Annotated in this window: 49 protein-coding genes (1 of these 49 running past the window's edge); 12 read left to right on the forward strand and 37 right to left on the reverse strand. The window is 64.1% G+C overall.

Annotated elements, in window-relative coordinates; genetic code table 11:
• Window positions 1-163: 163 nt before the first annotated feature.
• From acnA to Q0K62_RS02555, 12 genes are all read right to left on the reverse strand, one after another.
• Window positions 164-2,878: an aconitate hydratase AcnA gene (gene acnA / locus Q0K62_RS02500; RefSeq protein WP_297316403.1), complete on the reverse strand. Its 2,715-nt coding sequence runs from the start codon at window positions 2,876-2,878 to the stop codon at window positions 164-166.
• 120 nt (window positions 2,879-2,998) lie between these two features.
• Entirely contained in the window at window positions 2,999-5,488 is a 2,490-nt protein-coding gene (locus Q0K62_RS02505) for an HAD-IC family P-type ATPase (RefSeq protein ID WP_297316404.1), read from the reverse strand.
• Window positions 5,481-6,149, reverse strand: coding sequence for a hypothetical protein (locus tag Q0K62_RS02510; RefSeq protein ID WP_297316405.1), 669 nt, complete (start codon window positions 6,147-6,149; stop codon window positions 5,481-5,483). The genes Q0K62_RS02505 and Q0K62_RS02510 overlap by 8 nt, the downstream gene beginning before the upstream one ends.
• A 95-nt stretch (window positions 6,150-6,244) precedes the next feature.
• Window positions 6,245-7,519, reverse strand: a complete 1,275-nt coding sequence (locus Q0K62_RS02515) for a TRAM domain-containing protein (RefSeq protein WP_297316406.1) — start codon at window positions 7,517-7,519, stop codon at window positions 6,245-6,247.
• Between the two features lie 42 nt (window positions 7,520-7,561).
• Complete coding sequence (locus Q0K62_RS02520; protein WP_297316407.1) at window positions 7,562-8,311, reverse strand: DUF3159 domain-containing protein; 750 nt, start codon at window positions 8,309-8,311, stop codon at window positions 7,562-7,564.
• A 4-nt stretch (window positions 8,312-8,315) separates the two neighbouring features.
• Complete coding sequence (locus Q0K62_RS02525) at window positions 8,316-9,203, reverse strand: DUF3710 domain-containing protein (protein WP_297316408.1); 888 nt, start codon at window positions 9,201-9,203, stop codon at window positions 8,316-8,318.
• A gap of 81 nt (window positions 9,204-9,284) precedes the next feature.
• Window positions 9,285-11,282 carry an ABC transporter ATP-binding protein gene (locus Q0K62_RS02530; protein WP_297316447.1) on the reverse strand — a complete coding sequence of 666 codons (1,998 nt, stop codon included), beginning with the start codon at window positions 11,280-11,282 and terminating at the stop codon, window positions 9,285-9,287.
• 29 nt (window positions 11,283-11,311) lie between these two features.
• On the reverse strand, window positions 11,312-12,301 hold the full coding sequence (locus Q0K62_RS02535) for an ABC transporter permease (protein WP_297316448.1): 990 nt from the start codon (window positions 12,299-12,301) through the stop codon (window positions 11,312-11,314).
• 28 nt (window positions 12,302-12,329) lie between these two features.
• Window positions 12,330-13,256 carry an ABC transporter permease gene (locus Q0K62_RS02540; RefSeq protein WP_297316409.1) on the reverse strand — a complete coding sequence of 309 codons (927 nt, stop codon included), beginning with the start codon at window positions 13,254-13,256 and terminating at the stop codon, window positions 12,330-12,332.
• Window positions 13,257-13,503: 247 nt separating this feature from the next.
• Window positions 13,504-15,159 (reverse strand): ABC transporter substrate-binding protein, encoded by a 1,656-nt coding sequence (locus Q0K62_RS02545; RefSeq protein ID WP_297316410.1) that lies wholly within the window; start codon window positions 15,157-15,159, stop codon window positions 13,504-13,506.
• A 152-nt stretch (window positions 15,160-15,311) separates the two neighbouring features.
• The gene (locus Q0K62_RS02550) at window positions 15,312-16,973 is read right to left on the reverse strand and encodes an ABC transporter substrate-binding protein (protein ID WP_297316411.1); all 1,662 of its coding nucleotides are present in this window, start codon (window positions 16,971-16,973) and stop codon (window positions 15,312-15,314) included.
• 218 nt (window positions 16,974-17,191) lie between these two features.
• Entirely contained in the window at window positions 17,192-18,250 is a 1,059-nt protein-coding gene (locus Q0K62_RS02555) for a tyrosine recombinase XerC (RefSeq protein ID WP_297316412.1), read from the reverse strand.
• A gap of 71 nt (window positions 18,251-18,321) precedes the next feature.
• Between Q0K62_RS02555 and Q0K62_RS02560 the strand changes: the two genes are divergently transcribed.
• Window positions 18,322-18,627: a DUF6725 family protein gene (locus Q0K62_RS02560; RefSeq protein WP_297316413.1), complete on the forward strand. Its 306-nt coding sequence runs from the start codon at window positions 18,322-18,324 to the stop codon at window positions 18,625-18,627.
• A 20-nt stretch (window positions 18,628-18,647) separates the two neighbouring features.
• Here the strand turns inward: Q0K62_RS02560 and Q0K62_RS02565 are convergent, their stop codons facing one another.
• From Q0K62_RS02565 to msrA, 19 genes are all read right to left on the reverse strand, one after another.
• Window positions 18,648-19,712, reverse strand: coding sequence for a prephenate dehydrogenase/arogenate dehydrogenase family protein (locus Q0K62_RS02565; RefSeq protein WP_297316449.1), 1,065 nt, complete (start codon window positions 19,710-19,712; stop codon window positions 18,648-18,650).
• A 98-nt stretch (window positions 19,713-19,810) separates the two neighbouring features.
• Window positions 19,811-20,830: a prephenate dehydratase domain-containing protein gene (locus Q0K62_RS02570; protein ID WP_297316414.1), complete on the reverse strand. Its 1,020-nt coding sequence runs from the start codon at window positions 20,828-20,830 to the stop codon at window positions 19,811-19,813.
• Entirely contained in the window at window positions 20,827-21,378 is a 552-nt protein-coding gene (locus tag Q0K62_RS02575) for an alcohol dehydrogenase (protein ID WP_297316415.1), read from the reverse strand. The genes Q0K62_RS02570 and Q0K62_RS02575 overlap by 4 nt, the downstream gene beginning before the upstream one ends.
• A 54-nt stretch (window positions 21,379-21,432) precedes the next feature.
• Window positions 21,433-23,352 (reverse strand): translational GTPase TypA, encoded by a 1,920-nt coding sequence (typA, locus tag Q0K62_RS02580; RefSeq protein WP_297316416.1) that lies wholly within the window; start codon window positions 23,350-23,352, stop codon window positions 21,433-21,435.
• 117 nt (window positions 23,353-23,469) lie between these two features.
• On the reverse strand, window positions 23,470-24,177 hold the full coding sequence (gene scpB / locus Q0K62_RS02585) for an SMC-Scp complex subunit ScpB (protein ID WP_297316450.1): 708 nt from the start codon (window positions 24,175-24,177) through the stop codon (window positions 23,470-23,472).
• 17 nt (window positions 24,178-24,194) lie between these two features.
• Complete coding sequence (locus Q0K62_RS02590; protein WP_297316417.1) at window positions 24,195-25,022, reverse strand: segregation/condensation protein A; 828 nt, start codon at window positions 25,020-25,022, stop codon at window positions 24,195-24,197.
• An 8-nt stretch (window positions 25,023-25,030) separates the two neighbouring features.
• Window positions 25,031-25,870, reverse strand: a complete 840-nt coding sequence (locus Q0K62_RS02595; protein ID WP_297316418.1) for an AAA family ATPase — start codon at window positions 25,868-25,870, stop codon at window positions 25,031-25,033.
• Between the two features lie 339 nt (window positions 25,871-26,209).
• Entirely contained in the window at window positions 26,210-27,115 is a 906-nt protein-coding gene (xerD, locus tag Q0K62_RS02600; RefSeq protein WP_297316451.1) for a site-specific tyrosine recombinase XerD, read from the reverse strand.
• A 70-nt stretch (window positions 27,116-27,185) separates the two neighbouring features.
• A complete protein-coding gene (locus tag Q0K62_RS02605) occupies window positions 27,186-28,532 on the reverse strand; it encodes a HAMP domain-containing sensor histidine kinase (protein ID WP_297316419.1) in 1,347 nt (448 codons plus the stop codon).
• Between the two features lie 38 nt (window positions 28,533-28,570).
• Window positions 28,571-29,230, reverse strand: a complete 660-nt coding sequence (locus tag Q0K62_RS02610) for a response regulator transcription factor (RefSeq protein WP_297316420.1) — start codon at window positions 29,228-29,230, stop codon at window positions 28,571-28,573.
• An 86-nt stretch (window positions 29,231-29,316) separates the two neighbouring features.
• Window positions 29,317-30,081, reverse strand: a complete 765-nt coding sequence (locus Q0K62_RS02615; protein WP_297316421.1) for an ABC transporter permease — start codon at window positions 30,079-30,081, stop codon at window positions 29,317-29,319.
• A 134-nt stretch (window positions 30,082-30,215) separates the two neighbouring features.
• On the reverse strand, window positions 30,216-30,986 hold the full coding sequence (locus tag Q0K62_RS02620; protein ID WP_297316422.1) for an ABC transporter permease: 771 nt from the start codon (window positions 30,984-30,986) through the stop codon (window positions 30,216-30,218).
• Window positions 30,983-31,705, reverse strand: a complete 723-nt coding sequence (locus Q0K62_RS02625; protein WP_297316423.1) for a lantibiotic protection ABC transporter ATP-binding protein — start codon at window positions 31,703-31,705, stop codon at window positions 30,983-30,985. The genes Q0K62_RS02620 and Q0K62_RS02625 overlap by 4 nt, the downstream gene beginning before the upstream one ends.
• A gap of 89 nt (window positions 31,706-31,794) precedes the next feature.
• Entirely contained in the window at window positions 31,795-33,570 is a 1,776-nt protein-coding gene (locus Q0K62_RS02630) for a fused MFS/spermidine synthase (protein ID WP_297316424.1), read from the reverse strand.
• Between the two features lie 114 nt (window positions 33,571-33,684).
• Window positions 33,685-34,068, reverse strand: a complete 384-nt coding sequence (gene rplT / locus Q0K62_RS02635; protein WP_297316425.1) for a 50S ribosomal protein L20 — start codon at window positions 34,066-34,068, stop codon at window positions 33,685-33,687.
• A gap of 49 nt (window positions 34,069-34,117) precedes the next feature.
• On the reverse strand, window positions 34,118-34,312 hold the full coding sequence (gene rpmI / locus Q0K62_RS02640; protein ID WP_297316426.1) for a 50S ribosomal protein L35: 195 nt from the start codon (window positions 34,310-34,312) through the stop codon (window positions 34,118-34,120).
• Entirely contained in the window at window positions 34,293-35,054 is a 762-nt protein-coding gene (gene infC / locus Q0K62_RS02645) for a translation initiation factor IF-3 (RefSeq protein WP_297316452.1), read from the reverse strand. Before infC ends, rpmI begins: the two co-directional genes overlap by 20 nt.
• A 351-nt stretch (window positions 35,055-35,405) precedes the next feature.
• Window positions 35,406-37,295 (reverse strand): asparagine synthase (glutamine-hydrolyzing), encoded by a 1,890-nt coding sequence (asnB, locus tag Q0K62_RS02650; RefSeq protein ID WP_297316427.1) that lies wholly within the window; start codon window positions 37,293-37,295, stop codon window positions 35,406-35,408.
• Window positions 37,296-37,392: 97 nt separating this feature from the next.
• Window positions 37,393-38,406 (reverse strand): peptide-methionine (S)-S-oxide reductase MsrA, encoded by a 1,014-nt coding sequence (gene msrA, locus Q0K62_RS02655; RefSeq protein ID WP_297316453.1) that lies wholly within the window; start codon window positions 38,404-38,406, stop codon window positions 37,393-37,395.
• A 278-nt stretch (window positions 38,407-38,684) separates the two neighbouring features.
• Here msrA and Q0K62_RS02660 point away from each other — a divergent pair, with 278 nt between their 5' ends.
• The 5 genes from Q0K62_RS02660 to gap all read left to right on the forward strand — a co-directional run bounded on the left by Q0K62_RS02660 (window position 38,685) and on the right by gap (window position 42,383).
• Complete coding sequence (locus tag Q0K62_RS02660; RefSeq protein WP_297316428.1) at window positions 38,685-39,434, forward strand: AzlC family ABC transporter permease; 750 nt, start codon at window positions 38,685-38,687, stop codon at window positions 39,432-39,434.
• Window positions 39,431-39,790: an AzlD domain-containing protein gene (locus tag Q0K62_RS02665; protein WP_297316429.1), complete on the forward strand. Its 360-nt coding sequence runs from the start codon at window positions 39,431-39,433 to the stop codon at window positions 39,788-39,790. Before Q0K62_RS02660 ends, Q0K62_RS02665 begins: the two co-directional genes overlap by 4 nt.
• A 41-nt stretch (window positions 39,791-39,831) precedes the next feature.
• Complete coding sequence (locus Q0K62_RS02670; RefSeq protein WP_297316430.1) at window positions 39,832-40,656, forward strand: thiamine pyrophosphokinase; 825 nt, start codon at window positions 39,832-39,834, stop codon at window positions 40,654-40,656.
• A 68-nt stretch (window positions 40,657-40,724) separates the two neighbouring features.
• Complete coding sequence (locus Q0K62_RS02675; RefSeq protein WP_297316431.1) at window positions 40,725-41,138, forward strand: arsenate reductase family protein; 414 nt, start codon at window positions 40,725-40,727, stop codon at window positions 41,136-41,138.
• A 189-nt stretch (window positions 41,139-41,327) separates the two neighbouring features.
• Entirely contained in the window at window positions 41,328-42,383 is a 1,056-nt protein-coding gene (gap, locus tag Q0K62_RS02680) for a type I glyceraldehyde-3-phosphate dehydrogenase (RefSeq protein ID WP_297316432.1), read from the forward strand.
• A 116-nt stretch (window positions 42,384-42,499) separates the two neighbouring features.
• Here gap and Q0K62_RS02685 read toward each other — a convergent pair whose 3' ends face one another.
• Entirely contained in the window at window positions 42,500-43,099 is a 600-nt protein-coding gene (locus Q0K62_RS02685) for a VTT domain-containing protein (RefSeq protein WP_297316433.1), read from the reverse strand.
• Window positions 43,100-43,174: 75 nt separating this feature from the next.
• Window positions 43,175-44,353: a 4-hydroxy-3-methylbut-2-enyl diphosphate reductase gene (locus tag Q0K62_RS02690; protein ID WP_297316434.1), complete on the reverse strand. Its 1,179-nt coding sequence runs from the start codon at window positions 44,351-44,353 to the stop codon at window positions 43,175-43,177.
• A gap of 206 nt (window positions 44,354-44,559) precedes the next feature.
• On the opposite strand from Q0K62_RS02690, the gene Q0K62_RS02695 reads away from it, so the two are divergent.
• Window positions 44,560-45,525, forward strand: a complete 966-nt coding sequence (locus Q0K62_RS02695) for an aldose 1-epimerase family protein (protein ID WP_297316435.1) — start codon at window positions 44,560-44,562, stop codon at window positions 45,523-45,525.
• A 294-nt stretch (window positions 45,526-45,819) separates the two neighbouring features.
• Here Q0K62_RS02695 and Q0K62_RS02700 read toward each other — a convergent pair whose 3' ends face one another.
• Both Q0K62_RS02700 and Q0K62_RS02705 read right to left on the reverse strand, forming a co-directional pair.
• Entirely contained in the window at window positions 45,820-46,110 is a 291-nt protein-coding gene (locus tag Q0K62_RS02700) for a hypothetical protein (protein WP_297316436.1), read from the reverse strand.
• Window positions 46,111-46,159: 49 nt separating this feature from the next.
• Window positions 46,160-46,795, reverse strand: a complete 636-nt coding sequence (locus Q0K62_RS02705; protein WP_297316454.1) for a sigma-70 family RNA polymerase sigma factor — start codon at window positions 46,793-46,795, stop codon at window positions 46,160-46,162.
• A gap of 170 nt (window positions 46,796-46,965) precedes the next feature.
• Here Q0K62_RS02705 and Q0K62_RS02710 point away from each other — a divergent pair, with 170 nt between their 5' ends.
• The 4 genes from Q0K62_RS02710 to Q0K62_RS02725 all read left to right on the forward strand — a co-directional run bounded on the left by Q0K62_RS02710 (window position 46,966) and on the right by Q0K62_RS02725 (window position 51,559).
• The gene (locus Q0K62_RS02710; RefSeq protein WP_297316437.1) at window positions 46,966-47,724 is read left to right on the forward strand and encodes an exonuclease domain-containing protein; all 759 of its coding nucleotides are present in this window, start codon (window positions 46,966-46,968) and stop codon (window positions 47,722-47,724) included.
• Window positions 47,725-47,896: 172 nt separating this feature from the next.
• On the forward strand, window positions 47,897-49,513 hold the full coding sequence (locus Q0K62_RS02715; RefSeq protein ID WP_297316438.1) for a UDP-N-acetylmuramoyl-L-alanyl-D-glutamate--2,6-diaminopimelate ligase: 1,617 nt from the start codon (window positions 47,897-47,899) through the stop codon (window positions 49,511-49,513).
• Window positions 49,514-49,589: 76 nt separating this feature from the next.
• Complete coding sequence (locus tag Q0K62_RS02720; RefSeq protein WP_297316439.1) at window positions 49,590-50,834, forward strand: carboxylate--amine ligase; 1,245 nt, start codon at window positions 49,590-49,592, stop codon at window positions 50,832-50,834.
• Window positions 50,831-51,559, forward strand: a complete 729-nt coding sequence (locus tag Q0K62_RS02725) for an amino acid racemase (RefSeq protein ID WP_297316440.1) — start codon at window positions 50,831-50,833, stop codon at window positions 51,557-51,559. The genes Q0K62_RS02720 and Q0K62_RS02725 overlap by 4 nt, the downstream gene beginning before the upstream one ends.
• Before the next feature lie 37 nt (window positions 51,560-51,596).
• On the opposite strand, the gene smc is transcribed toward Q0K62_RS02725, so the two are convergent.
• Both smc and Q0K62_RS02735 read right to left on the reverse strand, forming a co-directional pair.
• Window positions 51,597-55,322, reverse strand: a complete 3,726-nt coding sequence (gene smc / locus Q0K62_RS02730; RefSeq protein WP_297316441.1) for a chromosome segregation protein SMC — start codon at window positions 55,320-55,322, stop codon at window positions 51,597-51,599.
• Complete coding sequence (locus Q0K62_RS02735; RefSeq protein ID WP_297316442.1) at window positions 55,322-56,743, reverse strand: folylpolyglutamate synthase/dihydrofolate synthase family protein; 1,422 nt, start codon at window positions 56,741-56,743, stop codon at window positions 55,322-55,324. The genes smc and Q0K62_RS02735 overlap by 1 nt, the downstream gene beginning before the upstream one ends.
• A 298-nt stretch (window positions 56,744-57,041) precedes the next feature.
• On the opposite strand from Q0K62_RS02735, the gene Q0K62_RS02740 reads away from it, so the two are divergent.
• Window positions 57,042-57,671, forward strand: the 5' portion of a protein-coding gene (locus Q0K62_RS02740; RefSeq protein WP_297316443.1) for an aminopeptidase P family protein. Its footprint extends 966 nt past the window's final position; only the first 630 of its 1,596 coding nucleotides appear in the window; the start codon lies at window positions 57,042-57,044; its stop codon lies beyond the right edge, outside the window.

A 57,671-nucleotide genomic window follows, 5' to 3' on the forward strand; every position in this document is an offset into this window, starting at 1 on the left:
CCGGCTGTTTTGATGCGCGAATTCAGGCACCCGTCACAATCCGGCCACGGATCAGCCCACCCGACCCGGACCTGGATAAAGGGCCGGCCATGATAGCCGTCGTCCATTGCGACCAGGCCATCTCCACCAGTCCTCGCTGTAATCGCGCCCGACCGAGAGAGACCTACCGCTCCCCCATCAGGTTGCGCAACACGTACTGGAGGATGCCCCCGTTGCGGTAGTACTCGGCCTCACCGGGGGTGTCAATGCGAACCTTGGCCCGGAAACCGACGGATTGACCGTCCCGGCGGAGGGCCGTGACCCTGACCTGATCGGGTATCTCCCGGTTGATGTCTTCAACCCCCTCGAAGCTGTATGTCTCCGTCCCGTCCAAACCAAGGCTCTCGGCCGACTGGTTTTGGGGGAATTGGAGGGGCAGGACACCCATGCCGATCAGATTGCTGCGGTGAATGCGCTCGAAGGACCGGGCAAGGACCACCTTGACCCCCAGCATCAGGGTCCCCTTGGCGGCCCAGTCGCGCGAAGAACCCGTCCCATACTCCTTCCCGGCCAGGATGACCAGGGGAACACCCTGACCGGCATAATCCCGGGAGGCCTCGAAGATGGTGGTCGGCCGCTTTGCCAGGAAGTCATAGGTGAACCCGCCGGGCCTGACCTCCAGCCCCACCGAGGCCAGGAGCTGGTTGCGCAGCCGGATGTTCCCGAAGGTGCCACGGACCATGACCTCATGGTTGCCACGCCGCGACCCATAGGAATTGAAGTCCTTGGGGACGATGCCATGCTCCTCCAGGTATCGACCGGCAGGGCTCTCGACCTTGATGGCACCCGCCGGGGAGATGTGGTCCGTGGTGACCGAGTCGCCCAGGAGGGCCAGGACCCTGGCCCCCTCGATGTCCCGGAGGGGGTCGGGGGCGGCGGCCATCCCGTCGAAGAAGGTCTGCCTGCGCACGTAGGTGGAGTCAGGGTCCCAGGTGAAGAGCCGGCCGGAGGGGACATCCAGCCCCAACCAGCGCTGGTCCCCCCTGAAGACCTGGGCATAGTCCTTCGAATACATGTCACGGTCCAGGGTCCGGTCGATGACCTCCTGGACCTCCCTGTTGGAGGGCCAGATGTCTCGCAGGTAGACCGGGTGCTGGTCAGGGGACTCTCCCAGAGGTTCCCTGACCAGGTCCATGTTCATGGAACCCGCCAGGGCGTAAGCCACGACCAGGGGCGGCGAGGCCAGGTAGTTCATCTTCACGTCAGGGCTGATCCTGCCCTCGAAGTTCCTGTTCCCCGAGAGGACGGCGGTCATGGCCAGGTCGTGCTCATTGATGGCCCGGGAGATGGCCGGGTCTAGGGGGCCGGAGTTGCCGATGCAGGTGGCGCAGCCGTAGCCCACCAACTCGAAGCCCAGGGCATCCAGGTCCTCGGTCAGTCCGGCCCGGTCCAGGTAGTCGGTGACCACTTGGGAGCCCGGGGCCAGGGAGGTCCTGACCCAGGGCTTGGGCCTGAGCCCCAGGGCACGGGCCTTGCGGGCCAGGAGACCGGCCGCCACCATGACCGAGGGGTTGGAGGTATTGGTGCAGGAGGTGATGGAGGCGATGACCACGGCCCCGTTGGCCAGGTCGAAGTCGCCGTGGGTCTTGGTGTGGACCGGGACCGGCTCATGGTCGGTGGCCGAGGTCTCGTAGTCGGGAAGTGCGGCCTGGTAGGCCTGCCTGGACTGGTCCAGGGCAATCCTGTCCTGGGGACGCTTGGGGCCGGCGATGGAGGGCCTGACCGTGGACAGGTCCAGCTCCATGGTCTCGGAGTACACGGGTTCCGTGTAGTTCGGGTCATCGGGGTCGTGCCAGAGCCTGTTGGCCTTGGCGTAGGCCTCGACCAGGGCAACCTGGTCCTCGCTCCGACCGGTCAGCCTCAGGTAGTCCAGGGTCACCCCGTCGATGGGGAAGATACCGCAGGTGGAGCCGAACTCCGGGCTCATGTTCCCCAGGGTGGCCCGGTTGGCCAGGGGCACCTGGTCCAGGCCCCGGCCGTGGAACTCCACGAACTTGCCCACGACCCCATGCTCCCGGAGCATCTGGGTGACGGTCAGGACCACGTCGGTGGCCGTGACCCCCTCGGGGATGGAACCGGTCAGCTTGAAACCGACCACCCTGGGCACCAGCATGGAGATGGGCTGGCCCAGCATGGCCGCCTCGGCCTCGATACCACCCACGCCCCATCCCAGGACTCCCAGCCCGTTGACCATGGTGGTGTGCGAGTCCGTCCCCACGCAGGAGTCCAGGTAGGCCAGGGGTCGCCCACCTGGCTGATCCGACTCCTTGCGCATGACCACCTGGGCCAGGTATTCGATGTTGACCTGGTGGATGATGCCGGTCCCGGGGGGTACCACCCGGAAGTTCCGGAAGGCCTGCTGCCCCCAGCGCAGGAACTGGTAACGTTCCCGGTTGCGCTGATACTCCAGGTCCATGTTGTGCTCGATGGCCCCGGGCACCCCGGCCAGGTCGATCTGGACCGAGTGGTCGATGACCATCTGGACGGGCACCAGGGGGTTGATGACCTCGGGGTCACCGCCCAGGTCCTTGACGGCATCCCGCATGGTGGCCAGGTCGACGATGCAGGGGACTCCGGTAAAGTCCTGCATGACCACCCGGCTGGGCGAGAACTGGATCTCATGGATGGGCTCGGCTTCCGGGTCCCAGCCCAGGAGCGCATCCACCTGGTCATCGGTGATGTTGATTCCGTCCCGGTTGCGGACCAGATTCTCGACCAGTACACGCAGGCTGTAGGGCAGATGGTCCAGGCCGGGCAGGTCGGCGATGCGGTAGTAGTCGAACTCCCGATCCCCCACCCGGAGTCTGGACAGTCCCTGTTCGGTCGGCCTGTCAGTCATGGGCATATCCTCCTCGTGCAGTCCCATGCACCCTGCCGATGATGCCTGCCTGCAAGGCGAAGGAACCGACTTGGACAGCCACCCGGGGGAACGGGACACCGTTGGAATATGCTCCCTGTTCTACCGCCCGTGTGTTAACTGGCGTATGAACCGCACACATGGCGGATACGCCAACACCACCAGGGCCATGAGGACGGCCCCCGCCAGGACGAATACGATGGTCAGGGCCAGGGCCCGCCCCTGGGGCAGGGTGATGGCGAAGAACCGGGCCACCAGGGGTATGAAGGCCCCGATGACCCCCGCCGCGGCAAAGACCAAGACCAGGAGGCCACGCCAGGAACGCAGGGGGCGGGCCACCTGGGCCAGGACCAGAACCCCCATGAAGAAGAGGATGATGGCACAGATGGACCGCAGACCGGTCAAATCCGCCGAATCGGACCTGTTCAGACCCAGGATGCCGGGCAGGGTCCAGGCAGCGACCAGGATGGTCAGCCCGGTGGCCAGTCCCGACGGGAGGGCAAAGGCGACGACACGCTTCAGAAAGCCGGGCCGGTAGCGCCGGGTGTTCGGGGCCAGGGCCAGGAAGAAGGCGGGGGTGCCGATGGTCAGGGCACCGATATAGGTGATATGCCGGGGCAGGTAGGGGAAGGGGATGGCCGTCAGGACCACACCCAGGGAAATCAGGGCCGAGTAGACGGTCTTGACCAGGAAGAGACCAGCCACCCGTTCCATGTTGGCCATGACCTGACGCCCTCTGGCCACCACGTCGGGCAGATGGGAGAACTTGGAATCCACCAGGACCACCTCGGCCACGGCCTTGGTGGCCGGGGCCGCATTCCCCATGGCGATGCCCAGGTCGGCCTCCTTCAGGGCCAAGGAGTCATTGACCCCGTCCCCGGTCATGGCCACGGTATGACCACCCAGATGCAGGGCCTGGACGATGGCCTTCTTCTGGTCTGGCAGGACCCGGCCCAGCACATCCACCCGCTCCAGGACCTCGGCCAGTTCCTCCAGGTCCTCCGGCAGTTTCCGGGCATCCATGGCCCGGGGCTTGGCGGCACCGGTCAGGCCCACCTTGCCGGCGATGGCCGCGACCGTGGCGGGGTTGTCGCCGGAGATGATCCGGCAGCGCACGCCCTGCTCCCTGAACCAGGCCAGGGTGGGGGCGGCATCATCCCGAATTCGCTCGGAACAGGTGATCAGGGCCATGGGTACCAGGTCTGTGGGCAGGGACCCGGCCTCCTGGAAGTAATCCGGTCTCAGGTCGCCGGCAGGCACCTGCCCACCGTCCGCCAGCATCAGCACACGGTAGCCGGAGTCGGCCAGACCAGCCACCTGCGAATCCACCTGGGGGTGGGCATCGGGCCGAGTGGCCATCAGCACCTCTGGAGCCCCGAAGTACCAGAGCCTGCCGGACTGGTCGAGGATGGCGCTCCACTTCCTGGCCGAAGAGAAGGGAAGACGGGCCTTGACCGTCCCGGAGGGGAGAACCTGGGGCAGCCCCTCCATGATGGCCCGGCCTGTGGCATTGGGATTCTCCTCCGCACAGACATCGACCAGGGGCTGGCTCAGAACAGCTTCCCCCTCCTTGCCTGAACCGTCGAGGAGGTGGATGGCATCAAAGACGATGCCCCCGTCGGTGATGGTCCCGGTCTTATCCAGGTTGAGGGCATCGACCCGGGCCAGGGTCTCCACCGACTCCATCTGCTGGACCAGGGTCTGCTTCCTGGCCAGGCGGATGGCGGCAAGGGCGAAGTTCAGAGAGGTCAGGAGGACCAGACCCTCGGGAATCATGCCGACCACCCCGGCCACGGCCGAGACGACGGCCTGCCGCCAGGTCCCGTTGTCCAGTGCGGTCTGAAACCCACCCACCGTGCGCATCTGGGTGAAGATCAGGAGGATGCACAGGGGCACCACCACGACGGTCATGACCTTGAGGATGGTGTTGATCCCCTCGTTCAGGTCGGAGTGCACCTTCTTGAAGACCTTGGCCTTGGCGGTCAGGGTGGCCGCGTAGGAACCCGCCCCGACGGCCGTGACCCTGGCCAGGGCCATGCCGGAGACCGCCGTTGAACCCGAGTAGGCCTTGTCATCCGTCTGCTTGCGAACGGTCCTGGATTCCCCCGTCAGCATGGACTCATCCAGTTCCAGACCATAGGATTCCACGATGCGGGCATCTGCGGGAATCTGGTCACCCGAACGGATCCACAACAGGTCATCCCTGACGATGGCATCGTGGGAGACCCGCAGATCGGATCCCTCCCGATGAACGTAGTAGTCCGAAGCCACCAGGATGGAGAGGTTGTCCAGGGTGCGCTTGGCCTTGAGCTCGGTGGCGATGCCTATCCCGGTGTTGATGATGATGACCAGGCCGAAGACGGCATCCTTCCACTGACCGGTCAGGAGGACCACCACCATGGCCCCCAGGATGATGGCGTTGAAGAGCGTGAAGACGTTGGCCCGGATGATCTGCCCCAGCGTCCTGGATGACCGTTCCTCGGTCCTGTTGACCTGTCCGGCCTCCAGGCGCTCCTCCACCTGGACACTGGTCAGCCCCGGTTCCCCGACCTGGGGGAAGGAGGGGATCCTGTCTTTTCTGCCGTCACTCATGCCGATCCTCCACCTGACCCAGAGTGACCCGCAGGGTACGGGCATGCGGGCCGTCATCGATGATGTTCTGCAGGGCATCGGCCAGGAGTACCGGCTTGCCCCTGTCTGTACCGGCCTCCAGGCTGAGGGTGGCGGCGTAGTAGATGCCGTCAGGACCGCCCTCCCAGGTGGCCCCCCGCTCCGGAATGACGGCCACGGGTATCCCGGCCTTTCTGGCCTGGGACAGGGATGGAATCCAATCTCCCTCCGCCGGGGCATCCAGGAGAATCAGCTTGACTCCACGGTTGACGGCATCCTCCACACCCGCCTGCTGGTCCCGGGCCGAGGCCGCCTGCCAGTAGTACCCATCCATGCGCTGGCCCTTGAGGGAGGCCAGAATCCGGCTGTCCACGTCCTTGGGAGCCGTACCGGACGACGAAGAGGGCCGACCGATCAGGGATACCAGCACATTGGAGCGGTCCACCCCATCATGGTCCACGGTGGATGGCTGCCAGGTATCACCCACAGCCTTGTGGGAGGGTGCACAGCCCGTCAAGAGACCAACCAGAATCAAGGCCAGGACCAGAACCAGGGGAATACGTGCCTTACGCCGCCTGCGGACGGGCAGAATCGGAGCACCGGACCTGCCCGGTCCGCCCGTTCCGCACGTCATTCCTGCCATCAACGGTATTCTAGACGAAAACCGATCCTCCCGCCGGAAATGCGCCATCCGCTGAGGTTCATCCGGTGAGATGATGGCGACCTTCACCTCGTGGCCTACCTGGTGAAGACGGCCATGGTCTCCACATGGTGGGTCATGGGGTAGATATCGTAGGCATGGATGTGGGCCAGCTTGTACCCGAGCGAGGTCAGTGTCCCTGCATCCCTGGCCAAACTGGTGGGGTCACAGGACACGTAGATGATGGTTGAGGGACCGGCCTGGTCCAGGAGCCTGCACACCGCGGCCCTGGCACCGGCCCGCGGCGGGTCCAGGAGGACCAGGTCCGGATGGGCCAGCGTCTTGGGAATCCCATGCCTGAGCACACCTTCCACATCGCCTCGTCTGACCGTGGCATTGGCCAGGCCTGCATCGGCAAGGTTCTTCCGGGCCCTGGCCACGGCCCCCGCCGCACCTTCCACGGCCAGGATCCGCGCCTTCCCCTGGAAGTCCGCGGCCATGGGAAGGGTGAAGAGGCCGGCACCGGAATAGAGGTCCCAGATGACCGGGGCCATCTTCCCCGCAAGCCACTGCCTGATCTGGGTCAGGACCGTGCCGGAGAGAAGGCCCGGCGCCAGGCGATGCACCTGCCAGAACCCGTCCGCATCAACCTGGTAGGTGAAGGTGGCCTCATCGGCCTGATCGGTACGTGGCCGGACCTGCTCGGTCAGGGGGTCAGTCCCCTCCTTGGTTTTTCCGTTGACCAGCAAGGCGAAGTTCTCCCCATCCACCTGACCGTCAGGAGGCTCAGGCACGGCCATCCGTATCCTGCTTCCGGGGTCGAATCCCCCATCCCAGAGACCAAGCCTGTCCGCCTTGTCCAGGAGTCGCTTGGAGGCCAGGGGCATGGTCTCCAGGGCTATCCTGTCATGGGAACCACGTCGCCGCATGGAAGGCCTGCCCCGGTCATCCGCCACCAGGTCGATACGGGTCCGCCAGTGCAGACCATCCCGGCAGGTGCCGTCATCGGGGCGGGTGATGGGCACCTCGAGGTGGATGCCGCCCAGTCGTTCCATCTGCTGTCTGATCAGGTCGGCCTTCCAGGCCAGTTGCCCGGACAGGGAGACATGTATCAGGTCGGCGCCTCCCAAGCCGCCACCCCAGGCCAGGGGGCCGGCCAGGCGCCATACCGGTTCCCTTCGGTCGGGACTGGCCTCCAGGACCTCGGTCACCTCGCCGGTGCAGAACCTGTCCTGCCGCTTGTGGGGCTCATCCAACCTGACCCGGACCAGTTCGCCCGGGAGGGCAAAGCGGACAAAGACCACGCGCCCGTCCAGATGGGCCACGCACCGGCCCTGGTCAGCATATCGTTCCATGCGAAGCTCAACGCCCATACTCGCCTTTCGTCACCGCCTGTGGGCCACACCCGGGCGGTCTCAGCCCCGGACTCCCCCGTCACCGTCCTGCCCTGCATCGACAAGGTCCGCCTTGGTGTGGAAGGCGTGGAAGGGATCACGAATCATCAGCCAGGAAATCCAGATGGCCAGAGCGAAGAGTGGCACGCCCAGGACCAGGCGCGCAGCGCCCAGGAGACCGACCAATCCGGCCAGATACAGCGGTACCTGCACCACCAGGCGAATGATGAAGACCAGGATCCATACCAGGGTGACCCTGGCATAGGCCCGCAGGAGGGCACGATCCGAGCGCCAGGAGTTCAGCCACGCTCGAAAACCGGAGAGAACAGGCTGGCGCACGTATTCCACCAGGGCTCCGATCCCGGGCACCCGGGCCACCAGACTGCCTCCCAGGACCAGGATCCAGAAGGAGTTGATCAGAAAACCGGGCAGATAATAGTTACGGGCATCCTTGCTCAGCCAGGCCGAGACCAGGCAGATGCCGACCCCCAGGAGACCGGTCAGAGCCCCGAGGAAGGACTGCCGTTGCAGGAGCCTCAGCAGGAGTTGGACCAAGGCCAGGATGCCGGACGCGACGACGGTCCAGGCCAGGTTCCCCGTTACCAGGAAAACGACCAGGAAGACCAGGCCGGGCAGGAGGGATTCCACCATCCCCCGCCAGCCTCCGATGGCCTCGTAGACCGAAAAATCCTCATCGGCCAGTGCCGCCAGACCGGTATGCTTCCTTTCTTCCGTGTCGGAAGGCCGGTCATCCTGCCCCTTTCCGCCCACGGTCTCAGCGCACCTCCGAGAACATGGGACCACGGGAGAGTGTGGTCTTCACCTCGGTCTGCTGGTCGGAATCGAAAGGCCCCTCGGGCTTCTCGGGAATGGTGTCCTTGGGCTTGTCGCCCTCGTCCCCGCCCTGGCCCGAGTCGGCCCTGCGCTCGTCCGGGGTCACCGGTGAATGCATGGGAATCAGATCACGAGGAGCCAGGGGTTCATCGCCCCTGACCACAACCAGATCGGCCAGATACCGGTCGAGCAGATCCTTCTCCTTGCCCCCTTTGGCGGCAGGACCGGAGAAGATCCCCCGCAACATCCAACGCGGACCGTCGATGCCCACCACACGGGTCATCAGGTCCTTGCCACGAACATTGACCGGAAGGGCCAGCTCCTGGCCGAAGACCCCATCGACCTCCTGGCATCGGGGATTGGCCCTGAGCAGGTCGGCACGGACATCATCCCAGAGCCCCAGGGTCTTGGGGGCCGCAAAGGCCTCCAGCTCCAGGCTTGACGACCCGTAGGTGATGGTGGCGCCCAGGACCTCCCCGGTGCTCCCGTTGGCCTTGAGCCTGAGCTGACTGCCCTGGAGGAAGGGCAGCATCAGGGAACCGATGTCAAGGTAGTCATCGTAGTCGACAACGTCCTCATCCTCGCTGTCCCAGGGACCGTGGTCCACACCACGCTCGCCGCTGGTCAGACCATGGACCTGATACTGCTCGGCCTTGGATTCATCCTTCCCGACCTGGTCGGACTCGCGAGCCTGGTCATCCTGATCCCGTGGTTCCTGATCGGCCTTCCTGCCCTGATCCTTCGGATCCTCGGACTCCAGCTCGGGGGAATCCCGATCCTGGTGAACCTGGTCATCCTTGTGCTTCCTGCCGAAACCAAACAGTCCCATGATGCCTCGTTTCCTCGTGACGCCTTCCCGACGTCTTCGTGGTCGGCCCTGCACCCCTGCGCGCGGGGCCGACCTGTCTGCCTAATCGAGACCCAGACGCAACTTGCCGCCGGGGATGGCGTCAAGGAGGTCACGGGTGTACTGGCGTTGCGGATGGTCGAACACCTCATCCGTGGTGGCGTGCTCGACCAGCCTACCCTGCTGCATGACCACAACCTCGTCGGCGATCTGACGGACCACAGCCAGGTCGTGGGTGATGAAGAGGTAACTCAGACCACGCTCGGCCTGGAGGTCGTTGAGCAAACGCAGCACCTGGTCCTGAACCAGGACGTCCAAGGCTGAAACGGCCTCGTCACAGATGATCACATCCGGATTGAGGGCCATGGCCCGGGCGATGGCTATACGCTGACGCTGACCGCCGGAGAGCTCATTGGGATACCGTCCCATGACCGACTCCGGCATTTCGACCATGTCCAGGAGCTCGCGAACCCGCTGTTCACGCGACTTCCTGTCGCCGATCCTGTGGATGCGCAGGGGCTCCTCGATGGAACGGTAGATGGAGTACATGGGGTCCAGGGAACCGTAGGGGTTCTGGAAGACCGGCTGGACGTGCCGGCGGAACTCCATGAGCTCGTGCCCCTTGAAACCGGATATGTCCTGGTTTTCGTAGGTCACCGTGCCGGAGGTGGGGGTGAGCAGGTGGAGGACCATGTTGGCCACGGTGGATTTGCCCGAGCCGGATTCCCCCACGATGGCCAGGGTGGTGCCCCGCTTGACCGAGAAGGAGACGTCGTCGACCGCCTTGAAAAGCTCCCGCTTCCTCGGCAGCTTGAACTCCTTGGTCAGGTGCTCCACCGTGATGACGTGTTCGCTGCGCTCCAGGGTGGATTCGCCCTTGACGTGGTGCTCCATCAGCCTCTCGGCATCCTGCCCCCGCTGCTTGGCGGAGATGATGCGCTGGGAGGCCAATGACGGTGCGGCCTGGACCAGACGCTTGGTGTAGGGATGCTGCGGGTGCTGAAGGACCTCGAGACTGGGGCCGGACTCGACCACCTGCCCCTTGTACATGACTACGATGTGCTGGGCACGCTCGGCGGCCAGACCCAGATCGTGGGTGATGAAGAGGACGGCCGTGCCCAGGGAGTCGGTCAACCCCTTGAGGTGGTCCAGGATCTTCTTCTGGACCGTTACATCCAGGGCGCTGGTGGGCTCGTCGGCTATCAGGAGGTCGGGCCTGGATGCCAGACCTATGGCGATCAGCGCACGCTGACGCATACCGCCGGAGAATTCGTGCGGGTACTGACGGGCACGGGTGGCTGCATCGGGTAGGCCCGCCTCGGACAGGAGACCGGCGATCCGGTCATTCATGTCTGAACCGGTCACATGGGCCTTGGCGATTCCCCAGGCCCGGTCCTCACCGACCCCGGCCCGAATCAGGGACCTGGCCACACCCCACCTGGTCTCCGAGCCGACATCCCACTCCCCCTTGAAGGTCTCCATGACCTTGTCGGGATTGGGGACGCCGGCCTCGTCGAGGACCTGTCGCGCGGCCTTCAGAAGCCCCGGCAGGTCGGCAGAGGAGATGAAGAGCTCATCGTCCGAGGACCTCAGCTTGATGTCCTCGGAGGAGGCCAGCTCCTGGGCCAGCCTGGAGCGCTTCTCCCGGGAGACGTCCATCTTGTTGGCGACCAGGGCCTCCTTGACCTGGGACCCGATCCTCCAGACCGGGTTCAGGTTGCTCATCGGATCCTGGGGAACCAGACCCATATGGGAACCACGCAGGTCCTCATACTCCTTCCGGCCCAGTCCGACCAGTTCACGGCCCTGTAGCCTGATGCTCCCATCGACCACCCTGCCCGTGCCGGGCAGGAGGCCCAGAACACTCATGGCGCAGGTGGACTTTCCGGAACCGGACTCACCTACGATGGCCACCCACTGTCCGGGATAGACACTGAAGGAGGCATCACGGACGGCGTGGACATCACGACCATCGGAGGTGAAGTCCACCTTGAGGTCCTTCACCTCCAGAAGAGGGCCGGAGGATGCCACGTCCGCCTGCTGATCGGCCTTCACTGCCATGTTTTCTTCCTGACTCATGCTTCCTCCACTCAGGCCGTTCTGCTCTTTGGATCCAGGGCATCCTTGACCGCATCACCCATCATGATGAAAGCCAGCACGGTGATGGCCAGGGCGGCGGAGGGATAGAAGAGGACCGAGGGATTGGTGGTAAGGAGGTTCTGGGCCGTCGAGATGTCGCCGCCCCAGGAGACCACCGTCGGGGGCAATCCCACGCCCAGGAAGCTCAGGGTGGCCTCCGAAACGATGTAGGTACCCATGGAGGTGGTGGCCATGACGATGACCGGAGCCAGGGAGTTGGGGATGATATGCCGGAACAGGTTTCGGATCGGCGAGGACCCGAGCGCGGTCGACGCCGTGTTGAACTCCAGGTTCTTGGCCTCCATGACCGCACTTCTCGTGATGCGTGCCATGTTGACCCAACCGAAGAGGGTCAGGGTGAAGATGATCTTCCACAGGGATGTGGATGTGCGGAACATCTGCAAAAGGACGATGGCTCCCAGGAGCATGGGGATGGCGAAGAAGATGTCGGTGACCCGGCTCAGGAGGGCATCGATCCAGCCTCCGAAGAAGCCCGCGACGGCTCCGATCACACCACCGAGGATCGTGACCAGGATCGTGGTCATGATGCCGATGGAGACCGAGGTTCGAGCGCCGTAGATCACCCGGCTGTACACGTCGCATCCTTGCAGGTCGAATCCGAAGGGATGGCCGGAACGCGCCGGTTCCAGTGAATTGGCCAGGGTGCAGGCACTCGGGTCCTGTCTGGCGAAGAGGGATGGGAAGAGGGCCACCAGGATCACGAGGATCGCCAGGATGGTCGAGATGATGAACATGGGATTGTGTCTCAGGGTCATCCATGCATCCGCCCACATGCTGGTCGGCGGCACATCCTCATCGACGGAGTCGACCTCGCGCAGGGGGGTCTCCTCGATGGGAGCCACGAAGCGCTCCTGTCCGGGCAGTGGGTCAGGGAAGAAGACCTTGGCCTGGCTCTGGTTCAGTTCATTGGATTCGTTCATAGTCATATCAGTCATGGAATCGGCCCCCTCACGCATACCGAATACGAGGATCGAGGACCGCATAGAGCATGTCGACCACCAAACTGCAGATGACGAAAATCATGACCAGGATGGTCACGATGGAGACCACCAGGGTCCCCTCCCCGCGCAGGATGGCCTGGAAGAGGGTGTTGCCGACCCCTTGGATATTGAAGATTCGCTCGGTGATCATGGCACCACCCATCAGTCCGCCTATGTCGGCACCCAAATAGGTGACCACAGGGATCAGGGAGTTGCGTAGGACGTGCCGCAGGATCACCTGCCGGTTGCTCATGCCCTTGGCCCGGGCCGTGCGGACGTAATCCTCGGAGATGTTCGAGGTGATTTCGGTCCTGGTCAGCCTGATGATCGAGGCCATGGAGACCGACCCCAGGACGACCGCCGGCATGAGCAGGTCCATGAAGCCCGGGTTGGCACCGGCCGTCGCCGGCAGCACGTGCCATTTGACACCGAAGAGGTACTGCAGGATAAAACCGGTGACGAAGGTAGGCACCGATATGAGCAGGAGGGAGAGGACCAGGATGACGTTGTCGGACCACTTGCCCTTGGTCAGGCCTCCGATGATGCCGAAGATAACCCCGAAGACACCCTCGAAGACGAAGGCCATGAGCGCCAGCTTGACGGTGACGGGGAAGGCCCTCCCGATGACGCTGACCACAGGCTGGCCGGCGAAGGTGTTACCGAAGTTCAGGGTCAGGGCGTTCTTCAGGAAGAGGACGTACTGAACGATGAACGGCTTGTCGAGATTGTACTCCGAACGTATCTGTGCCGCCACGGCCTGGTTGACGGGTTTGTCTCCGAACATGGCGGCGACCGGGTCGCCGGGGAGTGCGAAGACCAACGCGTAGATCAAGAGCGTGGTGCCGAGAACGACGGGGATCATCTGCAGAATTCGTCGCAGAAGATATTTACCCATCGGCTTTGTCTCCTTTGTGGTCCGCGATCAGGATTTCGATTGAAACCAGGTCGCCTCAAAAATACTTGTTCGAGTCTACCAGCATCTCTTAACAGGGTTTTTGCGTCCCACCCCAGTTCCGGGGATGGGCATCGGAGACGACCCGGGAAAGAAGCGACCGGTGTGGGGGATGCTGCGTTCCCCACACCGGTCGTCAGGCCCCTCCCGACGATTCAAGGAGTCGGCGGGGAGTACCCGTTGGCCAAGGTCACTTGCTGAGGCTGGCGTAGTCGGGGGTGTTCTTCCATGTGAAGGAGAAGCCCTTGACGTCCTTGCCGGCGACCCCGTTGGAGTTCATGTAGTAGAGCGGCACGGCGGGCAGGTCCTTGAAGAGGATCTCCTCACTCTGCTGATAGATCTTGTTGGCCTCGTCAAGGCTCTTGGCCGAGGCCGCCTTGACCATCAGCTGGTCGAATTCGGGGTTCTTGTAGTCGCCATCGTTCGATCCGTTTCCATCGGCCGCGGAGGAGTCGAAGTTGCTCTTCAGGTAGGACTCGGGCGAGGGGTAATCGGGCTGCCATCCCGAGCGGAAGGCCGAGTCGGTGAACTTGCGGCCCTGGACGTTGCTGCGGAACTCATTGAAGGTGGGCAGGGGGTTGCCGGCCGCATTGATGTTCAGGGTGTTCTTGATGGAGTTGGCGACGGCGTCATAGGTCTCCTTGTGGGACCCGTCGGCGTTGTAGGCCATCTTGAAGGTGTCGGCCTGGGTCCAGGGGCTGATCTTGTCGGCCTCGGCCCACAGTTCCTTGGCTTTCTTGGGGTTGTACTTGAGCACGTCGGAACCGGGCAGGTTCTTGGCGTATCCGGGGATGGCGGGCGAGGTGAAGTCATGGACCTCCACGCCCGTGCCCGAAAGGACCTTCTTGATGATCAGGTCGCGGTCGATGGCCATGGAGATGGCGCGGCGACGCAGCTTGCCCTCCTGGTCCTCACCGAAGTGCTTCATGTAGGTGGGGATGGTGAACATCTGGATGACGGAACCCGGTTCGTTGATGGCCTGGACCGAGCTGTCGCTCTGGAAGGTCTTGCGAGCCGAGGTCGGCACGGTGTCGAGCACATCCAGGTGGCCGGACTGGACATCACGGTAGGCCGCGGTCGGATCGGTGTAGGCGCGGAACTCCACTCCGCCGTTCTTGACGACGACGCCACCCTTGTAATTCGTGTCCTTGACCAGGGTCAGAGCCTTGTTGTGCTCCCAGGACTTGAATTTGTAAGGACCGACGGTCACCGGCTTCTGACCGAAAGCCTTGGTGTCCTTGTAGAAGGATTCGGGCAGGGGGGCGAAAGCGGTATAGCCCACCTGGATCGGGAAGGTGGATGAGGGCTCGGACAGGTCGACGGTGAAGGTCTTGTCGTCGACCACCTTGAGACCGGCAAGCTGGGCGTCGCCCGCGACACCCTCCTTCTGCAGGTCCCCATAGCCCTTGATGTTCGAGAAGAAGCCGGAACCCAGCTGCTTGTTGTTCACGTTCGAGGCCCAGGACCAGGCCTTGGTGAAGGACTGCGAGGTGACAGGGGTACCGTCCGAGAACTTCCAACCGTCCTTGATGGTGACGGTGTACTGGGTGTTGTCGGCGTTGGCCTTGATCTCCTTGGCGATCTCGTTCCTGGGCTTGCCCTTGCTGTCGAAACGCACCAGCTTGGAGAAGAGGATGTCGATGGGGTTGCCGCCGCCGACCTCATTGGTCATGCTGGGGATCAGGGGGTTGGCGGGCTCTGGGTTGAACACGCTGACCATGGTGTCGCTTCCACCCTTGGCATCTGCACTGCCGGCAGAATCGCCCGAACCACCGCAGGCGCTGAGCAGAAGTGACATAGAGCACACTCCAGCCGCCGCAATGGTCAGAACCGATTGCTTCTTCATATACTTGCTTCTTCCTTTTGTTTCCTTTTGGTACGAAGCGGGAAGGAAGATTTTGTCCACTTCCCCGCGACGAATACAGATTCTAGATCAATTGATCCACATAATCAGGAGGGTATCCACCATACCGGACGGATGAGGTCGGAATCAAGGACCTAGTGGTCCTTGGAAAGGTCACAGAAGGAAGGCCATCCTTTCCAACCCGGAACCAGACCCTGAACCCTCCTGGCCCCCGCCCCGGTGTTGTTGGGGGTGTACAGGGGAATGGCGGGCAGGTCCTCCAAAAGGGTCTCCTCTGCCTCCTGATAGAGCCTGTTGGCCTGGTCGACCCCTTGGGCGCGGGCGGCCCGGTGCAGAAGATCCTTGAATCCCCGGTCGTCATAAGCCCGGGTTCCCTCGTCTCCCGGTCCTGATGCGGAAGACACGAATTCCTGGTTCAGGTATGCCTCCGGAGAGGGATAATCGGGCGAGACCAGGGTGGAGAAGAAGTCGGCCTGGCCGCCTTGCGTCCGCTCGGACCCGGTCCGGAGATCGGCGGTGGTCGGGGCCGCCCTGGCCTCGACCTGGATACCCAGCGTGTTCTGGATGGACCTGGCCATCCCCTTGTAGAAGGCCTCGGTGCCGCCCTCGTCCGTATGGACCAGGGACAGGGGCCTGTCCTGTGGCCACTTGCTGATGGCATCGGCCTGGGCCCATGTTGTCCGTGCCTTATCGGCCCGGTACCTCAGATGGTCCTCCCCGGTCAGGTCCTCGGACCAGCCGGGAATCGCCGGGGAGGTAAAGTCCGAGGGCTGCTGGGCCAGGTTGTCCATGGTCTTCTCGATCAGGGACCTCCGGTCGATGGCCATGGAGATGGCCTGGCGACGCAGACGTCCCTCCCTGTCATGGCCGAAATGCTCCACCCCGGCCGGGATGGTCAGCATCTCAAGGTTGGACCCTGCCTTGTTATAGGACTGCAGCCCGGGATCACTGACGAAACTCGTACGGGCCGAAGCGGGGATGGTGGTGATCACATCCAGACGACCGGCTTGTACATCGGCCAGGGCCGTTGCCGCATCCGGGTAAATCCTGAAATCGACTCCCCCGTTCCTGGCTCCGGCATCGCCGGTATAGGTGGCGCTCCTGCGGATTTTCACCACCTTCCGGTGAAGCCATGCTTCAAACCTGTAGGGTCCGGATGTAACCGGCCTGCAACCAAAGGCCTGGGGATCCTTGTAGAAGGAATGAGGCAGGGGGGCGAAGACCGGCGTTCCCACCTGGATGGGAAAGGTGGCGGAGGGGTCGGTCAGGTCGACCGTGAAGGTCAGGTCGTCGACCACCTTGAGACCGGAGAGCTGGGCATCCTTCGGAGTGTCGGACTCCTGAAGGTTCCCATACCCTTTGATGTTGGAGAAAAAGCGGGCCCCGGCCTGTCTGTTTGCGGCATTGGCCGCCCAGGACCAGGCCCTGGTGAAGGAGCGGGATGTGATCGGGCTGCCGTCCGAGAAGGACCTCCCGTCAACCAGCTTGATCGTGTACCTGGTCATCCGGTCATTGTGGGTGATTTCAGCGGCCAGGTCATTCTGGGGCCTGCCCTTGCTGTCAAACCGCACCAGACGGGAAAACATGGCATCAACCAGTTGCCCTCCGCACTCATCCACGGAGTCACTGGGAATGAGGGGCCTGGAGGGTTCGCATCCATAGACCGAGATGATCGTGTTGTTCAGGGGATGGTCGGTGGCCTGGCCGGGGTCGCCGGATCCGCCACACCCTCCCAGTGCCAGGGTCAGGGAACAGGCCACGGCCGACACAAGCGCCATGCCGGATCTCTTTGTCATCACACTCCACTCCTGCCTACCGAAACCGGTAAGGACATTCACCATCATGACCACGCACGCCACCCCAGGAAGCCGCCCCGGCCAAACCTCGGATGCATCTGCGTGCAGTACCGTTCATTCTCGTACGATTGCCTCCCTTTCGCAAAAACCTCCCCCTCCCGATGGACCGGGCCAGGCCGTCCCAGCCCCGTAACACCGGGGATCCGCGGAACCGAGACTCAGGCCCGGGGAAAGGCCAGCCGGTATCGCTGCCGTAGCTGTTCGATGGAAACATGGGTGTAGCGCTGGGTGGTCCGCAGGGAGGAATGCCCAAGCATCTCCTGGACCTCACGCAGGTCCGCTCCCCCGTCCAGCATCTGGGTGGCCGCAGTATGACGCAGGGCATGCGGGGCTATGTCGGGCACCTGGGCCTGGTCGGCCGCCCTGTGGACCACCTGCCGGACCTGACGCTGGCCGATCCGGCGTCCTCGGGCGCCCAGGAAGAGGGCCCGCACATCATCGCCGGAAGTCCGGGAGGGCCTTCCCGGGCGGTCTTGGTCAACGGATTCTCCACCCCCGGCATCCCCTCCGACAGTCGTATGGAGAACCTCATGGTCTGTTTCGGAAGAGGCCCCGCGGCCAGACCGCCCGTCTCCAAGACGTCCGACCAGCTCAGGCCTGCCCCGCTCTATCCAGCCGTCCAAAGCCCGTTCAGCGGGAAGTCCGTAGGGAACGACCCGCTCCTTGCGCCCCTTGCCCAGGACCTTGACGGTACGGGACTGACGGTTCAGGTCGACCAGGTCCAGGCCGCACAGCTCTGCCACACGCATCCCGGTTGCATAGAGGAGTTCCAGCATGGCCGCATCCCTGAGTTGGAGGATGCAGGCCAGGTCCTCATCCGATTCCTCCTCGACGGGGGCCGAATCCACCCGGTCCATCAGTTGCTCGGCCTGGGACCCGGTCAGTATCCGTGGCAGGTGTTCGGACTGTTTGGGGGACTTCAACCCCTGGGCCGGATCCACCTCGACCAGACCATGATCGGCCAGGTAGACAAAAAAGGAACGGATGGCGGCCGTCTTTCGGGCCATGGTCGACCGGGCGTGGGATCTGGCCTCATGGGCCAGCCAGGAGCGCAGGGCAGGAAGGTCTATGGCATTCAGTTCGGTGATGCCACGCAGGTCCATCAGATGAAGGAAGGAGGCCACGTCGGTCCGGTAGGAACGCACCGTGTTGGGGCTCCTGCCCTGGACCTGGTCCAGGTAGCGCACATACCCGTCCAGTTCGTCTTCAAAGGCCACCTGAAACCTCCCGTCCGCCCCACCAAGTCTACCCGGGGTGGGGCCGCATATACTGTTCCCGGAGGTGGACCATGCCCTTGCCAGAAGAGATACCGTCCGGAGTCCGCGTTGTGGTCAGGACAGTGGAGGGACGCGACCCCGAGGATGGACGCCTCAAGTTCCGCGACTACCTAGGCCACGTCATCTCCTGGGACGGGACCAGCCTGGTCCTGAACCGGGATCCCGCCGCCAACGGGTCGAGAGAGGGCCAGGAGGTACGGCTGCCTGCCGTCTGCATCATCCGCATCAAACCCATTCCGGAACGGACATACCCCCTGGGGCATCATGACGGGAACAGACCAGGAAGACAGGATGCCGGTGACCCTGCCCGGAACTGAATCGGATATGGAAGCCGGACTCAGTCACCGACCCTGGGCAGTTGGATGACCCTGGCCAGGTGGGTGGTCAGGAAGGATTCGACCTCCTGACCCCTGCGGGCGGAGTCCAGAAGCTCTGACCGCCAACCCTTATCGGTCAGGGTCAGGTCCGACCTGGCCGACTGGCTGTCGGTACCGGCCGGTTCCGCCTGGACCCGATCAGAGGCCAGGGCGGCCTTATAGTCCCTGAAAGGCTGAGCCCGGCTGAAGAAGCCATGGATGCCTGCCCTGTCCCGGTCATCCCCGCCCCGGAGGCTGCCGGCCATATCGGTCAATCTTGCAGCCATATCGTCCAGGAGACCGGCGACCTGGTCGGCGTCCTCGTCCACCATGGCCTCGGTCCGGTCCGGATCGGTCAGGGCCACCCTGGTCATGTCGCGCCAGGACCCGGCGGCCAGGGCGGCCGCCACATTCCTGTCATCCGAGTCCACCAGAAGGTTGGCCAGGGCCGTGGCCACCACATGGGGCATGTGGGAGATCAGGGCGGCCGCCCGGTCGTGGGTCTGATCATCCAGGACGATCAGGCGGTTCCCCAGGCCCTGGGTGACTGTGTCGGCCACAGTCAGGAAACGTCCATAATCGGTGTATTCGTCCACGGTAAGGGCCCAGAGCGCCCCCTCCAGGAGGTTCGGGTCGGAGGCCTCGTAACCGGAGAACTCGCTGCCGGCCATCGGATGGGCCCCCACATACCGGTCGGCCAGACCGGCCTCCTGGACCTGCTGACGGACCAGTCCCTTGACACTGCCCACATCGGTCAGAGTGGTTCCCCGGGTCAGGACCGGGGCCAGCCGTCCCAGCATCTCCGGCATGGCCCGGAGCGGAGTGGCCAGGATCAGGACGTCGGGTTTGCCCTTGGCCAGGTCCTCCAGGGTCTCCACACACCGGATTCCCTCGGCCCGGGCCGCCTCAAAGGGTCGGTCCGTATGGTTCCAGGCCACGACGAAGCGGCCATGACGGACCAATCGCCTGGCCAGGGAGCCGCCGATCAACCCCAGTCCGGCCACGGCGATCTTGTGGGCCGAGGTCAGGATGGGCGAGGCGGCCATACCCGCCATGGGGTGCATGGCATCCGACCCCGTCCGGAGGTCGTCGCCATCGACCCGGCCTGATTCGGATACCGGTTCCGCCTGTGAACGCTGGTCCTTTACCATAGCAACTCCTTATCAATCCCTGGCTTATCCAGGTGGCGCTCCATCCAGGCCCCTGCCCTGGGCAGCATCCAGTCCAAAACGGGTGGATCGGGCCGCTCCCGCCTGGGGTAGACGGCCAGGGTCTTGATCCAGTCGCCCCGGTCCAGCAAGTCCTGCATGACACCCCCCAGGGAAGGCTCCCAGGGTGCCGCGTCGATGGTGGCGATGAAGCTGTAGGTCCCGTCGTTCCCCTTGATGGGGCGGGACATGAAGGAGGTCATGTTCAGGCCGGTATCCCGAAGTCTGTCCAGGAGGTCGGCCAGCACACCCGACCCGGTGTGGAGGGGGATGAAGGTGACGATGGACTCGAATTCACGATGGCTGCCGGAACGGGCACCGTTCTCGGCGTCACCCTGCCCGCACGGCTCCGGCTGGCCGAACATGGCCCTGGCCAGACCGGCGGCCTCCCCCCTGGGGGCCAGGAGCAGGAAGTCCGTACGGGCGCCCCGGTAGTCCTGGACAGCGCTCCTGCGGGTCTCCAGCCCATACAGGGACCCGCAGATCCTGGGTCCCAGGGCCACCTGGTCCCGCCTCAGGTCACGGCAGGCGGCGGCATTGGAGGAGGCGGCCTCCTCCCTCAATCCGGTGCTGCGGATGAACTCCCTGCACTGGGCCAGGCCATGGGGGTGGGCGCTGATCGTAGTCAGGTCCCCATGGTCGGGACGCACAAAGGCATCGAAGACGATGGAAAGGCCGGTCCTGCCGAATCCGGCCACGTTGGTGGAGTCGATCAGGGCGTCCATGTTGGGGATGACATGCCCCTCGACATTGTTCTCCCAGGCGATGATCCCCCAACCCCTCCCGGCCTCGACCGCATCGACGATCCGGGTGGCCCGGTCGCAGGGGACCAGGGTCACCTGCCTGCCCAGGGCCGGCCCGATGCAAGCCGATGACTCGACGGCGGCCTGGTGGGTGAAGGACCCCTGGGGGCCCAGATAATACAGGTCGACCCGGGAAGTCTGACCGGTGCTCATGCGCGGGGTTCCCCGGTGGAGGAAGCGGCCAGGGTCTCCCCTGTTTCCGGGGCTGTGTCTGCGGCCTCCGCCCCACCCCTTGCCGGCCACTCCTTGATCAGACCATCATCGAACAGGGACCGGGGCAGGCAGAGGGCCAGGAACTGAATCAGAACCAGTCCTCCCATCCAGAGGAAGACGGCGTACTTGGCGAAGAAACCCGGAAAGTCGGCGTAGGGCATGAGCACGTCCCCACCCGGTCCCCTCATGGAGAGGAGCCAGACCACCACCGTGGAGGCCACCAGGTGCAGGGAGAGGCCCAGGGTGCCGGAATCATTGCGGACCCGCCAGGAGGCCAGGGCCACCAGGATGTAAGCCAGAATCATCCCCCAGGGGATGCCGGCGGCCGCTCCGGAACGCTGGACCAGGGTGCCCAGGATGCCCACCAGAACGCCAATGACCAGGGCCAGGAGATACCGACTGGGTCGTATCACCTGACGCCTGGTCACCTGCTGTGCCCCACTGGCAGCCTCGATACCGGCATGGGTCTCATCATGCTGTTTCGCCATGGGAATCAGCCTAGTACGATCCGGTCACCAGCGCTGCGGCCGGGTCGGCCCGTGTCACTTCTTGTTGGCGCGGCGCTGACGGGCGTTCCACTTGTACCAGGCGTCACGATCAAGGATGATCTTGCGCACACGGATGGATTCGGGGGTCACCTCGACGCACTCGTCGTCGTTGGCGAAGTCCAGGGACTCCTCCAGGCTCATCTGGATGGGAGGGGTCAGGGTCTCCAGCACATCGGCCGTTGCGGAGCGCATATTGGTCATGTGCTTCTCCAGGGTGATGTTGATGTCCAGGTCACCGGGCTTGTTGTTGATGCCGACGATCTGTCCCTCGTAGACCGGGGACTGGGGCTCGACGAAGAAGTCGCCGCGCGCCTGGAGCTTCTGCATGGCATAGGGGCTGGCCTTGCCGGAGCGGTCCGAGACCATGGACCCGTTCTGGCGGGTCTTGATCTCCCCGGCCCAGGGGGCGTACCCGGCCGATATGGACGAGGAGATGCCGGTACCGCGCGTGGCGGTCAGGAGGGCGGTGCGGAAGCCGAGGAGACCACGGGAGGGGACGGTGAACTCCATCCTCACCCAGCCCGATCCATGGTTGGTCATGGTGTCCATCCGGCCCTTACGGTCGGCCATGAGCTGGGTGACGGCACCCATGTACTCCTCGGGCACGTCGATGGTATCGGCCTCCATGGGCTCCTGGACCTTCCCGTCCACGGTCCTGGTGACCACCTGGGGACGGCCCACGGTCAGCTCGTAGCCCTCACGACGCATCTGCTCGGCCAGGACGGCCAGGGCCAGCTCACCACGGCCCTGGACCTCCCAGGCGTCGGGGCGGTCGGTGGACAGGACCTTGATGGAGACGTTGCCGATCAGCTCACGGTCCAGACGGTCCTTGAGCATGCGGGCCGTCAGCTTGTGGTCCTTGCCCTCGGTGCCGGCCAGGGGGGAATCATTGGTGGCGAAGGTCATGGAGACGGCCGGGTCGTCCACGTGGATCAGGGGCAGGGGCTTGGGGTCGCTCTTATCAACGATGGTCTCGCCGATCATGATGTCGTCGACCCCGGCAACGGCCACGATGTCGCCGGGTCCGGCCTCATCCACGGGGAAACGCTCCAGGCCCTTGGTGCGCAGGATCTCGGTCAGTTTGAAGTTCTCGATGGACCCGTCCACGCGGGAGAGCCCGTACTGCCTGCCCTTGATCAGGTTGCCGTTGTAGATGCGGACCAGACCCAGACGACCCAGATAGTCCGAGGCGTCGATGTTGGTCACATGGGCCTGGAGGGGGGCGCCCTCCTCATATTCGGGGGCCGGTATGTTGGTCAGGATGGACTCGAAGAGGGGTTCCAGATCGTCGTTGTCGGGCAGGCCGCCATCTTCGGGCTGGTTGACCGAGGCCTTGCCGGCCTTGGCCGCGCAGTAGATGACGGGCAAGTCAAGAAGGGAGTCCAGGTCCAGGTCCACACCCTCCTCGCTCACATCCTGGGCCAGGCCGAGGAGGAGATCGGTGGACTCGGAGACAACCTCGGAAATGCGGGCATCGGGACGGTCGGTCTTGTTGATGACCAGGATGACGGGCAGCTTGGCCTCCAGGGCCTTGCGCAGGACGAAACGGGTCTGGGGCAGGGGGCCCTCGGAGGCGTCGACCAGGAGGACGACACCGTCGACCATGGAGATGCCGCGCTCCACCTCGCCGCCGAAATCGGCGTGACCTGGGGTGTCGACGACGTTGATGGTGATGCCGTCGGGCTGTCCCAGCTTGGGAGCCAGGGGACCGGTGTACTTGACGGCGGTGTTCTTGGCCAGGATCGTGATGCCCTTCTCGCGCTCCAGGTCGTTGGAATCCATGACCCGGTCGGGCACCTCCTCACGATCGGAGAAGACGTGCGACTGCTGGAGCATGGCGTTGACCAGGGTGGTCTTGCCGTGATCAACGTGTGCCACAATCGCAACATTTCGTATATCGCCGCGTACCGCCATCAAAACCTCATTCTCGTTGAATGCTTCATATCATGCCGCCGGGGGCAGGACTGTATAGACAGCCACCGATGACCCCCAGACTGGCATGGCCGAAAAATCGGACAAACAGAGACAATACTAATCGTCTTTGCTGACAGGCGCAGGCAGACCCTCACCCTGGGCGGAACCCGCCTGGACCGCACCCTGCGGCAGGGCCTCCTGGACCTGGGCCAATGCCGACTCCTCATCGGGCAGGAAGGGGGCCAGCGAGGGCAGCTCCTCCAAGGAATTCAGCCCCATCTTCTCCAGGAAGATCCCGGTGGTGACCAGAAGGGCTGCATGGGTGACCGGGTCGGCCCCCTCCTCGCGAATCAGTCCGCGAACCAGAAGGGAACGGATGACCCCATCGGAGTTGACCCCACGGATCTGCCCCACCCCGGAGCGGGTCACGGGCTGCCGGTAGGCCACGATGGCCAAGGCCTCCAGGGCGGCCTGAGAGAGTCTGGCCGTCTGCCCATCCTTGACGAAGGCGGCCACAACCGGTAGGTAGTCGGGTCGGCTGACCAACTGCCAACCCCGGGCGGTCTGCCTGAGTTCGAACCCCCGTCCCTGGTAGGAATCGGCCAGGGCCTGCAGGGCCTCCTGGGCCTGGTCGGGCTCTACGGCCAGGACCCGCGAGAAGTCCTGACTGGTCAGGGGCTGGTCCGTGGCCATCAGTATGGCCTCCATGCAGGCGGCCAGGCCACCGGGAAAATCGTCCACGTCGAAGTCGACATACTCGGGTCGGGTATCGGGGTGGGTTGAGGGAACCTGCCCCTCCTCCCCCGGTTTTTCATCCGTGCGCATCTGCCTGCTGTCCTGAATCATGCGAAGTCCCCCTCACTGATCTGCCTCAGGTCCTCGGCATCGGTGCTGCCCACCCAACGCAGGTAGAGCGGCTCATAGGGGCCCTCCTGCTTGTACTGGATCAGCTGCTGCTTGAAGTAGACCAGAACAGCCAGGAACCTGGCCACAACCTCCAGGTTCCCCCTGGCCGTGGCGATGATGGAGGCGAAGGCCACGGGCCGGCCAGGCTTGTCCAGGAGGGCCGTTCGGACCAGGTCGGCCTGCTGGTTGAGATTCACCAGGGGCACGTGGAGCTGCCCCAGGGAAACCTGGGATACGGGGGCATTGGCCAGGGCGGTAGCCGCCAGAAGGGCCAGATCCTGGGGGCTGGTTGCCCATTCCAGGTCCGGCAGGAGGCTGGCCAGGTCATCGTCCGGACGCCCCGGATGGACGTACCTGCCCGAGTTGGCCGCCAGCATGGCCCGGAAATCCTGCCCGGCCTCCTTGAAGGCCCGATACTGCAGGAGGCGTGCGAAGAGGAGGTCACGCTCCCTCAGGGCCTCCATGGAGGCCTGGTCACGCAGGGTCTCATCCTCGACCGGGAGGAGGGCTGCGCTCTTGGCCTCCACCAGGACCGAGGCCACATCGAGGAAGGAACTGGCCTGGTCCATGCTGGTCCGGAAATCCAGGGTGTTGACATAGGCCAGAAACTCGCCGGTCACCGAAGCCAGTGAGACCTCGGTCAGTTCCAGCTTCCTGTTGGCCAGGAGGCTCAGGAGCACATCGAAGGGACCCTGGTACACATCCAGGTCCACCGAGAACCCGTCGCCACGGCGGTCCAGGGCCTCCAGGGACGGTTCCGTCACGGCCCCCTTCACGCCACGATGCCGCGGGCTATCAGTTCCCTGGCGACCTCCCGGTACTCCTTGGAGGTCTTGTGTTCAGGGGAGAACATGGTGATGGGTTCGCCGGCCACCGTGGCATCGGGCAGCTTGATGGACCGGGAGATGATGGAATGGAGGACCTTCCCCTCGAAGGCCTCGTATATGCGCTGGAGGACCTCTTCCGAATGGAGGGTGCGGGTGTACATGGTGACCAGGACCCCGTATACCTTCAGGTCCGGGTTGATCCTGCTCTGGACCTTCTCGATGGACTGCATGAGCAGGGCCACACCACGCAGGGCGAAGAACTCGGCCGCCACCGGGATGACCACACCGTCCGCCGCCGTCAGGGCATTGACGGTCAGGAGGCCCAGGGAGGGCTGACAATCGATGATGATGGCATCGTACTCCCTGCGCAGGGGCCGGATGGTCGAAGCCAGGGCCTGCTCACGCCCCACCTCGCTGACCAGCTGGATCTCCGCCGCGGAAAGGTCGATGTTGGCGGGGATGATGTCCAGCCCGGGGAAGCGGGTGTGGTGGACCACATCATGCACATCCAGGGAGGAATCGAACATTGCCGTGTAGATGGTGTTGTCCACACTGTTGGCGTTGATGCCCAGCCCGACCGTGGCGGCCCCCTGGGGGTCGAAATCCACGATCAGGACCCTGCGCCCGTACAGGCTCAGCGCCCCGGCTATGTTGATGGATGAGGTGGTCTTGCCCACGCCGCCCTTCTGGTTGCACAGGGCTATGACACGGGCCGGTCCGTGTTGTTTCAAAGGCTCAGGGGCTGCGAAGGTCTCATATTCGCGCCCTAACAAATCCGTAGGCATGTCTCTAGACTACCAACATCCCGGAAACATCCCCATAGGACGGGCTTGTCGATGGGCCCGACGCGGATGTCGATGTGTCCGAACGCCCGTCGGAAAATGGATGGTCCGGCCCCTGGCACCCTCATCCGGCTCAGAGTCCACAAGAACAGATGATTGGCGCGAAACCGTGGCATTCTGGACGTAACCCCGCCCAGGGCCACGCAATCGCGGAATGGGCATCTCCATATTCGCGGGATGGGCACCGGAAAAGACACCAGTGGCAATGTTCCGGTCAAAGAATCCGAAGCGCCCGGGGACGGGCGCAGTCAATCGGCATTACCCACCGGCTACCGGAGGAGGTCAAAGCGCTCGGGGATGGGCCGTCTGGTAGGCCTCGATCAGGCCCTGGGGGCTGACATGGGTATAGATCTGCGTGGTGGTCACCGAGGAATGGCCCAGAAGCTCCTGGACGGATCTGACATCGGCCCCCCCCTCGATCAGATGTGTCGCGAAGGAATGACGGAGCGTGTGGGGGTGAAGGGGACGTTGGATTCCCGCCCGCTCACCGGCATCGCGGACAATCTGCCAGACGGACTGCCTGGTCAGACGCTTTCCGCGCTTGTTGAGGAAGACCGCACTCGGCTCACGTCCCTTGGAGGCACGGCCCTGCAGGTCGGGACGTCCGAGGTTCAGGTAGGATTCCAGGGCCCGGCAGGCGTAGGAGCCTACCGGAACCAGACGCTGTTTGTCCCCCTTGCCGGTCAGGCGGACCACATGCTCATCCAGATCCAGGTCGTCCAGGTCGGTCCCCACGGCCTCCGACACCCGGCACCCGGTGGCGTACATGAATTCAAGCAGGGCCTTGTCCCTGAGGACGACCGGATCCTTGGACCCTCCCATGGCGGCCGCGTCCAGGAGGCCGGCGACCTGGTCAACGGTGAGCACATCGGGCAGGGAGGAAACCCCCTTGGGCGCCCTGACCCCCCGAGACACGTCCTCTTGGATGGCCCCCTGTTGGAGGGCGAAGCGGTGCCACTCGTGGACCGCCGCCAGGCGACGGGACCGGCTGGCCGAGCTCTCGGAAGACAACCAGGCCAGGAAGGCCTCCACATCGTCCTTCCCCACCTGGTCCAGGCTCCTGATGCCCCGGTCGGCCAGCCAGCCCGCATACATGGTCAGGTCAGACCGGTATGCCTTGACAGTGGCCGGGGCCAGGCCGCGTTCCACACCCGTATAGGCCAGGAACTGATCCAGAAGGTCAGCCATCCCCACCGGAAGGTCGACAGGGACCGATGCCCTCCTGTTCCGCCCGCGCTCGCTGGTCATAGGCGGTATTCTAGCCTGCCTCTTCCTCCAGGCCGAAGCAGAGGGAGACCATGGCCCCGCCCAGGTCGTCGGACCTGCCCAGGGTGATGCCGCCCGACTGCACCTGGGCATCACGTTTGGCCACGCTCAGACCGAGCCCGAAGTGACGGCCGGACCTGCTGGGGTCGCCCATGTAGGACTGCTCGGTGGCCAGCTCCAGGTCCTGGCGGGTGAAGCCGGGCCCGCTGTCCTCCACGGCGAGGACCAACCGTCTTGGATGGTCCCCGATCGCCGCCCCAAGACGGATGCTGCCCCGGCGGGGTGTGTGCTCCACAGCGTTGACCAGCACGTTGCCGAGGGCCTGGACGGTAAGGGCCGGATCCAGGTCCACATCAAGGTCCGTCGGGCTTTTCACCTCCAAGCTGATGGCCTTGGCCTTCACCTGGGCCCGGACAAGATCGGTGACCTTATCCACTATTTCACCCAGCTTGCAGGGCCTCTTGTCCGGCCCCCTCCCAGTTTCATCCAGGGAGGACTGAATCAGGGAGGCGGTCAGGTCCTCCATCCTCCCCTCATCCTTGACCAATCGGGAAAGGTAGTCTGACTGGTCGGCATCCAGGTCCGTCTCCCCGAGGAGATCGGCCCAGCAGGCGATTCCGGTCAGCGGGGTCTTCAAGTCATGGGCCAGGGCCGCCGTCCGCCGTCTCCCCTCCTCCTGAAGCCTCCACTGGCTTTCCAGGGAGGAACGCAGATTGGCCCTCATGACCTCCATCGACCCCAGGACCTGATCGAACTCACGGACAGTGGAGGAACCGACGGAAAAATCCAGATTCCCGGAGCTTATCTGCTCCACGGCCCGGTCCATGGGTTCCACGCCCCGACGCAGGTACCGGCCCAGCAGAATGATGGCGACCAGAGCCACCAGGATGCCGTTCAAGGCCATCCACAGCTTCAGAACGGTCTCCGGGGAGGGAAGTCTCCTGTTCAGATCATCCCTGGCGTAGCGGGCACCGATCTGGTAGGCGATCACCAGGTAGCCCCCGTCACGGGGGACCACGACGAAGGTACCCATCGGGTTCAGGCCGTTGCTTGAGATCCGGTCCAGGATCCGGCTGCGACTGCCGGCATCCATATCGGACGAGCGTACATGGAGATCCTTGTCCAGCTCCATGTATGTGCTGCAGGAGGGGAGGTCGCCGGGCCGGAAGGCGCCGCCGTCCATCAGGGTCCGGGTGTACTCGCCGACCGATTCCTCACAGGCGTCCGCAGGAAGGATCACCCCGGTGCCGACCGCATCGATACACAGAAGGGGCAGGGCCAGACCAAGGGCCTCCGCGGCGATGAAAAGGACCAGGAACCAGCCCAGAATCGTATTCAACCCTCTCCCGCCCTGCCGTCGGGTCGAGGAAGTCCCGCTCACTGCCACAGGTACCCCACCCCCCACCTGGTCTGGATGGGTGCCTCCCCCACCGCCTGGAACTTGGCCCTGATGTTGGCGATGTGGGTGGCCACCGCGGACGGGTCTCCACGTGCGTCCAGGCCGAAGACCGCCTGGTGTATCTGTTCCTTGGAGTAGACGTGACCCCGGTTGAGGGCCAGGAACTCACAGATGGCATACTCGGTCGGCGTCAGGTCCATGACCCGCTCCCCGCAGGAGAGCTCCTTGGCCGACAGGTCGAAGCGGATCTCCCCCAGTGTCAGCAGCTCCGAGCGCCCGCGGTGCTCCCTGCGCAGGTGGGCATCGACCCGTGCGCGGAGCTCAGCCAGGTGAAAGGGCTTGGTCAGGTAGTCGTCAGCCCCCAGCCCCAGACCTCGGACCAGATCGGCCTGGTCTGTCCGGGCCGTCAGAAAGACGATGGGAACGCTGGTGGCCCTCCTGAGCCGCGTGACCAGCTCGAACCCATCCATTCCCGGCATCATGATATCCAGCAGGATCAGGTCGAAATAGTCCAGATGGGGCATGTCGACCTTCCGGGGATCCTGGATCGTGGTGACCTGATGGCCCTCCTTGCCCAGCCCGATGCGGATGGCGTCCAGGATGGACTCTTCGTCATCCACCGCAAGGATCCTGGCCATGGATGGTCCCCTTTCCCGGCTCGCAACACCTTCGGGTCCGGTCTGACCCGCTGTCCGTAAGCTGCCTGTACACCCCCATCATCCCATCACCTCCGACCTCGGCCGGGTTGGAAGGCGGCCACCCAGACCATGGCCAGCACCCAGGAAAGTAGCGCAAGTACGATACTCATCACCCATCCCAGCCCCTGTACTGTACGGTAGCCATCCATAGCTCCCTGGGCCAGACGGCCGGCATCCGCCAGGGCCGGGACACCTGCTGACAGGTGGGAGGGCAGGGCCGGCGGGAGGAACCACCAGATCCGATCGCCCAGACCGGTCTGGAGGAGATAGCCCAGAAGACTGCCCAGGACCCCCGTCAGGATACCGAACTGACGCCCCCAGGCAAGGGCTATCACCATGGTCAGGGGAATCAGTGCGGCACCACCCAGGATGAGACCCAGGAGGACCTGCAACCAAAGCCCCATACTCAGGGGGTTCTGCCCCCAGAGGGCCATGCCCAGGGCGAAGGGGCCCACCGAGACCAAGGCCACCAGGACATAGAGCATCTCCATCTGGATCATGACCCCCGCCAAGGCCAGACGGCGTGAAGGCAGGGACAGGAGGGCGGCGTAGCCACCGGCCTGGAGCTCCCGCTCGGCCACGAACCCGCAGACCAGCCCCACCACCAGGGGAATGACGCCACCCACCAGTTCCAGATAGACCGTCACCTCCGACCAGGGATCGTAGGTGACGAATGAGTAATACCCCAGGAAGATCAGGACCCCACCCAGGGCGAACCCAATCAGGACGACGGAAAGGCGGGAATGCCGCTGCCGTATGACCTCCGCCCTGATCGACCCGATCAGGGTCATGAGGGGACCCGATGAGGACGTCTGCCCTGGTTGCGGACCCCTCTTCCCTCTGGACCTGCGATCTGCGGTCTCTCCGGACCTACCGGGATGCCGCCAAGGGCTTGTGGATGGACTGCGAACACGGTCACCGCGCATCAGACCGCCTCACTGCGGGAAAACCAGCGGGAACCCGCCAGGGTCAGGACAAGGAAGCAGACCAGGGCGATCAGGAGGGAGCAGAGCGGGCGCAGACCGAAGACAGCCAGGTCACTCCCCGCCTCCACGGGCAGCCCATTGGGCAGGACTCCCAGGACCGGCGCCGTCGTGTTCATGGAGGCCGTGGGGGGCAGGAGCCACCAGATCGGGGTATCCCAGGTCGACACGCCGATGCCCACCTCCAGGAGGAAGGGCAGGGCCATGCCAAAGGTCGGGCCGACCGCGGCCGTACCCCACAGCCCCAGGGGGATCAGCCAAGCGGTCGTGGCGACATTGAGCAGGCAGGCGGCCATACCGGCTGGAAAAGGGGTGGCAACGAACCCCATCAGACCCGGCAGGAGGCAACCCTCCAGGCATATGACCAGGTTGGCCACCAGGCTCCAGGCCAGCACGATCACCGTCTTGGCCAGGAAGGAGACTCCAGGGTCCAGGGGAAGCAGGAGTACAGGACGGAGGTGTTGCCGGGAATCCCGACGCATGACCGATTCGGCGACCAGGGCCAGGAGGGCCGGTTGCAGGATCGCCCACCAGTTCCAGAGTTCGTAGGCCATCAGCGGCGATTGCGCTACCCGGTACGAGTCCGGCATAAGGAAGAAGAAGAGGGCGGCCATGAGGGCGACCAGTACCGGCAGGCCCAGGCACAGCCAGGGAAGGGAGGATTGCCGTCCCTTGAGTGCCTCCGCTCGGCAGGCGGCCTTGAACCCCCTCATCGTCCACCCGCCTGGTCGGAGGCGTCCCGGCAGACCTGCATGAAGAGCCCCTCCAGATCCGTTGAGGAATCCAGCTGGTCCTGATAGGCCAGCCGACCCTGGGCGATGATGCCGATATGGTCGGCCACCTGGGCGATCTCACTCAGGATATGGCTGGACACGATGATGGTGACGCCCTGGTCGGCCAGGGAGCGCATCAGGGCACGGAGGTCCTCGATTCCCATGGGGTCCAGACCATTGGTGGGCTCGTCCAGGATGAGGAGGTCGGGGTCCGCCAGGAGGGCCAGGGCGATGCCCAGGCGCTGCTTCATCCCCATGGAGAAGCTTCCCGACCGTTTGCGCCCGGTATCCTCCAGGCCCACGGTGTGCAGGGCACTGTCCATGCAGGACGGGTCCAGGCCCAGGAGGGTGGCCCTCACCTGCAGGTTCTCCCGTGCGGTCAGGTTGGGATAGAGCGGCGGACTCTCGATCAGGGCACCGATCCGGTAGAGGTCCTCCCTGGTCCAGGGATGCCCTTGGAAGAGGATGCTCCCCCGGCTGGGGCGCAGCATGCCGGTCAGCATCTTCAGGGTGGTCGATTTACCGGCCCCGTTCGGCCCAAGGAGACCGTATATCTGACCACGGCCCACCTGCATGTTCACCCGGTTGACTGCCTCCCTGCGGTCCCCGCCACGCCCGAACCACCTGGTCAGTCCTCTGGTTTCGACGATAAGAGTCATGGGTCCTTCCTTTCCCCTCGTTGACTGGTCAAGGATGGATCCGAGTTTTCAAGAAATCATCAAGATGGTCCCACTCGTGTCGTCCTGACTCAGGAGACCTCCCTGATCAGGCCCTGGATCCCCTCTTTTCGGAGGATCTCCCGATAGGGGCCCGCCTCCTCGGTGATGATTCCGTCGATGGCGTGCACGCCCAGCAGCTCCACCGGTGCCTTGTCGTCGGTCAGCACCCGGCCACCCGAATCCCGGACCGGGTTCAGCCGGAAACCGACCAGGTCCATCTGGTCGGCCAGGTCCTGGTCCCGGCTGACCCTGCCGGCGGCCTCGGTCAGGAGGCCGGACCCGATGAAGTCTTTCATGGACCGGTCCCTGGCCTTCCTGCCGGAACCCGCCTGCCCCCCGGATCGGGCCCCGGGACGCTTGGCGAAGAGCTCCCGGTTGGTGGTCCGGGGCACGTCGGCCGCCAGCATGGCATCGGTCCCGAAGACCCGGGCGATGGTGGCGGTCAGGGCGGCATCGATGGAACCCTGCCCGTCGTCGATCATGTTCATGTTGACCACCATGACCCCACCCGGGTTCAGGTGCTCCCTGACCAGGGTGAAGAACTCGGTGGAGCTCATCTGGAAGGGGATGGTGATGTCCTGGTAGGCATCGACCATGATCAGGTCGTAGTGCTGGCTGCTGGATGCCAGCCAGGCCCGTCCGTCGTAGGTGGAGACCGGAAGGTCGGCGGGCTGGTCGAAATAGCGGACGGCCAGATCACTGATGGACCGGTCGATCTCGACACCCTGGATGGCCATATGCGGGTAGTACCGTCTCAGCTGCCGGGCATAGGTGCCCGTCCCCATGCCCAGGATCAGGGCCGAACGGGCCTGGTCCGCCATGAGTGGGGCCGCCAGGGCCGTGTCATAGTACATGCCGGTCATGCCCGGATGCTTCAAGGTCACGGACTGGACCCCGAAGAGGACATTGGTCGACAGGACGGTCCGGTCCGAGAGGGTTCTGACCTGGAGGTAGTTGTAGATGGACTCCCCCTCGTAGGTCAGCCCATTCTCCCAGAAGGCGAACCCGGTCAGGGGCGACAGGGCGGCCGAGACCACATAGATGACCGTGGCCACGGCGCAGGCGATGCGGTGCACACGGGAGGAGAGGAAGTAGACCAGGGCGACCAGGAGGAGGACCCCCGAGAAGATCAGGAAGGTGACGAAGGTTCCCACGGCCGGGATGGTGACGAATGTGGGCAGGAAGGTGCCCAGGATGGACCCGATGGTGTTGCAGGCGCTCAGGCGACCGACCACCGAGGCGTTGTCATCCAGGGAGTCGGTGGCGTTCTTGACCAGGCCCGGGGTGATGGTTCCCAGCAGGAAGAGGGGCGGAACGAAGATGATCAGGCAGGAGACGAAGGCCGCCAGGACCAGGAAGTTCGTGGATACCGTGACGATCAGGAGACCTGAAACCAGGATGATCAGATACTTGCCGACCAGGGGGATCAGGGCGATCCACACGGCCGCGGCCAAGATGAGCAGGTAGAGTCTGTCCGGGTCGGGGTTCCGGTCGGCCCAACGTCCACCGGCCACGGCACCCAGGGCCAGGGCGATCATGATGGTCCCGATGATGATGGTCCATACGATCTGCGAAGAGGAGAAGTAGGGGGCCAGAAGGCGGGAGGCACCCAGTTCGGCGGCCATGACGGCCATGCCCGAGAAGAACTCGGTCACATAGAGGAATATCCGTGACCCCAGTATGGGGCGGGCCGCCGGAGGCTTCCCGATGTCCGCCTTGTCAGCCCGGGGGACCCCCGCACCGTCCTGCCCGACCAGGGTGTGGTCATCGGTCATGGAGGCCCCCTCGTTGATGTCGTCAATCAACCTACCGTCTCCCGGGTGAATCGTCAAATACGGAAGAACCCCGCACCGGGCGGGGTTCGGAAACCGGTTTGGCGCCCATACCCGAACGGTGATCGGTGGGGCCGATGCATGAGCTCAGGCGGCTACGGGCGCATTCACATCATCGGGCAGGGCCTTCTTGGCCTCTTCCACGATGGCGTTGAAGGTGTCGATATCGTTGACGACCAAGTCGGCCAGGGCGCGGCGGTCCAGCTCGATGCCAGCCAGACGCAGACCCTGGATGAAGCGGTTGTAAGTGATGCCCTGGGCTCGGCATCCGGCGTTGATGCGCTGGATCCACAGCTTGCGGAAATCACCCTTGCGTGCCTTGCGGTCACGGTAGTTGTAATTGAATGAGTGGAGCAGCTGCTCCTTGGCCTTGCGGTAGAGACGAGAGCGCTGACCGCGGTAGCCGGAAGCCCGCTCAAGGACGACCCTGCGCTTCTTGTGCGCGTTGACTGCCCGCTTGACTCGTGCCATAGATATTCCTCAGCTTTCTAAAAATCTAACTCGATGACCCACGGTCCGCTCAGCGGCCCAGCATCTTCTTCATGTTCTTGGCCTGGCTCGGAGCAAGCACCTCGTCCGTGGAGAGGGCGCGGCGCTTCTTGGCCGACTTGTGCTCAAGATTGTGGCGCATGCCGGTCCCTGCGTGCATGAGCTTGCCAGTACCGGTGACCCGGACTCGCTTGGACGCGGCGGAGTTACTTTTCATCTTCGGCATTGCTGCCCTCCTTGGATTTCATCTTCTTCGGGGAAGTACTGGTTGGCTTGGACGCCTTGGGGGTGGGGGCCGCATCGACCTGCTCTACGAGCTGCTCCGCCTTGGCCTCGGCCTGCTTCTTGACATCGGTCTCGTCGGACTTGGCAGCCATGCGTGCCGCCTGCCGTGCCTGACGCTCGGCCCGTGCCTGGCCGCCCCTGCGGCGCTGCTCGGATTGGGTGTGGACCTTCTTGCCCTTGGGCGCCAGGGTCATGATGATGTTGCGCCCCTCCTGCTTGGGCGCGAACTCGATGGATCCCAACTCGGCCACATCATCGGCCAGCCTGCGCAGGAGTTCGACTCCTCCGATGGGCCTTGACTGCTCGCGGCCACGCAGCATGATCGTGACCTTGACCTTGTCTCCGGCGGACAGGAAGCGGCGCACATGCCCCTCCTTGACTTCGAAGTCGTGGTCGTCGATCTTGAGCCGGAAACGAATCTCCTTGATTTCCGACGTGCTCTGATTGCGACGGGCCTCACGGGCCTTGATCTTCTCGTTGTATTTGAACTTGCCGTAATCAATGAGCTTGGCGACCGGAGGTTTGGCCTGGGCAGCCACCTCGACCAGGTCCAGGTTCGCCTCCTTGGCCAGATTGAGAGCGACCGAGGTTGCGATGATCCCCACCTGCTCGCCGTTCGGGCCGATCAGGCGTACCTGAGATGCTCGTATCTCGTCGTTGATCCTTGGTTCGTCGCTAATGATGACTCCTTTTCAATTCACACAACACCCACTGCAGGCGGGCAATCCCCCGAACAAGCCCATGCATCGAATTCACCGCAGGAACGCCGGCACCATTTCGCTGAACGGGAACCGTTGCCTTCCGTATGGCCTGGATGACCGAAACGGGCGGCCCCAAACCACATCGTGAACCCGAAGCCACAGGAGGCTTCCAGGTGGGATATCCACTTTCTTGATTTCTCAAGCCACGGAATACTATACCACAAGGTCGTGGACATGATCACACCAGCCCCTCGCCGAGTCCAGGACCACCCTGATGACGACCCGGAACGGGGACCCCGATCCGCAGGCGACCCCTGCGATTCCCGTTCCCGCTCAGTCGGCCAGGTCCAAGAGCCCCGGTTTGGTGCCGTCCTTGACGAAGTAGTCGTCATACCAGGTCAGGAAGGAATAGACGGTCCAGATCTTGCGCCGGGCGTCGTTCCTGCCGGCGTAGTTGTCGTCGATCATCTTCAGGAGGGCCTCCTGGTCGAAGAACTCGCCGACATAGTCCCGCTCGAAGACCGAGCGGACCAGGCGGTAGTACTTCTCCTGTCGCAACCAGTCCTTGATGGGGACCGGGAAGCCCAGCTTCTCCCTGTCGGACCACTCGCGCGGCATGTGCCGGTCGGCGGCCCTGCGGAAGGCGAACTTGGTGTTCTCGTCCGTGATCAGGTACTTGGTGGGGACCTTTTCGGCCACATCCATGAGTCGGGTGTCCAGGAGGGGCACACGCAACTCCAGGGAGTGGGCCATGGTCATCTTGTCGGCCTTGAGGAGGATGTCACCGGGCATCCACTGGTGCATATCCAGATACTGTTTCTTCTTGAGTTCGGACAGGTCCCGCCCCTCGAGGCGGCCATAGGTCCGGCCCACGATCTGCTTGACCGTGGGGGCCTTGCGGAACTCGGGTTTGAGGATCCGCCCGGCCTCATCCTCCTCGAAGACCTTGGCCTGACCGATGAAGTTCTCTTCGGCCGGGGCCAGGTTGGCATAGAGGTGCCAGGCCCCGTGGAAGTGCTTCCCCTTGGCCCATCGGCCGATGGCATAGCGCGCCTTGCGGGGAAGGTGCTCCAGCATCCGGGTGACCATTTTGATGATCTTGGACCGGGTGTGCACCCCGTAGTCCACGTAACCGGCGAAGAGCTCATCGGCGCCCTCACCACTCAGCACCACGCGCAGGTCGCGGCTGGCCAGCTCGGAGAGGAAGAAGAGGGGCACGCATGAGGGGTTGGAGTCGGGTTCGTCCAGGTACCACTGGATCTGCGGGAAGTACCGGAAGGCCTGGTCACCATCCAGGGACTCGGTCGTGTTGTTGAGCTTGAGGATGGATGCCAGCTCACCGGCCTGGTCCGACTCGTTGTAGGTGCCCCTGCCGAATCCGATCGAGTAGGTGTGCTCGGGTCGGGCCAGGGCGGCGACGTAGCTGGAATCCACACCAGAGGAGAGGAAGGAGCCCACCTCCACATCGGCCACCTGATGGGCCTTGACGGAGTCCTCGACGGTCCTGTCGATCGAGTCGACCAGATCGTTCAGGTCCTGGTTGCTCTCCCCGAAAGCCGGGTCATAGTACTGGTGGATGTCCATCTTCCCGTCCCGGTAGGTGAACCAGTGTCCCTCGGGCAGCCTGAAGACGCCCTTGAAGAAGGTCTCGGGCAGGGCCGGGTACTGGAAGGTCAGGTAGGGACGCAGGGCCTCCCTGTTGAGTTCCTTGTGGAAGTCGGGATGCTGCAGGAGGCTTTTGATCTCCGAACCGTACATGAAGGTCCCGTTCATGATGGTGTAGTAGAAGGGCTTGATGCCGAAGTGGTCGCGGGCCCCGAAGAGCTCCTTGCGGGCGCTGTCCCAGATGACGAAGGCGAACATGCCGCGCAGGCGGGTCAGCACGTCCTTGCCCCACTCCTCGTACCCGTGCAGGATGACCTCGGTGTCGGAGTCGGTGGTGAAGGTATGGCCCTTCCCGATCAGGACCCGGCGCAGCTGACGGTAGTTGTAGATCTCACCATTGAAGGTGATGGCCATGCTGGAGTCCTCGTTGAAGATGGGCTGGTCGCCGCCCTGGAGGTCGATGATGCTCAACCGGCGGAACCCCAGGGCCACCTGCCCGTCGACGAGGTGTCCCTCCTGATCGGGACCCCGATGGGCGATGATGTCGGTCATCCGCTTCAGGACGGCCGTCTTCTCCTCGGCAGGGGCATCAGAGACAAACCCGGCAATTCCGCACATTGGCAGCACTCCTTATAGATTCAGACCAGGAATCAACGATAGCAAAGGCATGTGTCTGAACTGTGCCCGCCCGGGTTCCTCCCGGACGGGCGGGAATTCAGGCCGTCTGTCCGCCCTCCCGGCCGTCGACCAGGGGCAGGTAGTCCCCGTAGCCCCGTGCCTCCATCTCCTCCCTGGGCACGAAGCGCAGGGCGGCCGAGTTCATGCAGTAGCGGCGTCCGCCGCGATCCGCCGGACCATCATCGAAGACATGCCCCAGGTGGATGCCGGTCTGGGCCGTCCTGACCTCGATCCTGGGCCTGCCCAGGAGTTTGAAGTCCTTCCGGTCGACCAGGAGGTCCGGATCGATGGGCTTGGAGAAGGCCGGCCACCCGCAACCCGAGTCGTACTTGTCGACCGAGGAGAAGAGGGGCTGCCCGCTGACCACGTCCACATAGATTCCTGGGCGGAACTCCGCATCGTACTTGTTGTCGAAGGGACGTTCGGTGGCTGCGTGCTGGGTGACCTCGTAGCTCTCCTGGTCCAGGGCCCAGACCCGCTCGATGTACCCTTGCCGCTTGGAGGCGTTGGCGATGGCCTCCATGGGGATGTGGCAGTATCCGTCCGGATGCTTGAGCAGATAATCCTGATGGGATTCCTCGGCCGGGTAGAAGTTGATCAGTTCCTCGACCTGGACCACAGGATGCCGCCCGGTCCGCTTCTCCAGCTCCTGGATGGCCCGGCGGAAGACCGGCTCCTCCCTCTCGCGCCTGTCGGGTTCCCAGTAGAGCCCGCTCCGGTACTGGCGGCCACGGTCATTGCCCTGACGGTTCAGGGAGAAAGGGTCGATCAGGTCCAGGAGGAGAAGGGTCAGGGTGCGCAGGGTGACCCTGACCGGGTCGTAGGTGATCCTGACGGCCTCGACCGCGTCGGTCTCACCAGTGCAGACCTCCTCGTAGGAGGGGTTCTCCACCTTGGACTGGGCGTACCCCACCCGGGTATCGGTGACCCCGTCAACCTCCTGGAAGAAGCGCTCCACACCCCAGAAGCAACCGCCGGCCAGGGTAAGGGTCTGATTCCCCGTAGCATGCGGTGCCTGGCCGACCGACCCCGTCCGGGTCCCGGTGACCATGGTCGGGGAATGCGGCCGACCGTGCATCGCCGTGAACGAATCCTTGATTCCTCTCATGATTCCTCCCATCGTCCCTGTGACTCTTGGCAGGTCAACAGGGAATGGACCGGCACTATTCCGCGCAGCCTCCGTTCAGGGCCTTCCTCTCACATTTCCGACACCTTGCCCGGCAGTACTCCACCTCGGACTACCATCGAGCGCATATCCGACCCTGCACCCGCACCGGAACACCGGTATGGGCGGCCGGGCGGCCCTGGGCAGGAAAGAAGGCGGAGACGATGGATCATCCCAAGACGGGTTCGGTGGCAGGCAAGGCCTTCAAGGCGGCCTTCCCCATGACCCTGCCCATCCTGGCCGGCTTCCTCTTCCTTGGCATCTCCTATGGGTTCCTGATGACCAGCAAGGGGTTCCCCATCATCTATCCCCTGGCCATGAGCGCCCTGATATTCGCAGGCTCCATGGAATTCGTGACCGTGGATCTCCTGCTCTCCACCTTCAACCCCCTGGGTGCCTTGGCCCTGACCCTGATGGTCAACGCCCGCCATCTCTTCTACGGACTGGCCATGCTGCCGAGGTTCAGGGGAACCGGCTGGAAGAAGCCCTACCTGATCTTCGGCATGTGTGACGAGACCTTCGCCCTGATCTCCTCCAACAAGGAACCGCCCGGGGTCGACAGGGGCTGGTTCATGTTCTTCATCACCCTCCTCAACCAGGCCTACTGGGTGGGCGGGGCCACGGCAGGGGCCGTCCTGGGCAATCTGGCGCGTTTCGACGCCCGGGGGCTTGAGTTCGTTCTGACCTCCATGTTCACGGTCCTCTTCGCCGACCAGTGGTTGAAGACCAGGACCCACTCCCCCGCGGTGATCGGCCTGGCATCCTCCCTGATCTGCCTCCTGGTCTTCGGAGCGGACCACTTCATCATCCCCTCCATGGTCCTGATCGTGGTGGTCTTTGCCATCGCCGACCGGACCCTCTGGAAGAGGCAGGGAAACCTCTACGGATCCGACAGGCCGGAGGTGGGCGCATGACCACGCTGCAGGGCACCCTCACCATCGGCATCGTGATCCTGGGCACCATGGCCACCAGGTTCCTCCCCTTCCTGATCTGGCCCGAGGGACATCGACCCCCGGCCTTCGTGACCCGCCTGGGCCAGGTCCTTCCGGCCGCGGTCATGGGAATGCTGGTGGTCTATTCCCTCCGCAAGACCTCCCTGACCGGTGGCGACCACGGCGTATACGAGGCCGTGGCCCTTCTGGTCACGGTGCTGATGCACTGCTGGAAACGGAACATGATGGCCTCCATCGCCTGCGGAACCCTGACCTATATGGCCCTGGTCCAGGGGTGGATTCCCCTGGCGGCCCAGGCACTTGGCCTAGGATGGTGAGCGAACCCGGCAGGGACGACCCGACGAAAGGCGGCACCCGGATGAAGGAACCAGTCCAGGGCATCCAGACCGACATATGCCAGATCTGGGGTGCGGGCCAGTATTACGGCCAGGAGTCCGCATTCCCCGACGCCGCCATGGTCATCGCGGCCGATGGAGGAGCCGACGAGGCGGCGGCCAAGGGGGTCGTTCCGGACCTGGTCGTGGGCGACTTCGACTCCATCGCCGCCGCTCACCGGCCGACCCCGACCGACCCTGACCAGGGCGACGACGTCAATGCAACCCCGTTGGATCCACCTTCATCTCCATCACGGCAATCATCGGCCGCCACCCGATACCGGCGCCTGCCTGCCGAGAAGGACGACACCGACATGCTGGCCGCGGTCAAACTCGGCTGGGAGGCCGGCTGCCGAATCTTCCAAATATACGGTGGCCTGGGCAAGAGGATGGACCACACCCTGGCCAACCTGAACCTGATTTCCATGGTGGCGGCCTCAGGGGGCCGTGCCTGCCTGTACGGCGACAGGATGATCGTCACGGCCATCGGCCGCGGGTCCCTCTCCTTCACCCCCTGGCATTGCGGAGACCGGGCCATGGTCTCGGTCCTCTCCGCCACGGACCGGTCGGAGGGCATCACCGAGCGGGGGCTCAAGTACCAGGTCGAGGGTATGACCATGACCAACCTGGAGGTGACCGGGGTCAGCAATGAGTTCCTTCCCGGCACCCCCGCCCGGATCGGCCTGGACCGGGGAATCATCTACATCACCTACCCGGACACGGCCCCCACCCCGGACTGGCGGACGGACATGGTCCCGGCCCCCTCCCTGGGTATCGTCGGCACCAACCCCTCCCGCTGGCTGGCCTGACCAAAACGGAAACCGAGCAGGGTTGAGGAAACGCCCGGGGAAGACGCTATCAGCGAAAGGTCATCATCATGTCCCATGCATCCACGACAAACCCTGAAGACGAGCCGCTTTTTGTCTGCTACCGGGGCTGCTCGACCTGCGCCAGGGCCCGGACCTGGCTCCAGTCCCGGGGCATCGATGTTCACGAACGTGACATCAAAGGTGACAACCCCACCTACCCAGAACTGGATGCCTGGCAGGGGCGTAGCGGACTGCCGGTCAAGCGGTTCTTCAACACGTCGGGGCAACTGTACCGGTCCATGCAGCTGGGCAGGAAGCTGCCGGAGATGAGTCGGGAGGAGGCTCTTCGCCTACTGGCCACCGATGGGATGCTGGTGAAGCGACCCATCCTGGTGGACGGGTCCACCGTCCTGGTCGGGTTCCGCCAGCCGGAGTGGGAGCGGTGGCAGGCGGATGTGAACGGGAATTCTCACAAATCGTGATCGTTTCTCTTAAGGAAGGTACAACATTTCCCAACATTTTTCATGTTCGTTTTTGCCCCGACATTTCCCGGGCTTCCGCTTGGTTAAAGTACAGGCGACCGATTAAAGTATGAGATGTTATCAGTAAGTGGACGTGTACAGTCCCGAGGCACTTGTTCTGTATGCGGCCGGTCTCCAAGGGAGAAATTAATGACAGTAAAGATTGGCATCAACGGCTTCGGTCGTATCGGTCGTCTGGCCTTCCGTCGCATCTTCGAGCTGCAGGCCCGTGGCGGCAACGCCTCCGAGATCGAGGTGGCGGCCATCAACGACCTGACGACCCCGTCGATTCTGGCCTACCTGCTCAAGTACGACAGCACCCAGGGCAACTTCCGTCATGACGACGGCACCCCGGTCGAGGTTTCCGCCACCGACACCGCCATCGTGGTGGACGGCAGGGAATACCCCGTCTACGCCGAGAAGGACGCCAACAACATCCCCTGGGTCAAGAACGACGGTGTGGACTACGTACTCGAGTGCACCGGCTTCTACACCTCCGCCGAAAAGTCCCAGGCCCACCTGAACGCCGGTGCCAAGAAGGTTCTCATCTCCGCCCCCGCCAAGGATGACACCACCCCCACCGTGGTCTTCGGCGTCAACGAAAAGATCCTCAAGGCTTCCGACAAGATCATCTCCGCCGGTTCCTGCACCACGGGCTCCATGGCCGCCATGGTCAAGATGCTGGACGACAACTTCGGCATCCGCATCGGCTACATGACCACCATCCACGCCTACACCGGCTCCCAGATGCTCCTGGACGGCCCCAAGGGCAGCAAGCCCCGTGGCACCCGTGCAGCCGCCATCAACACCATCGAGCACTCCACCGGTGCCGCCAAGGCCATCGGCAAGGTCGTTCCCTCGGTGGACGGCAAGCTGCAGGGCCACGCCCAGCGTGTGGCCGTCCCATCCGGCTCCGTGACCGAGCTGACCACGGTCCTCGACAAGAAGGTCACCATCGACCAGATCAACGAGGCCGCCAAGAAGGCCTTCGAGGGCACCGACTACTACGGCTACAACGATGAGGGCATCGTCTCCTCCGATGTCATCGGCGACACCCACGGCGGCATCTTCGATGCCACCCAGACCGATGTCAACACCCACGGTGATGACCAGCTGGTCCGCACCGTTGCCTTCTATGACAACGAGTACGGCTTCACCAGCAACATGATCCGCACCCTGCTCTACTTCGCCGAGCTGGGCGAGTGAGCACCGATCCGATTCACTGAATCGGTCACCGGGGTCGTCCCTGAAACTGAAACCAGGGGCGGCCCCTTTTCCATGCCTGAACGACCAGACGGTGCGGGCCGGTCGGGAAGCCGAGCTCAACGATGACGCGAGACGGCCTTCATGAGCATGTCGCAGAAGAGACCGACCACCATGCCGACCAGGAAGCCCAGGACCATGACGGCCAGGGGGTTGTTGGCCAGCCAGGCCGAGGCCAGGTATCCCAGCATCCACATGTATATACCCCAGAGGCATCCGGCCAGGGCCGACAGGGGGATGTACCTGCCCAGTGGGTAACGGGCGGCTCCTGCGGTCAGGTTGATGATGGTCCGCCCGGAGGGTACGAACCGGGAGGCCACGGTGAAGAACCCGCCTCCATACTCAAAGGCCCTGTGGGCCCATGAGATCACGGCCTTCCCGCCCGCGCCACGGAAGAAGACGATCCGCCGCAGGGGAACCAGTCTGCCCAGCCAGTAGGTGCAGACATCACCCAGGGTGAAGGCCAGGGTGCAGACCAGGACCACCCAGACCGGCAGGGGCGACCCCCAGGCCCTGAAGGAGGTGGCCGTGGCCAGGACCACCAGCTCGGTGGGGATGGGGATGATCAGGGCGTCGAGGAAGGCTGCCAGGAAGAGGGCCCGGAGCCCCCACCCGCCGGAGACGGCGGCAAGAAGCCAGGTGTTGATTGCCTGCAACATGGGCACCGCCCTTCCGCCCTTCCGGGATCGCCTGCTGGAACAGCCCCAAGGATATCCCGACCGGTACTCGGCCGCCTACGCGCCGGATGGTGCAGCCGCGGCCCCGGTCCCCGTGGAGGCAACACGCGAGCGCAGGGCCGAGGGCAGGACGAAGTGCATGGTCTCCTTGACGGTCTCCGCATAGGTGACCCTCCCGAACCCCCACCCGGCCAGGGCATCCAGGACACCCTGGACCAGGTCTTCCGGCACCGAGGCACCGGATGAGAGCCCCACCTTGGTGACCCCCTGGAACCAGGCGGGATCCAGGTCGCCGGCATCGTCCACCCGGTAGGCCCTGCCGGGCCCGGGATGGCCGGCACCCGCGTCACCAACCGGGAACCGTTCATCAAGGACGTCCTGGGCCACCTCGACCAGTCTGACCGAGTTGGAGGAGTTCGCGGACCCGACGATGACCACGCAGTCGGCATGCCTGGCCACCAACTTGACCGCATGCTGCCTGTTCTGGGTGGCGTAGCAGATGTCGGACCCAGGCGGCTCCTCGATCCAGGGAAAACGACGGTGCAGGGCGGCAACGATATCGGCCGTCTCGTCCAGGCTCAGCGTGGTCTGGGTCAGCATGACCAGCTTGGTATCAGGGATGAAATAGAGGTGCTCCACGTCCTCCTGGTGCTCGATCAGGTGAACATGGTCCGGAGCCTCACCCACAACCCCGATGGCCTCGTCATGACCGCGATGGCCGATGTAGATGATCTGGTACCCGTCACGGACGAAACGATGGACCTCCCGGTGGACCTTGCTGACCAGGGGGCAGCTGGCGTCGACCACCTCCATCCCCCGCCTCCTGGCCTCCTCCTGGACCGAGGGTGCGATGCCGTGGGCCGAAAAGACCACCGGCACCCCGGCCTGGGCGGCACGATCCGGGATCTGATCGAGCTCATCGACGAACACGGCTCCACGGTTCGACAGGTCCTCCACCACATGACGGTTGTGAACGATCTGGCGCCGCACATAGACCGGTGGCAGGTCGGCTTGAATCTCGGGGTTCCCGACCCCGTCACCCTGATTGTCCGGGGCCGCCTCCGCACCTTCCGGCTTCCAGGTGTCCAGGATGGTCTCCACGGTCTGTATGGCCCGGTCCACCCCGGCGCAGAACCCCCGCGGGTCGGCCAGGATGACCTCCCGGTCGTCTTTGAGGACCTGGGGCCCGGGCTGAGCCGCGACCTGCCCGACACCGGTTGTTCTGAACCCTGACACTGAAGACTCCTTACGGAAGCATGACCCACCCCGGCAGACGTCTCCCTGAATCTCCGCCCGGGTGCGACTGCCGATACATGCACATGGTAGGTGGAGCGGGTCCTCGCTGCCATGCAAGGGTCCACTCTTTCACCAAGAACGCCAAGAAGTGTGTCACCGGGTAGGATTGTGAGGGGACATTTCAAGAGCACTACGGGAGTGGAGATATGCATAACAGCGAGATGATAGGACAGACGATACCGCGTACGGGTCAGCAGTACTGCATCCATCATGGGGACTACTCGGCGGTGGTGACCGAGCTGGGTGCCACCCTGCGTGTCCTCAGATACCGGGACCATGACCTGATCGCCTCCTTCGACCCGGACGGTCTGGTCCCCTGCTCCAACGGCTGTGTGTTGGTCCCCTACCCCAACCGGATCGAGGATGGCGAATACACCTTCCAGGGCAGGACCTACTCCATGCCCATCGATGAACACGACAGGAAAACGGCCATACACGGCTTCGGATACCGCTACTACTGGAAGCTGGAACGCCTGGCCGAGTCCTCGGTGACCCTGGTCTGGCGGGTGCCCGACCTGGCCTCCTATCCCTTCGACATCCTGGTAAGCATCACCTATGCCCTTGATGAGCAGGGGCTGACCATGACGACCACGGCCACCAACATGGGCGACGAGGCCGCCCCCTGGGCTTTCGGCATCCACCCCTGGCTGGCCAACGGAGCCGGCGGGACGGGCGACGCCATCCAGGAGGACAACGGGAGGTGCTCCCTGTCCCTGCCATGCGCAACCCACATCGTCGCCAGCCCAGACCGGCTCCTCCCCCAGGGCAAGGAACCCGTCCGGGGGCGCACCGACCTCAGGGAGGGCCCCAGCCTGGAGGGCCAGGCCTTCGATGACGCCTGGACGGACGTGGAGAGGGCCGATGACGGCACCTGCACGGCTGTTTTCACCCGCCCCGACGGAATCAGGGTTCAGCTCTGGGGCGACGAGACCATCAAGGCCTGGCAGGTCTGCACCGGCACCGGATTCGAGGCCTCCTTCAGGCCGGCAGGGGTGGCCGTCGAGCCGATGACCGCCTACGCCAACGCTTTCCGGACCGGGGAGAACCTGGTGGTCCTCCAGCCGGCATCGGTTTACACCACCCAGGTCGGGTACCGGGCGGAAAGGGTCTGAACCGGAGGCAATCGCGGGTACAATCTGACAAAGGTCAAGTCGATGTGCGATAATCGGCGAGGCTTATAAGATCATCAGTAGCAAAGGAGTCCATCATGGGCATGCGCGGACGTAAGCGCAGGGATCGCCGCAAGAAGGCCGCCAACCACGGCAAGAGGCCGAACACCTGATCGTTGGCCCCGGTACCAATCGGTACCGGGGTTCTTTTTATGCAAATCCCCTCATTCCCGACTGGACTGGCGGATTTCCACACCTGGTTGACCAGGGGTATACAACAACCACGTCAGCGGGCAATCACGCCTGGCGTGCGGCATCGCCCTTCTCGACCGGGGCCTCATCCAGCTGGTCGAACATGTGGCGCAGACGATCGATCAGGCAGGCGGGTGCCGACTGGGGACGAAGGTACTGGCGGAGCTCCTCGATCAGGAGGCGCTCACGCTCGTCGCAACAGGTCTCGGGGTCGAAGCAGTCGCCCGATGGGGCCTCGGGGGTGTCACCATGGATGTGCAGACTGGCACTGGTGAAACTGACGGCTCTTCCATTGTCGTCAGAGACGTACTGACTCATCTCAATGCGTCCATCCATCGCGAATCCCTGCTTCCTGAACATTATCGAGGAACTCCATGCTCCCTGTTCAACGGCCTCTGGTCGCCGTCTCTGACTTCATACTAGGACGGGAGCCGCCCCTGCCGCCAGGTTCTGCTGAGGGCTTGCCGGACTTGGCCGGACCGGACCTGGACCTGCCCGACACGTACCCCCGCTCCCTGGCGTACCGTTCCAGCTCCTGGCGCAGCTGCGACCGGGCCCGGTTCAACCGACTCATGACCGTGCCGATCTTGATCCCCTCATCGTCGGCCACCTGCTGATAGCTCTTCCCGTCGATGGCGGCATCGATGAAGACCCGCCGCCGTTCAGGACTGAGCTTGTCCAGGGCCGCCATGATCTCCTGGGGGGCAAAGGTCTCCAGATACTCCTGCTCGGCTGATTTGAGCCCCTCGGACCCGTGCTCGGAGGCGGAGTATATATCCCAGTCGTTGTATTCACCGGTCGAATCGTTGGCCCGCTGTGGACGGCGCTTGGCCTTGTGATACTGGTTGAAGTAGGCGTTGCGTTCGATCGTCGTCATCCAGGCCTCGAAGTTGCTGCCTGGTTCGAACCTGTCGAAGGCCTTGAACCCCCGCTCGAAGGTATCCTGGACCAGATCCTGGGCATCATCGGGGTTGTTGGTCAATCTCATGGCCTGGCGGTAGAGCACATCCACAGCCGGCATGGCGAGCTCTTCGAACCGGCGCTTCCTGCTTTCGAGCTCTGTTTGATCTGCCACACTCCCATTGTGCCATCCGAGTCGCCGGCAGAGTGCTCCGACATGGACAGCCCTTGCAGAAACTACCCAACCGAGAACCCCCTCGGCTACCATGTTCACGGAAGGGGTGATTGTACATGATCAACACTGTTCTTACAGCCATGCGTGAAGCGCTTGACTCTGCACCTGAACAGGATATGTCGACCAGGCTTGACCGGTCCTGGTTGTTGGGGTTCGACACGGAGACCACGGGAACCAATCCCGGTCAGGACAACATCGTCTCGGCCAGCCTGGTTCTGCGTAATCCTCAAACGGGGTATGAGGGTGACGCCGTGGCCGAATGGATCATCAACCCAGGTAGGCACATCAGTAAGGGAGCCAGCAGGGTCAACGGCTTCACCGACGAATATCTGGCCGAAAACGGCAGCGAACCGGCGGAATCGATCGAGCAGATAACCAAGGTCATCATGGCGGCACAGGGCAGGCATATACCGCTACTTGCCTACAATGCGCCCTTTGACGTCCGCATGCTCAACGGCGACATCCGTCAATGGTGCGCCGGCAGGGTGGAACCGATGAGCGAACAGGATCTTCTTGTTGTGGATCCGCTCGTTCTGGACAGGGCCATTTCACACCGGTCCGGACGCCGTACACTGGCCTACACGACCGAGTACTACGGGGTCGTCCCCCACGGGGACTTCCATAACGCCACCGCCGACACGGTGGCCTCGGTGGACCTGATCGAACCCATGACCACGCTTTATCCGCAGGTGGGCAGAATCACCCTGGACAAGCTCATGGACTGGCAGCGTGAGGCCCACGCGACCTGGCAGAATCAGTTCAACGAATGGCTCACATCCAAGGGACGGCGTCCTTCATCCGACGCCTGGCTCTGAATCCTGCCCCCTCCCCGGGGAGGGGCTCTTTTGTCCATTCAGTCAAGGCGATGCCCCGCCAGGGTCTTTCAGCCCCCTGTCGATATAGACTGGGTTTCTGGCCGTACCGGTCGGCATCCCAGCCCTGCCGGACAGCTCGACCAGATTCCCATCAGGCAAAGGGAGAGACGGCATGGCTCTGACAATGACTTCGGCACTGAATCTACTGGGCAGGCACCACCTGCTCCGCGAGGTGATTCAGGGTGAGCACTGGTCGCTGAATGCACCAGACACGGATCGGGGGCCGACCGAATTCAAGACCCTGACCTACGACACACGTCAGGTTGGGCCGGGCAGTCTCCTCTTCTGCAAGGGAAACTTCAGACCCGAATACTTGGACGGATGCGACCAGGCAGGACTGGCGGCCTACGTGGCCCAGGTGGACCTGTCCGAACGGTGCCAGGCTCCGGGCATCATCGTCTCCGACGTACGCAAGGCCATGAGCCTCCTGGCCTCCGCCCACTACGGCCACCCCCAGAACGATCTGACCCTGATCGGCATCACCGGGACCAAGGGGAAGACCACCACCGCCTACTTCCTCCACAGCATGCTCAACAGGATCTCGGGCGGGCGGGCGGCCCTCCTCTCCTCGGTCGACAACTGCCTGGACGGTCGGCACTGCCAGGAGTCCGAACTGACGACCCCGGAATCGCTGGATCTCTTCAGGATGATGCGGCAGGCCGCGGATGCGGGCATGCGCTACATGGTCATGGAGGTCTCCTCCCAGGCCTACAAGGTGGACCGGGTCTATGGACTGACCTTCGACCTGGGCGCCTTCCTCAACATCTCCCCCGACCACATCAGCCCCATCGAACACCCCACCTTCGAGGATTACCTCTTCTGCAAGCGCCAGCTGACCTACAACTCCCGGAAGCTGGTCCTGGGCGCCGATTGCGCCCACGCCGACCTGATCCGTCAGGATGCCGCGGCCGCTGGTGTACAGGTGACCACCTTCGGTTTGGACGAGTCCGCGGCCGGGTCCAGCCCCCGACGGGATGCCGACTTTCTGGTCAGACTCCGGAACAGACAGGACGGTGCAGACCCCGACAGCGCATCAGCCACCTACCTGGTGGGGCCGGCCGCCGGTCCCATGGCCCGGATCAACCTGGCCATGGATGGGGATTTCAACGCACTGAACGCCGCCGCCGCCCTGGCCATGGTCCGGGTCCTGGGGCTGGAACCGGACAGGGAGGCCATGGAGGCCATGGAGGAGGTCAGGATAGCCGGGAGGATGGAACGGTTCGCCTCGGGCAATCGGGTGGTCTATGTGGACTACGCCCACAACGAGGCCTCGGTCGGTGCCCTCCTGGATTTCGTGGATGAGGAGTACGGGGACCGCCACCCCGCCGTCACCCTGGTCTCCGGATCCTCGGGCGACAAGGCCATCGACCGTCGTCAGGGCATCGTCCAAGCCGCCCAGAACCGGGTGGACCGGCTCATCATCACCGGGGACGATGAGGGCGAGGAGGGGGCCGACCACGTATGCCGGCAGATGCTGGGATACGTGACCAATCCGGATCTGGACGCCTCGATCATCCTGGACAGGACCCAGGCCATCACCACAGCCCTCAAGGAGGGGGCAGGGGACGGCAAGGGTCTTCAGGTCATCCTGGTCATCGGCAAGGGGGAGGAACGGTGGATCAAGGTGGGGCACGGCCATGCCCCCTACGAGGGGGACGACCACATCGTGGCTCGCCTTCTGGGCATCCGCAGCCATGATCTGGGTGCCACGGGCAAGACCACGGTCTGAATGCAGGAGCAGACTATATGATAGTAATCCGTACGAGTACTCCAGCCGAGGTCAACACAGCAGGTGGTCCACACAGATGAGAACATTTCAACCGGTCATTTTGGGCAGTGACATCAACGCCTACGGAATGGCCCGGGCCTTCCACGAGGCCTACGGATTGGTTTCGACCGCGTTCGCCCATTCCCAGCTCTCGCCCACCAAGTACAGCCGGATCATCGACGTCCACCTGGTCAGGGACTTCACCAGGTCCCGGGTCTTCGTCCAGGCCCTGACCGACTGGGCCAGGGAATACCTGCAGGAGCACCCCGGCACCACCCTCCTCCTCCTGCCCTGCGGGGACACCTATGCCAACCTCCTTGACCAGGTCGGCGCCCCCCTACACCGGTACTTCGTTTTCAACGCCATCGATGCCGACCTGAACCGCAGGCTCAGTCTGAAGTCCTCCTTCTACGACCTCTGCGATGAGTACGACCTCCCCCACCCCCTGACCAAGTGCGTGGACAGGGCGGGCGTGGAGGCCGGCGAGCACAGGAACCTCCCCTTCGACTACCCCGTGGCCATGAAACCGGCCGACAGCGATGAGTGGTTGGGCATTGATTTCCCCGGCCGCAAGAAGGCCTTCATCATCCAGGACCCGGACGAGCTGGACACCATGATCCGCCGGGCCTACCAGGCCGGGTACACCGACCGGATGGTCATCCAGGACTTCATCCCCGGGGGCGACGAGAACATGCGGGTCCTCAACGCCTACGTGGATCAGCATCACCAGGTCAGGATGATGTTCCTGGGCCACCCCCTCCTTGAGGACCCGACCCCGGAGGCCGTGGGGAACTATGCGGCCATCGTCCCCGATTACAACCAGGACATCTTCGACCGGATCAAGACCTTCCTGGAAGACATTGACTACCGCGGGGTGGCCAACTTCGATATGAAGTACGATCCGCGCGACAAGACCTTCAAGCTATTCGAGATCAATCTGCGCCAGGGACGGAGCAGCTACGTGGTGACCCTGAACGGGTTCAACCTGGCCCGGTACTTCGTCGATGACCTGGTCGAGGACACACCCTTCGACGGCCACACCGTCTTCGGTCGTGGACACAGGCTCTGGATGGAGATCCCCAGGGACCTCTTCCGCACATACACCCAGCCCTCCAAGGAGAAGGACCACGCCCTGGCCATGATCAAGCGGGGCGACTGGGGCACCACCCTGGAATACCGGAAGGACATGAACCCCCTGCGCTGGCTGATGGTACGGCACATGTTCTCCATCTACCGCAAGCGTTACGCCCGATACTACAAGAACAAGGGGGACCTGGCATGAGGAACTTCTTCGCTGTTCTGGGAGGGATGGGCACCCTGGCCACGGAGAGCTTCGTGCGCGTCCTCGACAGGGAGACGCACGCCACCTGCGACCAGGAGTTCCTGGATTACGTGGTCTTCAACCACGCCTCCATACCCGACCGAACCGACTTCATCCTTGGGCGGAGCGGGGACGACCCCTACCCATACCTGGCCGAGGACGTGGACCAGGCCACCCGGATGGGGGCCGCCTTCATGGTCATGGCCTGCAATACGGCCCACCTGGTCCTGCCTCGCCTCCAGGCCCTGACACCCGTACCCATCATGGACATGCCCCAGGAGACCATCGACTGGGCCCTGGACCACTTTCCCCCCTCGACCCATCCGCGGATGGGATACATGGGGACCGAAGGCTCTCGGCATGCGGCCATTTACCAGAATCCGGCAGACAGGTCCGGCTATGAACTGGTCGACCCCGACCAGGACCTCCAGGACAGGGTCAGCGCCCTGATCTACGAGGACGTCAAAGAGGGGCACCTGGACCGGGGGCGCTACCTGGGTGTGGTCCGGGAGTTCCTGGACAGGTACCGCTGTGACACGGTCCTCCTGGGGTGTACGGAACTGTCGGTCCTGAACGAGGTCTTCCCCATGCCGGACCTGCCCATCGTGGACTCACAGGCCGTCCTGGCCCTTTCCGCCGTGCACCGTGCCAAGGGGCTCAGGGTTCGGGAATCCTCCTCCCGTTGACCCTGGAATTCGCTCACTGAAGCTGGAATCTGACGGTTTACCCTGTGGCCTGTTCCCTGTCGAGCTTCTGGGAGATGACGGCCGTGACCCCATCCCCCCGCATGGTGATGCCATAGAGGGCGTCGGCGATGCTCATGGTCCGCTGCTGGTGGGTGACGACGATCAGCTGGGCGTGCTCGCGGAGCTGCTCGAAGGCCTTGATCAGCCTGGTCAGGTTCACATCATCCAGGGCGGCCTCCACCTCGTCCATGACGTAGAAGGGGCTGGGACGGGCCGTGAAGATGGCGAAGAGGAGGGCCAGGGCCGTCAGCGAGCGCTCCCCGCCAGAGAGGAGGGAGAGCTGCCTGACCTTCTTCCCGGCCGGACTGGCCTCGACCAGGACCCCGGTGGTCAGGAGGTCGTCCGGGTTTTCCAGACGCAGGCGACCGGTGCCTCCGGGAAAGAGGGTGGCGAACATCCGCTCGAAGGCATCGGCCGTATCATTGAAAGCATCCTTGAAGACCTGGACCATGGTCCGATCCAGGTCCTTGACCAGGTTCATCAGGTCATCCCGGGACTTGACCACGTCCTCCCGCTGCTCGTCCAGGTAACGGTTGCGGGTCTGGAGGGCTTCATACTCCTCGGTGGCCAGGGGGTTGACCTTGCCCAGGGCCGCCAGGTCCCGCTTGGCCTTCTGAAGCCGCTTGACCTGTTCGGCGCGAACATAGGGCACGGTCTTGCAGGGTCGACCATCAGCCAGGCCAGGTTCCTCGCCGTCAGCACCGGAACCGGCGCTACCGGAGCCTGGTCCGGTTTCATCGGCACCGGTTTCGGCACCATCGGTGCCGGCTCCTGATTCCGGGTCGGGCCCATATTCATCCAGGGGAACGGGATTGCCCTCGTCGTCCAGGACGGGCACCGGTTTGTCGGGCCCGTACTCACCGATGAGCTTGTCGACCTCCATGCCCAGATCGTCGTGGATCCGCTGTCTGAGCTGGCCATCCTCGGTGGCCAGGCGCTCCCTGGTCAGGTCTAGGGTGTGCTCACGGTCCTGCAGGCTGTCCACCTCGGGCTCCATCCCGTCGCGTTCCCTGCGCAGAGAGACAAGTTCCTGGTCATGGGCGCAGACCTGCTCCTGAAGGCGCTCCCGCTCCCGGGTGGCGGCCTCCATGCTCCGGGTGACCAGGATGGCCAGACGGCGGGCCTGGGAGGCTATGCCCTGAAGGGTCTTTACCTCCTGATGCCGTTGCTCGTTCTCTTTCCGCTGGCGCTCACGACGCTGCCGGGCCTGGTCGGCCTGGTCCCTGAGGAGTTCGGCCTGCCTGGTCAGTGAGGCGGCCTTCCGATCGGCCTCCTTCCAGGTCATCCGGGTCTCCATCTCCTGGGCACGAGCCTGGTCCAGGGTTCCTTCCAGCTCCCTCGACCGCCGGTCCATGTCGTCAAGGTCGATCTGGTCATGTCCGCTGACCTCGGCCTTGGCCAGGCCCGATTTCAGGTCATCCAGTTTCAAGGTGTGCATGTGGATCTGGTCCTGGGCCTGGTCCTTGCGCTCCTTCAGGGTTTGGAACCTGGAATTGATCTGGGCCACCTGGGTCCTGGCTGCTGCCAGGTCGCGGGCCGACTGCTCGGCCTTGAGCCTGGCCTCGGTCTGCCGGTTCCGGGCCTCCTCCACCAAGGCGTTGGCCTGGTCCAGGGCCTTCCGGGCCTGAATCACCCCGGGCGCCAGTGCTTCAAGCTCCTGCCCCAGCTCTTCGGCCTCGGCCAGGGCCTTATCGCGACGGGCGACCAGGGCCAGGTCGCTGGCGGCCCGTGAGGAGCCTCCCACAGCCCCCACCCGATCGAAGAGGTCGCCCTCACGGGTCACCGCCCGATCACAGCCACCGGTGCCCAGTGCATCCAGGGCGGCCTGACCGTCCTCCACGGCCGCCGTCCGGGACAGGAGAAGGCGGATGGCGGCCAGCACCTTCTCGGTTTGGGGCCGCCCCGCCTTGGGGACTGCCTTACGCGGCTTGACCAGGGAGGCCGCAGAGGTGAAGCCATCCCCTCCCTGGACTTCATCCTGGGCCGCTTCTGCTCCTACCACATCAATCGGCACCAGGAGGGCGGCCTTGCCCAGCCTGTCCTCCCGGGCCCGGTCCAGGGCCTTGAGCATGGTGCCCGGCCCATCCACGACGATCGCCCCGGCATAGTCGCGCAGGGCATGGGCAAGGGGTTCCTCCCAGCCCTCCTCCACCTGGACGAAGTCGGTGACGGACCCCAGGAAGGCCAGGTCATCCTGGCCGGTCAGCTGGTCCGAGGCATTCCGGCCTTCAATGGTGTCGGTCAGGGCATCGGCCTTGGCCTTCAGGGAGATGATCCGGGCATCAAGGAGCCGCTGCCGCTCCTCCAGGGCGTCCAGGTCCTGTCGTGCCTCGGACCTGGCTTCCCGGGCCGTCTCCATTCCCTGGGGGTTCTCCTGGTCCGTGTCCTGGGCGTCCGCCTCCAGGACTTCCAGCCTTTGCCTGGCCTGATCCGCATCCCTGGTCAGCCCCTCCTCCTGCTGGTCGAAGTCATCCTTGCGCCGCCGGGCCAGGTCCAGGGCGGATTCCTCCTTGTCCACCATCTGACGGAGGGCGCTCAGCTTGGCGTCACGCTGCCTGGCATTCTGACGCAACTCGGTCAGGGTCTGGCGGAGAACGGCCAGCTGTTTCTCCTGGTCGGCCCTGGCCTGGACGGCCTTGTCCAGTGCTATGCGGGCCTGGGAGACCCGACCCTCCTGGTCCCCGGCCTGGTCCTCGAGTTCCTTGGCACGCCCTCGCAGAATATCCGGGTCCTCCCCCGGATGGTCGACGATGCGCCCCTGGAGCGATCGGACCCGCTCATCCGCCAGGGAGGCCATGGACCGGAACCGTTCCTGGAGCTGGGTCAGGTCGTGCCAGACCTGGTTGATCCGCTCCATCTGAGGATTGGATCTGCTGGTCACCGACTCCACCTGTTCGATGCGCAGCTTGATCCGTGCCAGGTCGCGCTGGCGACCGGTCAGATCCTGCCTGACCCGCCCCATCTCCTGACGGACCGCAGCCAGTCCCTCCTGTGATTTCAGGGCGTCCTCGGCATCGATCCTGGCCTGGGCGTCGCGCAGGGAGACCTGGATCTTGTCGGCCCGGCGGGAAACCTTGGCCTGGCGTCCCAGCGGCCCCAGCTGGCGGTGAATCTCCCCGATCAGGTCATCCAGGCGGGAGAGGTTGGTTTCGGTGTTGGCCAGCTTGCGCAGGGCGCGTTCCTTGCGCTTGCGGTGTTTCAGGATTCCGGCGGCCTCTTCGATGAAGGCCCGGTGCCCGCCGGGATCGGCCCTGAGTATCTCGTCCAGGCGGCCCTGACCGACGATGACGTGCATCTGCTGACCCAGACCCGTGTCGCTCAGGAGGTCCTGGATGTCCAGGAGACGGCAGGCCGACCCGTTGATGGCATACTCGGATCCACCGTTGCGGTAGATGGTCCTGGAGATGGTCACCTCGGTGTAGTCGATGTCCAGGGCGCGGTCGGTGTTGTCGATGGTCAGGGTCACCTGTGCGCGGCCCAGGGGCGGTCTGGAGGAGGTTCCGGCGAAGATCACGTCCTCCATGGATGAACCACGCAGGCTCTTGGCCCCCTGCTCCCCCATGACCCAGGCCAGGGCGTCCACGATGTTGGACTTGCCCGACCCGTTGGGGCCCACCACGGCCGTGATGCCGGGCTCGAACCGGAGAGTCGTGGCCGAGGCGAAAGACTTGAACCCCTTGAGCGTCAGCTCCTTGAGGTACATCAGGCACGCTCCGACTTGGGCTTGGCCAGATCCGGGTCGTGGTGCTCCTTGAGAAGGGTCCGGGCATCGCCCGCCGTGACGAAGCTGCCGCAGATCAGGACCCCCCTGCCGTAGCCCAGGCCGGTTTCGTCGTCGGCATCGACCATGTCGACGGCCTCCTGGATGGCATCAGGGAGGGAGTCCCGCCTGATGACCCGGTCCGGACCGAAGACACGCCTGGCGATCTTCTCCAGGTCCTCGGCCGGCATGACCCTGTCCCGCCAGGAGTTCTCGGTGACGACGATCTGGTTCAGGATGGGCTCCAGGATGCCCAGGTAGTCCTCAACCTGTTTGTCGGCCATCATGGCCACCACCCCGACCAGTTGCTCGAAGTGGTAGTTCTCCTCTATGGCGGCCCTCAGGGACTGTGCGGCGTTCAGGTTGTGCCCGCCGTCGATGATGATGGTGGGCGAGGTACGGATCTGCTCGATGCGGCCGGGGATCCTGACCCGGCTCAGGGCCTCGTCCACCAGGTCCTGGTTGAGGGTGCCGTTGACGGGGATGACGGTCTCGGCCGCAGCCAGGGCGGCCAGGGCGTTGTGGGCCTGGTGGGACCCGAACTTGTCGATGGGCACCTCGTCGTACTCCCCGTTCGGGGTGCGCAGGGTGGCCACCTGACCACCCACGGCGGGCATCCGGGAGACCACCTCCAGCTCCTGGCCATCGCGGAGGGTCTGCGCGGCACCATGTTTCCGGGCGGCTGCCTCGATGATCGGCATGACGGCCTCTTCATGGGGCTGAGGGCCGACGATGACGGTGGAGCCCCGTTTGATGATCCCGGCCTTCTCGGTGGCTATCTGCTCGACCGTATCGCCCAGCCACTGCATGTGGTCCATGTCGATCGGGCCGATGATGGCCGCGTCCGCATCCAGTACATTGGTGGCGTCCCAGAGTCCGCCCATGCCGACCTCGACCACGGCCACGTCGACCGGGGCATCCGCGAAGGCCCAAACGGCCATGGCTGTCAGGACCTCGAAGAAGCTCATCCGGGCCCGACCCTCCTTGGCGAACCTCTCATCGACCATGGCGATGAAGTCTTCAATCTGCTGGTATACATCCACGAAGTCCTCATCCGAGAGCTCCTGGCCGTCGATGGCTATCCGCTCATTGATACGCTCCAGATGCGGCGAGGTATAGAGACCCGTCCTCAGGCCGTAGGTGCGGACGATGGCCTCGGCCATCCTGGCCGTGGAACCCTTTCCGTTGGTCCCGGTGATATGGACGACCCGGAAGCTGTGCTCGGGGTGTCCCATGAGGTCCAGAATCAGGTTCATCCGGTCCAGATCCAGATTGGTGGTATCATGCTCGGACGGACGCGACATGATGGCGCGCTCCACCTCGCGAATACCCTTCCCCTCGCTATTGGGATGTTCGAATGACATACTCAGCCCTTGCTCCTGCTCCCGTGTGGTACCGACCCTGCCTATTCTATGCGGCAGGGCGGTCCGGACAAGCCTTCATCCCTTAGGGCCGAGCGGCTGGCCCTTCCCCTGCATCCCCCCCCCCCGAGGCCGATGGCCGATTGTACCCGGCCCGCCACATGCCGATCTCCGCGTTCATCAGCGCCGGGCACTAGCATGGAGCACAGCAGCTGAGACCCCGAGCCCCTGCGCCATGGGCATGCATAGGCTCGCTGAAACGGGTCACGAACCTGACGATCCAAGGAGGCAGGGCATGGTGATGACACCGGCAGACAAGGAACAGAACGACACCGACCTGGGCAATGTCGACGTGAATGAACAGGACATGAGCGACCGGGTCAACAACCGCACACTCCGGCCCAACTCCCCCGCCTTCCAGAAATTCATGACCACCGGCTGGCAGGCCCAGGAACCCGCGGTGGAGCCTCTGGAATCCAGCAGGTTCATCGGTCGCCGCCTGAAGGAACTGGGCCGTCGCTTCCCCGGCGAACGCCTGGTCATCCCGGCGGGTGACTACAAGACCCGCAACAATGACAACGACTACGCCTTCCGCCCCGACACCACCTTCGCCTACTACACCGGCCTGGGCGAAGACTTCGAGCCCGGCTCGGTCCTGGTCCTGGACCCGGTGGACCCCCACAGCGAGGAAGCCAAGGCGGGCCGCACCCACACGCCCGAGCTCTTCGTCCACCCCAGGGCCGACCAGTCCACCCGGGACTACTACCGGTCATCCCAGTACGGGGAGTACTGGGTGGGCCCCAGGGCGGGCCTGAAGGAGCTGGCCGTCATGACCGGCATCCCCACCCGCGACATCGCCGCCTTCCCCGATGCCATCGCCAAGGATCTGGGACCCGATGAGGGGGCAGTCAGAATCCGTGCGATCCGCACC

This window comes from uncultured Bifidobacterium sp. (assembly GCF_945269915.1).
GTDB classification, from domain to species: Bacteria; Actinomycetota; Actinomycetes; order Actinomycetales; family Bifidobacteriaceae; genus Bombiscardovia; species Bombiscardovia indica.

Coding starts and splice junctions, on each gene's coding strand:
- acnA (WP_297316403.1), bottom strand. CDS start 2,878: ATGACTGACAGGCCGACCGAACAGGGACTGTCCAGACTCCGGGTGGGG.
- Q0K62_RS02505 (WP_297316404.1), bottom strand. CDS start 5,488: ATGAGTGACGGCAGAAAAGACAGGATCCCCTCCTTCCCCCAGGTCGGG.
- Q0K62_RS02510 (WP_297316405.1), bottom strand. CDS start 6,149: ATGGCAGGAATGACGTGCGGAACGGGCGGACCGGGCAGGTCCGGTGCT.
- Q0K62_RS02515 (WP_297316406.1), bottom strand. CDS start 7,519: ATGGGCGTTGAGCTTCGCATGGAACGATATGCTGACCAGGGCCGGTGC.
- Q0K62_RS02525 (WP_297316408.1), bottom strand. CDS start 9,203: ATGGGACTGTTTGGTTTCGGCAGGAAGCACAAGGATGACCAGGTTCAC.
- Q0K62_RS02530 (WP_297316447.1), bottom strand. CDS start 11,282: ATGGCAGTGAAGGCCGATCAGCAGGCGGACGTGGCATCCTCCGGCCCT.
- Q0K62_RS02535 (WP_297316448.1), bottom strand. CDS start 12,301: ATGAACGAATCCAATGAACTGAACCAGAGCCAGGCCAAGGTCTTCTTC.
- Q0K62_RS02540 (WP_297316409.1), bottom strand. CDS start 13,256: ATGGGTAAATATCTTCTGCGACGAATTCTGCAGATGATCCCCGTCGTT.
- Q0K62_RS02545 (WP_297316410.1), bottom strand. CDS start 15,159: ATGAAGAAGCAATCGGTTCTGACCATTGCGGCGGCTGGAGTGTGCTCT.
- Q0K62_RS02550 (WP_297316411.1), bottom strand. CDS start 16,973: ATGACAAAGAGATCCGGCATGGCGCTTGTGTCGGCCGTGGCCTGTTCC.
- Q0K62_RS02560 (WP_297316413.1), top strand. CDS start 18,322: ATGCCCTTGCCAGAAGAGATACCGTCCGGAGTCCGCGTTGTGGTCAGG.
- Q0K62_RS02565 (WP_297316449.1), bottom strand. CDS start 19,712: ATGGCCGCCTCGCCCATCCTGACCTCGGCCCACAAGATCGCCGTGGCC.
- Q0K62_RS02570 (WP_297316414.1), bottom strand. CDS start 20,830: ATGAGCACCGGTCAGACTTCCCGGGTCGACCTGTATTATCTGGGCCCC.
- Q0K62_RS02575 (WP_297316415.1), bottom strand. CDS start 21,378: ATGGCGAAACAGCATGATGAGACCCATGCCGGTATCGAGGCTGCCAGT.
- typA (WP_297316416.1), bottom strand. CDS start 23,352: ATGGCGGTACGCGGCGATATACGAAATGTTGCGATTGTGGCACACGTT.
- scpB (WP_297316450.1), bottom strand. CDS start 24,177: ATGCGCACGGATGAAAAACCGGGGGAGGAGGGGCAGGTTCCCTCAACC.
- Q0K62_RS02595 (WP_297316418.1), bottom strand. CDS start 25,870: ATGCCTACGGATTTGTTAGGGCGCGAATATGAGACCTTCGCAGCCCCT.
- xerD (WP_297316451.1), bottom strand. CDS start 27,115: ATGGCTGACCTTCTGGATCAGTTCCTGGCCTATACGGGTGTGGAACGC.
- Q0K62_RS02610 (WP_297316420.1), bottom strand. CDS start 29,230: ATGGCCAGGATCCTTGCGGTGGATGACGAAGAGTCCATCCTGGACGCC.
- Q0K62_RS02615 (WP_297316421.1), bottom strand. CDS start 30,081: ATGACCCTGATCGGGTCGATCAGGGCGGAGGTCATACGGCAGCGGCAT.
- Q0K62_RS02620 (WP_297316422.1), bottom strand. CDS start 30,986: ATGAGGGGGTTCAAGGCCGCCTGCCGAGCGGAGGCACTCAAGGGACGG.
- Q0K62_RS02625 (WP_297316423.1), bottom strand. CDS start 31,705: ATGACTCTTATCGTCGAAACCAGAGGACTGACCAGGTGGTTCGGGCGT.
- rplT (WP_297316425.1), bottom strand. CDS start 34,068: ATGGCACGAGTCAAGCGGGCAGTCAACGCGCACAAGAAGCGCAGGGTC.
- rpmI (WP_297316426.1), bottom strand. CDS start 34,312: ATGCCGAAGATGAAAAGTAACTCCGCCGCGTCCAAGCGAGTCCGGGTC.
- asnB (WP_297316427.1), bottom strand. CDS start 37,295: ATGTGCGGAATTGCCGGGTTTGTCTCTGATGCCCCTGCCGAGGAGAAG.
- msrA (WP_297316453.1), bottom strand. CDS start 38,406: ATGGTCACCGGGACCCGGACGGGGTCGGTCGGCCAGGCACCGCATGCT.
- Q0K62_RS02660 (WP_297316428.1), top strand. CDS start 38,685: ATGGATCATCCCAAGACGGGTTCGGTGGCAGGCAAGGCCTTCAAGGCG.
- Q0K62_RS02665 (WP_297316429.1), top strand. CDS start 39,431: ATGACCACGCTGCAGGGCACCCTCACCATCGGCATCGTGATCCTGGGC.
- Q0K62_RS02670 (WP_297316430.1), top strand. CDS start 39,832: ATGAAGGAACCAGTCCAGGGCATCCAGACCGACATATGCCAGATCTGG.
- Q0K62_RS02675 (WP_297316431.1), top strand. CDS start 40,725: ATGTCCCATGCATCCACGACAAACCCTGAAGACGAGCCGCTTTTTGTC.
- gap (WP_297316432.1), top strand. CDS start 41,328: ATGACAGTAAAGATTGGCATCAACGGCTTCGGTCGTATCGGTCGTCTG.
- Q0K62_RS02685 (WP_297316433.1), bottom strand. CDS start 43,099: ATGTTGCAGGCAATCAACACCTGGCTTCTTGCCGCCGTCTCCGGCGGG.
- Q0K62_RS02695 (WP_297316435.1), top strand. CDS start 44,560: ATGCATAACAGCGAGATGATAGGACAGACGATACCGCGTACGGGTCAG.
- Q0K62_RS02700 (WP_297316436.1), bottom strand. CDS start 46,110: ATGGATGGACGCATTGAGATGAGTCAGTACGTCTCTGACGACAATGGA.
- Q0K62_RS02705 (WP_297316454.1), bottom strand. CDS start 46,795: ATGCCGGCTGTGGATGTGCTCTACCGCCAGGCCATGAGATTGACCAAC.
- Q0K62_RS02710 (WP_297316437.1), top strand. CDS start 46,966: ATGATCAACACTGTTCTTACAGCCATGCGTGAAGCGCTTGACTCTGCA.
- Q0K62_RS02715 (WP_297316438.1), top strand. CDS start 47,897: ATGGCTCTGACAATGACTTCGGCACTGAATCTACTGGGCAGGCACCAC.
- Q0K62_RS02720 (WP_297316439.1), top strand. CDS start 49,590: ATGAGAACATTTCAACCGGTCATTTTGGGCAGTGACATCAACGCCTAC.
- Q0K62_RS02725 (WP_297316440.1), top strand. CDS start 50,831: ATGAGGAACTTCTTCGCTGTTCTGGGAGGGATGGGCACCCTGGCCACG.
- smc (WP_297316441.1), bottom strand. CDS start 55,322: ATGTACCTCAAGGAGCTGACGCTCAAGGGGTTCAAGTCTTTCGCCTCG.
- Q0K62_RS02735 (WP_297316442.1), bottom strand. CDS start 56,743: ATGTCATTCGAACATCCCAATAGCGAGGGGAAGGGTATTCGCGAGGTG.